Here is a 55,156-nt window from a genome sequence, read left to right on the forward strand (position 1 = left end):
ACCGCGGCGATCATGCACTTTTCGTCGGGGTGAAAGCCACAAAACGTGCATCTCAGCGACCAAAAGTGCAAGATCGCGCAGGCATGGCACGGGGCGGGCATGGCACAGCCCCGGGCACAGCCCGTTCGCTGCGGCCCGGGGCTGAGTGGAAAGCGTCAGGCGGACTTGTCGCCCGGCTTGTCCTCGAGGTCCGCGGAGCCTGCCGAGGTGGTCGGTTTGTGCGCCTCCTCGGTCGGGGTGGTCGGCGTCTTCTCCCGGCCGGCCTCGGACGCGGGTTCACCCGCCGGGTCACCGTCGAGCAGCGCGGTCAACGCCGCCCCGGTGATCCGCCGGAACGTACGCCCCACCCGGTTGCGGTCCAGTACCGCCACCTCCAACTGGTTGGCGGCGATCGTCCGGGCGGCACCACCCTCGCCACCGACACTGCTCAACGCCTGCACCGCCACCTTCACCGCCTCGCCGAGCGACATGTCCGGTCGGTGGTTCGACTTCAGCACCCCGGAGATCGCATCGGCCTGCCCGCCCATCGCCATCCGGCCCGGCTCGTCGGTCACCGAACCGTCGTAGGTGTTCCGGTAAAGGGAGTCCTCATCGGGAGTGGCACCCACCTCAGCCACGCAGATCTCCACCTCGAACGGCTTCGACTGCTCGGTGAAGATGGCGCCGAGAGTCTGCGCGTACGCGTTGGCCAGCGCCAAGCCCGTGACGTCCCGGCGGTCGTAACTCAGGCCGTTCAGATCGGCCATCCGCACGCCGGCCCGGCGCAGGTTCTCGAACTCGTTGTACTTGCCGACCGCGGCGAACCCGATCCGGTCGTAAATCTCACTGACCTTGTGCAGAGCGCTGGAAAGATTCTCCGCGACGAAGAGGACCCCGCCGGCATAACTCAGGACCACCGCGCTACGCCCCCGGGCGATGCCCTTACGGGCCAGCTCGGAACGGTCGCGCATGATCTGTTCGGGCGAGGCGTAGAACTGCATGGCCACGACGGCGGCTCTCCTTCAGGCGCTGTGCTGGGCAACTGCGGGATCAGTACGGGCGGGCGGCTCAGCCGCCCGGATTCTCCATGCGGCCGGCGACCACGCTCTCGCCGATCGCCGCCGTCTCCGCGTCGGTCAGCCGGTACGTCCCCTCCGCCGTCGCGGTCATCACCACCGGGAAGATCCGCCGACTCAGGTCGGGTCCACCGGTCGCGGTGTCGTCGTCGGCCGCGTCGTAGAGCGCCTCCACCGCCAGCCGTACCGCGTCGTCCACCGAAAGCCCGGCGCGGAACCGCTTCTTCAGCGCCGACTTGGCGAACAGCGAACCCGAACCGATCGCGTCGTAGCCGGTCTCCTCGTACGGGCCACCCGTCACGTCGAAGCTGAAGATCCGCCCGGCCCGCGCCGGGTCCTTCGCGGCAAGGTCGAAGCCGGCGAACAGCGGGATCACGGCCAACCCCTGCATCGCCGCACCCAGGTTGCCACGGATCATCGAGGCGAGCCGGTTGGCCTTGCCGTCGAGCGAGAGCATCGCGCCCTCGATCTTCTCGTAGTGCTCCAGCTCCACCTGGAACAGCCGCATCAGCTCGATGCCGACGCCGGCGGTGCCGGCAATGCCCACCAGCGAGTACGCGTCGGCCGGGTGCACTTTCTCGATGTCCCGCTGGGCGATCAGGTTGCCCATGGTCGCCCGCCGGTCGCCGGCCATCACCACGCCACCGGCGGCGGCGATGGCCACGATCGTGGTGGCGTGCGGGGCCAGGTCGGCGGCCATGCCCGGCGGCAGCGGCCGACGGCCGGGCAGCAACTCGGGGGCCACCTTGCTCAAGAACGAGGTGAAGGAGGACGTCCCCGCGTTGGTGAACACATCTGGTAGACGCCCGGATGGATCAAAACCCGCTGCCACGTGGTTCCTCTCAGGTACGTGATGGCCCGGGCCAGCCTCGTCGGACTGTCACGGAACTGGCCAAGACCACCGTTGCAGTTGAAGCAGAGTATCCCGCGCACCCACCCGGTGCGATGATCGTGGTCCACATGTTCCGGATCGGGGTCACCGCAGACCGCGCAGACTCCACCCTGCTCGGCCAGCAGCTCATCGACCTCTTTCTGCCCGATGCCGTACCACTGCCGCAGGTGGTACTCGCGGTTACCGCCATAGAGCCGCTGCTTCGTCTCCCGCGTCCGAGTGTTGTGGCAGGGCTGGCAGTAGGTCGCGTAGCCCGAACTGTCGGCGCGGTTGCGGGGAAACTCGGCCAGCGGTTTGACGCTGCCACAGTCCGCACAGAATCGGTGCCCGTCAGCCACCTCTCTCGCTGGCTTCACCTCCCGGCCGTGCTGAAGCTTCACTCCCCGCAGTCACGGCAGCGCCGCCGACCATCCCCGCCATCCCGCAAGTCCGCTATGTCCGATTTGACCCGGTATGGTCACTGACCTCCCTTTTGCACGTATCCTCTCACGAATTCTTCTGCATTTTCCTCGAGGACGGAGTCGATCTCGTCGAGCAGGTCGTCGACGTCCTCGGTGATCTCGGCGTGCCGCTCGGCGACCTCCGGATTCGCCTCGACGGTGACGTCCTCGACCTCTTCGCCCTGGCGGGACTTGCCCGACTGCGACTGACCGCCGCTGTCACGAGTGGCCACTGCTGCCTCCTCCACGATCTCCCTACGATGAACTTACCTCGCGGCAACGACGAAACGCCCGCCGCGCGCCGGTACGGAAGCCGGCGCGCAGGCGACATCCATCCACCCGATGATCGATCGCTCAGCCGCCGGTCAGAGTCTCCAGCAGGTCCTTGGCGCTCTCGCAGCGGTCGAACAGCGCCCCGACGTGCCGCTTGGTGCCGCGTTCGGGCTCCATCATCGGCACCCGCACCAGCGACTCCCGCCCCACATCGAAGATGACCGAGTCCCAACTGGCGGCAACCACCTCGGAGGCGAACTGCGCCAGGCAGCGGCCCCGGAAGTAGGCCCGGGTGTCCTCCGGCGGATCGGTCATCGCCGTGCGGCTCTCCTCGTCGGTCAGCAGCGTCTTCATCGACCCACGGGAGACCAACCGGTGGTAGAGCCCCTTCTCCGGCCGCACGTCGGAATACTGGAGGTCGACCAGCTGGAGCTTGTGCGAGCCCCAGCCGAGCTTCTCCCGCTCCCGGTAGCCCTCCAGCACACGCAGCTTGGCCACCCAGTCCAGCTCGTCGGCGCAGAGCATGGGATCGCGCCCGAGCCGGTCCAGCACGGCCTCCCACCGGTCCAGCACGTCGGCGGTCTGCTCGTCGACGTCGCTGCCGTAGCGGTCGTCGACGAACGCGCGCACCCGCTCCAGGTACGCCCACTGCACGTCCAGCGCGGTCAGTCGGCGCCCGTCGCGCAGCCGCATCCGGTGCGTCAGGGACGGGTCGTGGCTGACCGCGCGCAGCTCCCCGACCGGGTCGGCGATGCCGAGGTCGGGGCCGAGTGCCTTTTCCTCGATCATGGTGAGGATCAGCGCGGTGGTGCCCACCTTCAGGTAGGTGGAGATCTCCGAAAGGTTGGCGTCGCCGATGATGACGTGCAGTCGGCGGTACTTGTCCGCGTCGGCGTGCGGCTCGTCGCGAGTGTTGATGATCGGCCGCTTGAGGGTGGTCTCCAGGCCGACCTCGACCTCGAAGAAGTCGGCGCGCTGGGAGATCTGGAAGCCGCTCTGGCCGCCGTCCTGGCCGATGCCGACCCGTCCGGCACCGCAGACGATCTGCCGGGTCACGAAGAACGGCGTCAGGTACGCGACGATGTCGGCGAACGGCGTCTGCCGGCGCATCAGGTAGTTCTCGTGAGCGCCGTAGCTGGCGCCCTTGTTGTCGGTGTTGTTCTTGTAGAGCTGGATCGGCGCGGTACCGGGAATGGTCGCGGCCCGACGCGCCGCCTCCGCCATCACCCGCTCCCCCGCCTTGTCCCAGCGGACGACGTCACGCGGGTTGGTCACCTCGGGTGTGGAGTACTCGGGGTGGGCGTGGTCGACATAGAGCCGCGCCCCGTTGGTGAGGATGACATTGGCCAGGCCGAGGTCCTCGTCGACGAGCGCCTCGGCCGGGTCGTACGCGGCGCCGGAGTAGGTGAAGCCCCGCGCGTCGCGCAGCGGGGACTCCTCCTCGTAGTCCCAGCGGGCCCGGCCGCCCCGGTTGAGTTCCGGGCGGGCGCCGTAGGCGTTCACCACCTGGGACGAGGTGACCATCGGATTGGCACCGGCTTGACCGGGCACGGAGATGCCGTACTCGACCTCGGTGCCCATGATCCGTCTTACGCTCATCGACCTACCCGCTTCGTTTGCCCGACCGGTCCCCGTCACGTCGAGCGTAGTCCGCGCTGGGGCGAGCGGGGGCGTGGCGGGCCCGGCGCGGGTCGCCCCGGTCGTCGCGGGGTTGCTCGGTGCGTAGGCGGAAGGGCCCGTGACGGGATGCGTCACGGGCCCTTCCGGCGCGTCGGTCAGAGGTACTGGCCGGTGTTGCTGGCGGTCTCGATGGAGCGACCGGCCTCGGCGCCCTTGCCGCCGGAGACGAGCGTGCGGATGTAGACGATCCGCTCGCCCTTCTTGCCGGAGATGCGGGCCCAGTCGTCGGGGTTGGTGGTGTTGGGCAGGTCCTCGTTCTCGCGGAACTCGTCGACGCAGGCGTCGAGCAGGTGCTGTAGGCGCAGCCCTTTGCGGCCGGAGGTGAGGAATTCCTTGATGGCCATCTTCTTGCCCCGGTCGACGATGTTCTGGATCATCGCGCCGGAGTTGAAGTCCTTGAAGTAGAGGACTTCCTTGTCACCGTTGGCGTAGGTGACCTCCAGGAAGCGGTTCTCCTCGGTCTCCGAGTACATCCGCAGGACCACCGCGTCGATCATTGCGGCGACGGTGGCCTGGGCGTCGCCGCCGTGCTCGGTCAGGTCGTCGGCGTGCAGCGGCAGCCCGGGAAGGATGTACTTGGAGAAGATGTCCTTGGCCGCCTCGGCGTCCGGGCGCTCGATCTTGATTTTCACGTCGAGCCGGCCGGGGCGCAGGATCGCGGGGTCGATCATGTCCTCCCGGTTGGAGGCGCCGATGACGATGACGTTCTCCAGCCCTTCCACGCCGTCGATTTCGCTGAGGAGCTGCGGCACGATGGTGTTCTCCACATCGGAGGAGACACCGGAGCCACGGGTGCGGAAGACGGAGTCCATCTCGTCGAAGAAGACGATGACGGGGGTGCCCTCTCCGGCCTTCTCGCGGGCTCGCTGGAAGATCAGCCGGATGTGCCGCTCGGTCTCGCCGACGTACTTGTTGAGCAGCTCGGGGCCTTTGATGTTGAGGAAGAAGCTGGTGTGCTTCTCCTCGCCCCGCCGCTCGGCGATCTTCTTGGCCAGCGAGTTGGCGACCGCTTTGGCGATCAGCGTCTTGCCGCAGCCGGGCGGGCCGTAGAGCAGGATCCCCTTGGGCGGGCGCAGTTGGTGCTCCCGGAACAGGTCGGCGTGCAGGAACGGGAGTTCGACCGCGTCCCGGATCTGCTCGATCTGGGCGTGGAGGCCGCCGATGTCGGTGTAGTCGACGTCCGGCACCTCCTCCAGGACCAGTTCCTCGACCTCGCTCTTCGGGATCCGCTCGTACGCGTACGCCGATCGCGGTTCGATCATGAGCGAGTCGCCGGCCCGGATCGAACTGTCGATCAGGGTCTCGGCCAGGTGCACGATCCGCTCTTCGTCGGAGTGCGAGACCACCAACGCCCGGTCGCCCGGAGCGCCGTCGGGGCCCGCCAGCACCTCCTTGAGCATGACCACCTCGCCGACCCGCTCGTAGCCGAACGCGTCGACGATGTTGAGCGCGTCGTTGAGCAGGACCTCCTGGCCGCGCCGGAGCTCACCCGCGTCGAGCGAGGGTGAGACGGCCACGCGCAGCTTCCGTCCGCCGGTGAAGACGTCGACCGTGCCGTCGTCGTGCCGGGCCAGGAAGATGCCGTAGCCACTCGGTGGCTGGGCGAGACGATCGATTTCCTCTTTGAGCGTCACGATCTGCGCGCGAGCCTCTTTGAGGGTGCTCACGAGCCGTTCGTTGTTCTCGGTCAGGCGCGCCAACTGCGCTTGGGTGGCGGCCAGCCGCTCCTCGAGCTGCCGCACGTGTCGGGGGCTTTCGGTCAACTTGCGCCGCACCAGAGCGAGTTCCTCTTGAAGGAACGCGACCTGCGTGGAGAGATCGTGGGCCTCCTTCTCCCACCGTGCGGCGCGCGAGTCCGCGTCGTCGCTGCGTGCCACGTCCCACCTCCCCGGGGGGCTTGAACGTTCTGACCTAACACTAGCCGCTATGAGGCCGATTCGGTCCTCCGCAACGCGCCCGTCACCGAAGCTTGATCGCCAGGGTGGGTTGGCGGGCGGGTACGGGCATTCGGGTACCGTCGGGGGGTGGGACGGGAGAACATGGGGGGTGCACCGGTGGCCGAGGTCGCGACCGATCAGCTGCAGGTCTGGGTGGACCAGGACCTCTGCACGGGCGACGGGCTCTGCGTGCAGTACGCGCCGGAGGTCTTCGAGTTCGACGTCGACGGCCTGGCGTACGTCAAGGGTCCCGACGGCGAGCTGCGGCAGGCACCGGGGCAGCGGGTGGAGGTGCCGGAGCACCTGCGCCTCGAGGTGATCGACTCGGCGAAGGAGTGCCCGGGCGAGTGCATCCACGTGGTGCGGGGCAGCGACGGCGTCGAGGTGGCCGGGCCGGACGCCGAGGACTGACCGCCGGGAAGCTCAGAGCAGCGGGCGGCCGACCACGGAGGCGACCAGCCGGGCGAACTCCTCCAGCCGGGCGATCTGGCCGGCGCCACCGTCGTCGAGGGTCTTGCCGAACCGCAACGCGTCGTGCCGCGGCGCGCCGACGACCTCCTCGCCGGGCGGGGTCTCGTCGAGCGAGGTCAGCAGCAGGTAGACGTCGATGCTGTCGACCCGGATCTCGCCGTTGTCGTGGCGGAACAGCCGGCGGCGGCAGCCGACCTCGGTGATCGAGGAGACCGGCACCACCCGTAGCGAGGAGGTCATCGAGCCGGGCGGCCCCTCTGACGCCGGCACGTCCTCGCCGTGCCACAGCACCAGCCGGCTGCCGTCGCAGACGACGACCTCCTGCCACACCCCGTTGACCTCGTTGACGAAGCGTTCCAGGGTGAAGCCGAGCACCGACGCCCCGCGCAGCACGCCACCGAGCGCCTCCAGGGCGACGTCCGGGTCCCGCAGGTAGGCCCGCGCCGCCGATTCTAGGTCGGTGTAGGGCGACCAGTCGGGAAAGACCGCGGGCAGGTCACCGCCGCCGAATCCGGGACGGCTCATGCGGTGACCCCTGAGCACCGCCGACCCGCCCGAAGGATCAGCCCGTTCACGACCAGCTGTCCCCTTCCGCCGTCACGGCCTGTCCGCCTCCTGGGCACCGTCGCCCGTCGCCTGCTGCCGGGCCGCCTCCGCCTCGCGTAGCGCCTGCCGGCGTTGTGCGTACGCCTCGGTGCCCTTGCTGGGCTTGCGTCGGCGCGGCGGGGCGGTGACTCCCGGTGCGAGCTTACGCGCGGAGACGAGGAAGGCGGTGTGGGCGACCATCCGATGATCGGGTCGGACGGCCAGCCCTTCGGCGTGCCAGTCCCGCACCAGCGACTCCCAGGCCCGCGGCTCGGTCCAGCCGCCACGCTCCCGCAGCGCCTCGACCAGCTCGGACAGCTGCGGGGTGGTGGCCACGTAGCCAATGAACACGCCGCCGGGCAGCAGGGCCCGCTCGACCATGTCGAGGTTCTCCCACGGGGTCAGCATGTCCAGGATGATCCGGTCGAAACCCGTCTCCGTGCACTGGGCGACGTCGCCCACGTGCAGTCGCCATGCCGGATGCGGTCCGTTGAAGAACGCCTCGACGTTGCGCCGGGCGATCTGGGCGAAGTCCTCGCGCAGCTCGTAGGAGTGCAGTTCACCGCCGGTGCCCACCGCGCGCAGCAGCGAGCAGCTCAGCGCGCCGGAGCCGGCGCCGGCCTCCAGCACCTTGGCGCCGGGGAAGATGTCGCCCATGGTGACGATCTGCGCCGCGTCCTTGGGGTAGATCACCTGGGCGCCGCGGGGCATCGAGAGCACGTAGTCCGACAGCAGCGGGCGCAGCGCCAGGAACGGGGTGCCGCCGCCGGAGGTGGTGACGACGCTGCCGTCGGGCAGGCCGATCAGCGCGTCGTGCTCGAGGATGCCCCGGTGGGTGTGGAACGCCTTGCCCGCCTGGAGGGTGACCGTGTGCATCCGTCCCTTGGGGTCGGTCAGCTGCACCCGGTCGCCGGGCCGGAACGGCCCGCGGCGTACGGCGGGCAGCTCCGGTGTCTCGTTGGGCGAAGCGGTGCCCGGGGCGGCCGAGGTCGAGTGGGTAACGGTCACGTGTTCATCTTCCGGTGAGGTTCGAGCAGTTGCGCCAGATCCGCGATGTGCAGAATGCCGATCACATCTTCGCCTGCCGTCACGAGGTACTGCGCGACCGGGTGGGCCTGCACGGATTCCAGCACCTGTTCTCCGCTGGTGGCCACCGGGATCGTCGGCAGGTCGGTGACGGAGCGGGCAACCGTGTCGACGGAGAGCCAGGGCCGCCGGGCCGGCGGTACGGCCGCCACGGCGGCCGGGTCGACGACGGCCACCGGGCGGCCGGCCGAATCGGTCACCAGCAGCGCGACGGTGTGGCCGGCGGCCGCCTCCGCCTCGGCACCCCGGCGCTGCGCTTCGGCCAGCGGGGTGCCGGTGGGCACGGCGAGGGCCGGGCGGGCCAGTCGGGCCAGGTCGACCAGCGGAAGCCGACGGGTGATCCGGGACAGTCTGATCGACTGTCCGGCGCCGTGCCAGAGGGTGAGCGCGACCAGCGCCATCAGCGGCAGCGCCAGCAGGCTCAGCGCGTCGATCGCGTAGAGCACGGTGACCGCCAGCGCGGTGCCGACCGCGAGGATGCGGCCCGCCCAGCCGGCCACCTCGGTGGCCCGGTGCCGGTCCCGGGTGAGCGCCCACAGCACGGCGCGCAGCGCCCGCCCGCCGTCCAGCGGCAGCCCGGGCAGGCTGTTGAACAGCGCGACGATGATGTTGCTCGCCGCCAGTTGGAAGGCGAGTTGGTCGGCCACGGTGCGGTCGGGCAGGGCCAGCATCGCGCCGACCGCGGCCACGCCGAGCACCGCGGAGACCGCCGGGCCGGCCAACGAGACCAGCAGGTCCACCCGAGGTGTGGGTGCGTCCCGGTCCATCTCGGTGTACCCGCCGAGCAGTTCCAGGGTGATGCCCCGTACGCCGATGCCGAAGTGCCGGGCGGTGAGGGCGTGGCCGAGTTCGTGGGCCAGCACCGAGCCGAGCAGCGAGACGACGAAGCCGGCGCCGACCAGGTAGCCGCCGGCCGCGGGCAGTTGCAACCGCTGGCCGGCCAGTTCGCCGTAGAGCACGATGATCAGCAGGGCGAGCAGCAGGATCGAGGCGTTCAGGTACAGCGGCACCCCGAAGACGCGACCTACCCGTAGGTTGGGGCGGCGGGCCGGCCGCGGTCGACTGCTGCGTTCCATCGGGCTGATGCTACGCGGCGGGAGATCACGTACCGGTGCGGCGGCGGTCGTGCTGTCACACCGGTGCCCTACGCTTCGGGGCATGACGGCGGATCCGGTGATCGTTGGGCAGGCTCCGACTCCGACTGAGCTACCGGCGACGGTGCGGGCTTCGCTGTCGCCGTCGCGGGCCGCGGATTTCAAGACCTGTCCGCTGCTCTACCGGTTCCGCAGCATCGACCGCCTGCCCGAGCGTCCCACCGTCGAACAGGTGCGCGGCACGCTGGTGCACGCCGTGCTGGAGCGGCTGTTCGACCTGCCGCCGGCCGGGCGCACCCCGGCGGCAGCCGCTGACCTGGTCGCCCCGCAGTGGGAGCGGCTGGTCACCGAGCAGCCGGAGCTGGCCGGGTTGTTCGAGGCGGGCGGGTCGGTCGACGTGGCCGAGTTCCTGCGCTCGGCGGCGGCGCTGCTGGAGGGCTACTTCGCGGTGGAGGATCCGCGCCGGCTGGAGCCCGCCGAGCGGGAGAGCCTGATTTCGGCTGTGGTCGACGACGAGTTGCTGATCCGGGGCTACCTCGATCGGCTCGACGTCGCCCCGGACGGCGCGCTGCGGGTGGTGGACTACAAGACCGGCGGGGCGCCTCGGGAGGCGTTCGAAGCCCGGGCGCTGTTCCAGCTGAAGTTCTATGCGCTGGTGCTGTGGCGCACCCGTGGGGTGGTGCCCCGGGTGCTGCGCCTGCTCTATCTGCGCGACGCCGAGGTGTGCGACTACACCCCGGACGCCGAGGAGCTGGTGCGCTTCGAGCGCACGGTGGTGGCGTTGTGGCGGGCGATCGAGCAGGCGACCGCCGCGCGGGATTTCCGGCCTCGGCCGAGCCGGCTCTGCGACTGGTGCAGCCATCAGGCGCACTGTCCCAGCTACGGCGGCACCCCGCCGCCCTTCCCCGAGCAGGTGCCGGCGCCGCGCGACGCGCGGTCCCGCCCGACTCAGCCGGGCGCCGACGAGTAGCACCTCCTCCCCAGGGAGGAGAGCCGACTCACCTCGCAAGACGATCTTTCCCGGCTGGGGACGGCTAGCGTCGTGACGTGGGTACGGAGCTGAGGGAGTGGCTGCGCCGACGTCCGCTGGCCGGTGACGTGCTGCTGGCCGTCGGGCTGGTCCTGGGTGAGGTCGTGTTCACCCTGCTGACCCCGAGGGAGTTCTGGCCCCGGCCACTGTCGGCGGCGCTGGGCTGGAGCCTGCTCTGCGCGGCGCCGGCCGTGCTGCGTCGGGTGGCGCCGTGGACCGCCGTGCTGGCCGCGCTGGCGACCCTGGTCCTGCCCGTCGCGCTGCAGGTGACGCCGGCAACGCAAGGTCTCACTTTCATCGCGCTCACCTACACGATGGCCGCGTACCGTCCGGTGCGTCCGGCGCTGCTGGCCGCGGTGCTGCTGTGGGTGCCGGTGGCGGCGGCCAGCACGCTGGCGGGGGCCGAGGACCTGCCGCAGATCAGCGCGGCCTACCTGGTGGCGAACAACCTGCTGGTGGGGATCGTGTCGTTCTCGGTGGGCCGTACGGTGCACGCGCGGCGGTCCTCGACCCAGGCGCTGCGGGAGCGGGCCCGGGTCGCCGAGGCTAACCAGCGTGCCCTGGCCGAGCAGGCGGTCGCCGACGAGCGGCGGCGCATCGCCCGGGAGCTGCACGACGTGGTGGCGCACCATGTCAGCGTGATGGGGGTGCTCGCCACCGGCGTGCGGCGGGTGCTGCGCCGGGACCCGGACGCCGCCGACGAGGCGATCGGCACCATCGAGGAGACCAGTCGGGCGACCTTGCGTGAGCTGCGCCGGCTGCTCGACGTGCTGCGCACCGAGGCTGAGCCGGCCGCCGAGCTGGCGCCGCAGCCGGGCATCGCCGGCATCGAGGCGCTGGCCGAACAGGTGCGCGAGGCCGGGCTGCCGGTGACGCTGTCCGTGGCGGGCACTCCCGGTCCGTTGGAGGAGGGCGAGGCGCTGACCGTGTACCGGATCGTGCAGGAGGCGTTGACCAACGCGCTCAAGCATGCCGGCACGGCCACCGCGCAGGTGCGGCTCAGCTTCGCCGACGACGCCGTCGAGGTCGAGGTCACCGACACCGGCCGGGGCCCGTTGCCCGACACCGACCGGGTCGGGCACGGCCTGGTCGGGATGCGGGAGCGGGTCGGGCTTTACGGTGGTGTCCTGCGGACCGGTCCGCGAGCCGGTGGCGGTTACCGGGTGTACGCGCGGGTTCCGATCGAGCCGCTGGCCGAGTGAGCGGGTTCGCGAGACGTGGAGGATCAGATGGCCGACCGGACGGCGCCGACGCGGCCCGTACGCATCCTGCTCGTCGACGATCAGCCGCTGTTGCGTACCGGATTCCGGATGGTGCTCGGCGCCGAGCCGGATCTGGACATCGTGGCCGAGGCCGGCGACGGGGTGGAGGCGGTGGAGCTGTCCCGCCGGCTGCTGCCGGACGTGGTGCTGATGGACATCCGGATGCCCCGGATGGACGGGGTGAGCGCCACCCGCGCCATCGTCGACGCGCGGCTGCCGGTGCGGGTGCTCATCCTGACCACCTTCGACCTGGACGAGTACGTGGTGGGGGCGTTGCGGGCCGGGGCGAGTGGTTTCCTGGCCAAGGACGTGCCGGCCGAGGACCTGGTCACGGCGATCCGCACGGTGGCCGGGGGCGACGCGGTGGTGGCCCCGCGGATCCTGCGCCGGCTGCTGGACCGTTTCGCCGACGCGCTGCCCGACCCGGCGACGTCGCCACCGAAGGCGCTGAGCACGCTGACCGACCGTGAGCGTGAGGTGCTGGTGCAGGTCGCCCGAGGGCTGTCCAACGCCGAGATCGCGCGGGCGCTGTCGGTGAGCGAGACCACGATCAAGACCCACGTCGGGCACGTGCTTACCAAGCTCGGGTTGCGGGACCGGGTGCAGGCGGTGGTGTTGGCGTACGAGACGGGTCTGGTCCGCCCGGGCGCATGACGGGACGTTGCCTCCATCACCTACCGTGACGACCAGCCGCGTAATGCGGTTGACCCTCCAGTGACGGGAGGGTGCAACATCCTGTCGTCGGCCGGTGACGTGGCCGGCGTTGGTCGGGGACAACCCTGACTTTGCGTGGGGGGTACCCGCAGCCGGAAATCCGCCTCGGCTCCGCCCGGAGTCGGACGGAGCCGCCTCCGGCGGAACAGATGATGGGACTCGTGCCGGACCAAACGGGGGCGGCGCGATTCGACAGCGACGGAGAGGTTTACAACGTGACCGCTACGACAGGCCAGTCGGCATCGGCCGCAGCCCGCGCGAGCGACGTTTGGAAGGTGTACGGCAGCGGCGAGGCGCAGGTCATCGCGTTGCGGGGGGTGAGCGCCGAGTTCGAGCGCGGACGGTTCACCGCGATCATGGGCCCGTCCGGGTCCGGCAAGTCGACGCTGATGCACTGTTTGGCCGGGCTGGACACGGTGACCCGGGGGACGGTGCAGGTCGGCGACACCACGGTCACCGGTCTCGGTGACGCGGGCCTGACGAAGCTGCGCCGCGACAAGGTCGGCTTCATCTTCCAGCAGTTCAATCTGCTGCCGACCCTGACGGCCAAGGAGAACATCCTGCTGCCGCTGTCGATCGCCGGGCGCAAGCCGGACCCGGCCTGGTACGACATCGTGATCGACACGGTGGGGCTGCGGGACCGGCTGGGCCACCGGCCGGCGCAGCTCTCCGGCGGCCAGCAGCAGCGGGTGGCGTGCGCCCGGGCGCTGGTGGCCCGCCCCGAGGTGATCTTCGCCGACGAGCCGACCGGCAACCTGGACTCGCGCTCCGGCGCGGAGGTGCTGAACTTCCTGCGTAACTCGGTGCGGCAGCACAGCCAGACGATCGTCATGGTGACCCACGACCCGACGGCGGCCGCGTACGCCGACCGGGTGGTCTTCCTCGCCGACGGGCAGATCGTCTCCGAGCTGATCGAGCCGACCGCCGAGACGGTGCTGGACACGATGAAGAAGCTGGACACTCCCGCCGAGGTGGCCGGCTGATGTTCCGGGCGACACTGAAAAGCCTGCTGGCCCGCAAGGTCCGGCTGATCCTGTCCGGCCTGGCCGTGGTGCTCGGCGTCATGTTCGTCTCCGGCGCCTTCGTCCTCACCGACACCCTGGGCCGCACCTTCGACCAGATCTTCGCCGAGGCGTACGAGGACGTCGACGTCAACGTGGCCGCGAAGCCGAAGCTCGCGGTCAACGAGATGGAGGGCGAGCAGGTCCAGACGCCCTTCCCGGCGACCATGGTGGAGACGGTTCGGGCGGTGCCCGGGGTGGCCGAGGCCACCGGCGTGGTGGCCGCCGACGGCGCCCGCCTGATCGGTAGCAACGGCAAGGTGGTCGGCTCCTTCGGGCCGCCGCAGCTCGGCGGCAACTGGCTCGGCGAGAGCGACCTGCTGCAGTTGCGCGAGGGCCGGGAACCTCAGGCCGACGACGAAATCGTGATCAACAAGGGTCTGGCGACCGCCGGCAAGGTCTCCGTCGGTGACCGGGTGGGCGTGCTCACCCTGGGGCCGCGGCAGGACTTCACCATCGTCGGTGTGTTCGGCTACAGCGGCGACCGGGACTCCATAGGCGGCGCCAACGAGGTGATGTTCACCACGCCGACCGCTCAGCGGCTGATGCTCGGTGAACCAGACGTCTTCAACAGCATCGTGGTGACCGCCGCGTCGGGCGTCTCCGACGAGTCGCTGCGCGATGCGGTGGCCGCCGCGGTCGGCGACGACTACGTGGTCAAGACCGGTGAGCAGCTCTCCGCCGACGCCGCCGCCGGGCTGAAGGAGGCGCTGTCCTTCTTCAACCGGATCCTGCTCGGCTTCGCCGCGGTGGCGTTGCTGGTCGGCACGTTCCTGATCCTGAACACTTTCTCGATCATCGTGGCGCAGCGCACCCGGGAACTGGCGTTGCTGCGGGCCGTCGGCGCCAGCGGCAAGCAGGTCATCGGCTCGGTGGTGCTGGAGGCGATCGCGATCGGCCTGATCGCCTCGGTGCTCGGCCTGGCCGCCGGCATCGGGATCGGGGCCCTGCTGGCGTACCTGTTCAGCACCGTCGCCGGTGGCATGAGCCTGGCCGGGGTGGGCGTACCCGCGTCGGCGGTGATCGGCGCGTTCGGTGTCGGCCTGGTGATCACCATCCTGGCGGCGCTGCTGCCGGCGCTGCGCGCCGCGCGGATCCCTCCGATCGCGGCGATGCAGGACGTGGCCACCCCGGACCGGCCGCTGACCAAGGTGACCGTCGCCGGCGCGTTGGTGACGGCGGTCGGCGCCACCTTGCTCTTCCTCGGTCTGGGCGGGCACGCGGGTGGCAACACCCTGGCCACCATCCTCGGCGGCGTGCTGTTCTCGTTCATCGGCGTGGCCCTGCTGACGCCGCTGATCAGCAAGCCGGTGGTGGCGGCGCTCGGCGCGGTCTTCTCCGGCTGGGTGCCGGGCAAGCTGGGACGGCTGAACTCCGGGCGTAACCCGCGCCGGACGGCGATCACCGCCGCCGCGCTGATGGTCGGCATCGCGCTGGTCACCGGCATCACGGTGATCCTGGACTCGACCAAGAGCAGCATCAGCGGCCTGGCCCGGGACACCGTGAAGGCCGAACTGGTGATCTCCGGGGTGCAGACCGGTCCCCGTCCGCCGACGTTCGACCCGGCGGTGCTGGCCGAGGCGAAGAAGATCCCCGGGGTCCGGATCGCCGACGGCCTCTACGGAGACATGGCGATGGTCGGCGACGAGCGCACCTACGTCGGGGCCGTGACGGAACCGTCCGCGCTGCGCCAGGTCTACAGTCTGACCTCCACCGCCGGTGACATCGACCGGCTGGGAGCGGGCCAGATGCTGGTCAGCGCGAACACCGCGCAGGCGCGCGGACTGTCGGTCGGCTCGACCGCGCCGGTGCAGCTGGCCCGGGGCGAGGTGGCCACCTACACGGTGACCGGCATCTTCGAGGACTCGCCGCTGTTCACCGGCGTGCAGATGGTGCTGCCGACCGAGGCCGCCCGCAACTTCACCATCCCGCAGCCCATCCAGGGCTTCGTCCAACTGGAGGCGGGCACCCCGGTCGCCGACGTGCAGCCGCGTGTCGAGGCGCTGCTGGCGGACAGCCCCGAGGTGTCGGTGGTCGACCTGAACGCCTTCATCGAGCAGCAGAGCGGACAGCTCGACAGTCTGCTCACGATGATCCGCATCCTGCTGGCGCTGGCCATCGTGATCGCCGTACTCGGCATCGTCAACACGCTGGCCCTGTCGGTGCTGGAGCGGACCCGCGAGTTGGGCCTGCTGCGCGCCATCGGTCTGCGCCGGTCGCAGACCATGGGCATGATCACCGTGGAAGCGGTGGTGATCTCGGTGTTCGGCGCGCTGCTCGGCGTGGTCGTCGGCGCCGGACTCGGCGCCGCGGTGGTCGAGGCCCTGCGGGACGAGGGCATCAACAAGCTGGTGCTGCCCTGGGGCCAGATGGGCGTCTTCCTCGGCCTCGCCGCGCTGATCGGCGTGGTCGCCGCGCTCGTGCCGGCCATCCGCGCCGCCCGCATCAACGTCCTGGGCGCCATCGCCCACGACTGAGATGTAAGTGTGCAAGGAAGGGCCCCCTTTTAACGCCTGGCGTAGTAAAGGGGGCCCTTCTTAACACTTCACCCGGTGGGTGCGGGAACGACGCTCACCCGGTGGGTGTGGGAACGACAATCACCTGGTGGGTGTGGGACGCAGCAGCCCGGCCAGCAGGTCCAGGTCGGCGGCGAGCAGGCTCTCCAGTTGGTGCACGCCGTCGCGGGGCGTGAGCGGCACCTCCGCCGGTACGGCCAGCACCGCCGCCCCGGCCGCGACCGCGCTGGCCACCCCGGTCGGTGAGTCCTCGATCGCGACGCACCGGTCGATCGGCACCCCGAGCAGTCGCGCGGCCGTGAGGTAGGGCTCCGGATGCGGCTTGGCCGAGTCGACCTCGTCGCCGCAGACCACCACGTCGAAGCTGTCCCGGCCCAACGTGTCCAGGGCGATCTCAACCAGTGCCCGGCCGCTGGAGGTGACCAGGGCGGTCGGAATCCGCGCCTGCCGGACCGCACGGAGCAGCGCCAGCGCCCCCGGGCGCCACCGCAACCCGCCGCGGAACAGCTCCAGAATCCGGGCGTTGACCCAGGCGGCGCTGATGTCCGGGTCGCGGTGCGGCTGCCCGATGTCGTCGTGCAGGATGCGCATCGACTCGGCCATGGCGGTGCCGACGATCGCGCGGCGGGCGGCGGCGGAAAGGGTGCCGCCGTACGTCTGCGCTAGTTCGACCAACGCGACGTCCCAGAGCCGTTCGCTGTCGACCAGGGTGCCGTCCATGTCGAAGAGCACGGCGGCGGGGTGGTGGCTGGACACCGGATCCTCCTCGGCTTCACCCTAAACGGGCGATCATGCCAGTCGCCCCGGAAGCCGCGCCGCGCGGTGCCGGCCCCAGTGACCTCCGTCAACTCAGGCCGCAGGCCGCCAGCGACCGTTCGTAGCCGCGGAAGAACGCCTCGGCCCGCTGCTCCGGGGTGCCGTGCGAGCCCTCGGCGAACCACGGCTGGCCCGGGTCGTCGCCGACGGCCAGCAACCCCTCGTTGAACTCCTCGAGGTCACCGTCGTCGAGAGTGAGCCGCCCGGCGCGTACCGAGTCGCCGAGGTACGCCCCGGCCATGCAGTCGGCCTGCAACTCCTGCTGGACGGTGAAGTTGTAGCGGATGCCGAGCCGGGTCTGGATGCCGTGGGCGTACTCGTGCCCGAGCAGATAGAACACGAACGCGTCGCCGATCTGCCGGAACGCCCCGAAGGACCAGTTGATGTCGTACGCGATGAAGTCGCTGACGGTGCAGTAGACCGCGTTGTTGCGAGGCACCTCCTGCCCGCCGCAGGAGACCTCGCCGTCGCGCTGGTACGGGATGACCCGCCGAATCGGGCGGAAGGACTGCCCGGAGGACTCGAACTGCTCGGCCCAGTACCGTTCCGCGAGCCGCTGGGCGTCGGCCATGTCCTGCCGGAACTCCTCGACGGTGTCGGTGCCGTCGGCCCGGATCACCTCGCCGGTCGGCGACGCGGGCTGCCGGGGCTCGGTCGGGGTCGCCGGGCCTCCCACCGGCTCGACCATGCAGGCAGCCGCCGCCACCAACGCCACCGCCAGGCCGGCGAGCCTTCCCCGACGTCGCCCTCGCGCACCTGCCGCCACCGCGTCCTCCCACCTTGGCGATGCCGGAACCAGTACCCCAACGGTACGGCCGCCACGCCCGTCGCCGTCTGATACGCCGCACCACCCCGACCGGTTCAGGCGTACGCGCCGACCCGTCCCCGGCGAACGCCGCAGCGGGCCTCCGGCTGCGCGGCACCCGCGCGCGCACGGTGATGCCGACGTACGAGCCGGCGCATCACGCCGATCCCAGACGCTCGGCGTGTTCAGGGCCGCGGACAGCGCCGCGTACACCTCGGCCTGCGACTGTCCGGCCGCCATCGGATTCGGAAACGGAGTCTTCCTACGTTCGGCGCCTTGTTTGTAAGTGGTTACTACTGTAAAGCTGCGGTGGTGACGATCCAACGCAGTACCGCCCCACGGCGACGTGCAGACGCGGTCGACATCGGCATGCAGGTCTTCGCGGACCACGGCCTGACGACCGCGTCCGTGCAGCAGGTGGCCGACCGGATGGGCGTGTCCCAGCCGTACGTCTTCCGGTTGTTCGGCAGTAAGCGCGCCTTCTTCCTGGCCTGTCTCGACGAGTTGGAGGCCCGCATCCTGCGGGCGATGCGGCAGGCAGCCGCCGGCCACGCGGCGGACCCGCTGCCGGCGATACGCGCCGACTTCCGGGCCATGATCGCCGACGGCGTCGTCACCGGCCTGTGGTTGCAGGCATGCGCGGCGGCACGCGCCGACGAAGTGGTCGCGGCGCGCTGCCGGGCCCTGCTCGGCGGCATTCTGCACGAGGCCGAACGCCTCTCCGGAGCCGGAGCGCAGCAGCTGCGCGGCACGCTGGCGCTCGGCGCGCTCGTGGTGATGTTGCAGGCGCTCGGCGTCGATCTGACCAACGGCAGCCAGGCCGCCATCGACCTGCTGCGGGCGGGTGCGGCGACGGCGGAAGGTGCCGCCACCCCCGGCGTCCGCGCCACCGGAGAGGAGTGACCGATGGATGTCTTCGGACAGGTGGCCGACCTGTACGAGAGCACCCGGCCCGGCTATCCGCCGGACATCGCCGACGCGATCGTCGCCTACCACGGCGGCCCGCCCGCATCGGTTGTCGAGATCGGCGCCGGCACGGGCAAGGGCACCGAGGTGCTCGCCCGCATCGGCGCACCGTTGACGTGCGTCGAGCCGGACCCACGGCTGGCCGCCCGGCTGGCCAGCCGCTTCCCCGCCGCCCGCGTCGACGCCGTCACCTTCGAACAGTGGTCCCCGCCCGTCGGCGGGGTCGGCCTGCTGGCCTGCGCGATGGCCTGGCACTGGCTGGACCCGGCCACCCGCAACACCCGCGCCCGGCGAGCCCTCGCACCGGCCGGCACCCTGGCGATCTTCGGGCACCGCTACGACTACGCCGACCCTGATCAGGACGCCGCGATCCAGGCCGCGCTGCACAGCGTCGACCCGAGCGTCCGGGAACGGCCCGCGGACTGGTTCCACCAGGACGTCCTCACCCACGGCGAGTTCACCGACGTACGCAAGCAGGTGTTCCGGCGCGCCCTGCCGCTGGACAAGCAGCGCTACCTCGCCCTGATCCGCACCTTCGGCCCGTACCTCACCCGGCCGCCGGAGCAGCAACAGCATGGCCTGGCCGCGCTGAGCCGGCTGGTCGACGACTTCGGCGGCACCGTCGTGCTCGACCTGCGCACCACGCTGGTGCTCGGAAGACCGGGACGGCCGAAGCATGCTCGGTGACCGCTGGGGCGTGACCGAGCGCGAGACCTTGCGCCGCTACCCCTGCGACGACCTCGTCGTCTCGCCCACCCTGCAGGCGTGGCGAGGGGTGCGGGTGGACGCCCCTGCCGCAGCGGTGTGGCCGTGGGTGGCCCAGGTGCGGCTGGCGCCGTACTCCTACGACTGGGTCGACAACCTCGGACGCCGCTCGCCCCGACGGCTGCTGAACCTTCCCGAGCCGCGAGTCGGGGAGCCGTTCACCACCGCCGGCGGACGACAGCGGGGCCGGATCGTCTCGGTCGAGCCCGGCACACAGCTCACCGCCGAGATCATGGGTGCTTTCATGTCGTACGTCCTGGTGCCACAGGAGGACGCCACGACCCGCCTGCTGCTCAAGGTCGTCATGCGGACGAACCGCTGGCTCGCCGTCGGGATCTGCGTCGCTGACCTGGTCATGGCCCGACGGCAACTGCTGAACTTCAAACACCTCGCCGAGCCCAACTCAGCCACTCCGCACGGGCCAGCCGCGTGAGTCAGCGGTGGCCGTGTCGCTCACATGGGCGGCATAGTCTGCGATGCCATCCGTCTGCGACGTCGCAGCGTCAGCGCGCCCGCCGCCCCGGTCAGCGCCCCGCTCCGAAGGCAAGGATCTTCGTGTCCTGGACGCCTGCATTCTGCAACATCTTTTTGTTCGGCATCCACAGGCCGCCGCCCGACATTGCCGTCGAGCCTCCGAAGTAGGCGCCCTTTTCCACCACCAGGGCTCGAAGACCTCTTCGCGCGGCGGTGATGGCACCTGTAGTTGAACAACATCACTTATTGCATTGAACTGTGGCGCTGAATTTCACCAAGACGCCGAACACCCCGCCCCACCATTGTCGTCCCTGAAGGAGTGGTGCCGTGTCAAACTGGTCGGCTGGGGAGTCTGCGACCCGTTTAACCTGTTTTCCGGCTCCGTCGGAAGGAAGTGGTTCTGTAGCGCAGTTCGTGCTGTTTAACGAACCGGAGCACACGACGACCGCCGCGCGGCGTCAGTTGCTGGACTTCCTGGCCGCGTTCGCCGTGGGACTGGCGGCCGGCGACGCGTAGTGAGAGGTCTAAGTGATCGATCCGAAACGATCATTAAGGCAAGCTCGGCGGGCTGCACTCACAGCATGCGCGGGCCACCTTCCATGCCGAAGAACCAGTGCCGGTCAGGCACGGGCACCGGCGGAAGTCGATCCTGGATCAAACATTCGATCGACTCGGCAAGGTCGGCGGTGTTGGCGGGCTGGGCGTCCCGCCCGAGGAGCGCCGCGGCGTCGATCACCAGGAGCGCGGTGGCAAGCTCTGCCATCGCGCGCCATCCACAATGACGTCGAAATGTCACCGGCTGCGACGACAGTAGACACGACAAATCCTCAATATTACTGGCGACATACAGGCGACATAACGCTATAGATGACGGCCATGGCTGTCCCGAACACCGCCCTGCGTGCCGTCCGTATCGGAATGCGCATGAGCCAGGACGACTTCGCTCGCGCGCTCCAGGCCGCAGGCCACCGCGTCGGCGAGCCCAACGACGCCAACAAGAGACTCGTCCAGCGATGGGAGTCCGGCGCAATCGCCGCACCCCGCCCCGTCTACGCCCGCGCGCTGGAGGTCGTCACCGGCCTACCCATCTCGCTGCTCGGCTTCGCCGCAGTGCCCGGCGGCCATGTCGCCGACGACCAGCACGGTGGCCACGACCTGGCATCTCCCATGTCCAACCTGGCCACACCAACGCCAACACCCGGGCCAGCCACGGCCCGCAAGTCATACGAAAGCGTATGGCTCAGCCGTTACCAGTACTACTCCAGCGGTCGGGAGGACTCCTTCGCCGGGCAGCACTTCGTGGTCGTGCTTCAGCACGGCGACCGACTGACCGCGCGCAGCCTGCCTGGCTCGAAGGACATGGACGTGAACACCGGCCCGTGGGAATTCGTCTTTCGCGATGCCTCGACGTCCAAGGCGACGCTCGACCGGTACAACACGTTGGCGGAGTAGCACGAGGTTCGCGGGACGAGGCGACCTCTCGGGTGCCGGTGCGTCCCCGACTGCCGGTAGCGGCGCCATCGTTGAGGGCTGGTTGACGACTTGACCGTGTCATGTGCCCCCTGTGTGCCCCGCTAGCGTGTCATTCGCAGACCTCACCGGCCCAGTGCCCACTCAAGCCGGCGGCAACACGAGATCACTTGCCGTGCAGAACGGGTCACCCGTCGCGCCCCAGATCGCCGTTTCGCCGTAATGGCGGTGTCCCGACCCGATCGGACACCGCCATACCGACGAAACGGAGTCGATCAAGGCGGGCGTCACTTGGCGTTGAAGTAGCTGGCTTCGGGGTGGTGGACGATGATGGCGTCGGTGGCCTGCTCCGGCATGAGCTGGAACTCCTCGGAGAGTTGCACGCCGATCCGCTCGGCGCCGAGCAGTTCCACGATCTTCGCCCGGTCCTCCAGCTCGGGGCAGGCCGGGTAGCCGAACGCGTACCGGCAGCCGCGGTAGTCGGTGCGCAGCAGGCCGGCCAGGTCCGCCGGGTCGTCGTCGGCGACGGTACGGCCGTCGGGCAGAGTCAACTCGGCCCGGACGCGCTTGTGCCAGTACTCGGCGAGGGCCTCGGTGAGCTGCACGGAGAGCCCGTGCACCTCCAGGTAGTCGCGGTACTCGTTAGCGGCGAACAGCTTGGCCGCGTACTCGCTGACCGGCTGGCCCACGGTGACCAGCTGCAACGCGACCACGTCCAGCTCGTCGCCTCGGGGGCGGAAGAAGTCGGCCAGGCAGAGCCGCCGCTCCTGGCGCTGCCGGGGGAAGGTGAACCGGGCTCGCTCGGCGTGCCCGTTCTCGTCCAGCACCACCAGGTCGTTGCCCTCGGAGTACGCCGGGAAGTAGCCGTACACCACGGCCGCCTCCAGCACCTGGTCGGCGATCAGCCGGTCCAGCCAGTAGCGCAGCCGGGGCCGGCCCTCGGTCTCCACCAGTTCCTCGTACGACGGGCCCTTGCCGCCGCGCGCACCCCGCAGCCCCCACTGGCCCATGAAGGTGGCCCGCTCGTCCAGCAGCGCCGCGTAGTCGGCCAGCGGCACACCCTTGACCACCCGGGACCCGTAGAACGGTGCCGCCGGCACCGGCACGTCGGCGGCGACGGCGGAGCGCACCGAGGTGTCATGCAGGTCCGGCAGGGACTCGGCGACCACGGCCCGCTGCCGTTCCCGGCGGGCCCGCCGGGCCGCCAGGGCCACCTCCCGCTCCGGGTCGATCACCGGCGCGCCGCCGCGCTTGGCCGTCATCACCCGGTCCATCAGGGACAGCCCCTCGAAGGCGTCGCGGGCGTAGTGCACCTGGCCGGGGAACATCGACCGCAGGTCGTCCTCGACGTACGACCGGGTCAGCGCCGCACCGCCGAGCAGGACCGGCCAGCGCTCCGCGACCCCGCGCGCAGCCATCTCGGCCAGGTTCTCCTTCATCACCACCGTGCTCTTGACCAGCAGGCCCGACATGCCGATGGCGTCGGCGCGGTGCTGCTCCGCGGCGTCGAGGATGGCGGAAATCGGCTGCTTGATGCCGATGTTGACGACCTCGTAGCCGTTGTTGGACAGGATGATGTCGACCAGGTTCTTGCCGATGTCGTGCACGTCGCCCTTGACCGTGGCGAGCACGATGCGGCCCTTGCCCTCGTCGTCGTCGGCCTTCTCCATGTGCGGTTCGAGGTACGCCACCGCGGTCTTCATCACCTCGGCGGACTGCAGCACGAACGGCAACTGCATCTGCCCGGAGCCGAACAGCTCGCCGACGACCTTCATCCCGTCCAGCAGGATGTCGTTGATGATGGCCAGCGGGGCCGTGCCGGCGGCCATCGCCGCGTCCAGGTCGGCCTCCAGGCCGTTGCGTTCGCCGTCGATGATCCGCCGCTTGAGCCGCTCGTTCAGCGGCAGGGCGGCCAACTCCTCGGCCCGGGTCGCCCGCGCCGAGGCCGCGTCGACTCCCTCGAAGAGCTCGATGAAGCGCTGCACCGGGTCGTAGCCGTCGCGACGGCGGTCGTAGATCAGGTCGAGAGCGACCTCGCGCTGCTCGTCGGGGATCTTCGACATCGGCAGGATCTTGCTGGCGTGCACGATCGCCGAGGTGAGCCCGGCCTGCACGCACTCGTGCAGGAAGACCGAGTTGAGCACCTGCCGGGCGGCCGGGTTGAGCCCGAAGGAGACGTTCGAGATGCCCAGGGTGAAGTTCACCCCGGGCCAGCGGCGGGCGATCTCCCGGATCGCCTCGATCGTCTCGATGCCGTCGCGGCGGGTCTCCTCCTGGCCGGTGGCGATCGGGAAGGTCAGCGCGTCGATGAGGATGTCGGAGCGGCGCATCCCCCACCGTCCGGTGAGGTCGGCGATCAGCCGCTCGGCGATTCGTACCTTCCACTCCTTCGTGCGGGCCTGGCCCTCCTCGTCGATGAGCAGCGCCACCACGGCGGCGCCGTGCTCGGCGACCACCGGCATCACCCGCGCGTACCGCGACCCGGGGCCGTCGCCGTCCTCGAAGTTCACCGAGTTGACCACGCACCGGCCGCCGAGCATCTCCAGCCCCGCCTCGATCACCGCCGGCTCGGTCGAGTCGAGCATGATCGGCAGAGTGGAGGCGGTGGCGAAGCGCGCCGCCAGCTCGCGCATGTCGGTGGTGCCGTCGCGGCCCACGTAGTCGACGCAGAGGTCCAGCAGGTGCGAGCCGTCGCGGGCCTGGCTGCGGGCGATCTCCACGCAGGCCTGCCAGTCGGCGGCGAGCATCGCCTCCCGGAACGCCTTGGAGCCGTTGGCGTTGGTCCGCTCCCCCACCATCAGCACGCTGGCGTCCTGGGCGAACGGCACGTGGTGGTAGATCGAGGAGACACCCGGCTCGGTGCGCGGCTCGCGCGGGCCCGGCGCAGCGCCGCCCAGCCGTTCGGCGAGCACCCGGATGTGCTCTGGGGTGCTGCCGCAGCAGCCGCCGATCAGGGACACGCCGTACTCGGTGACGAAGCGCTCCATAGCGTCGGCCAGCTCCACCGGGGTCAGCGGGTAGACCGCGCCGTCGGCGGTGAGCTGCGGCAGGCCGGCGTTGGGCATCACCGACAGCGGCACCCGGGCGTGCTGGGAGAGGTAGCGCAGATGCTCGCTCATCTCGGCCGGACCGGTGGCGCAGTTCAGGCCGATGAGGTCGACGCCGAGCGGCTCGATCGCGGTCAACGCCGCGCCGATCTCGCTGCCGAGCAGCATGGTGCCGGTGGTCTCCACGGTGACGTGGCAGATCAGCGGCACCATGCGGTCCAACTCCGCCATGGCCCGGCGCGAGCCGATCACGGCAGCCTTGAGCTGGAGCAGATCCTGGCAGGTCTCCACGATCAGGGCGTCCGCGCCGCCCTCGATCAGGCCGGCGGCGTTCTCCTGGTACGCGTCCCGCAGCGTCGCGTAGGCGGTGTGGCCGAGGGTGGGCAGTTTCGTGCCGGGGCCGATCGAGCCGAGGACGAAGCGGGGGCGTTCGGGCGTGGCGTACGCGTCGGCCGCCTCCCGGGCGATCCGGGCCCCAGCGGCGGAGAGTTCCCGGATCCGGTGCTGGATGTCGTACTCGCCGAGGTTGGCCAGGTTTGCGCCGAAGGTGTTGGTCTCGACGCAGTCCGCGCCGGCGTCGAGGTACGCCTCGTGCACGCCCCGCACCACGTCCGGGCGGGTGACGTTGAGGATCTCGTTGCAGCCGTCGAGGCCGTCGAAGTCGTCCAGTGTCAGGTCGGCGGCCTGGAGCATTGTCCCCATCGCCCCGTCGGCGATGAGGATCCGGTCTGCCAGCGCATCGAGCAACGAAGTCCGCACGTACCTCAGGCTAGTCCGCGCGGCGGCGCCGCGATCCCCGGTGCCGCACCGTCCCACATCATGCCACCGGCGGGCAGGCTGTCCAGCTTTGCGGCGCTATGCCGGTTGACGGCGGCGGTCCGGGTCCGGCAGCCGGGTCGTCGACGCGTGCGCCGGTCGTAATCCGGCGCGGCCAACGGGCCACCTTTTCGCGCGGCACGTAGGCTGACTGACGTGAGGGACTACAGCGACACCACCATGCACGACGGGTGCGCGACCGGGGCTGCCCCCGACGCCGCCGGTGACGAGCGGGGTGGGGTGACGGCGTGACCGAGTTCGACGGACTGCCGGTGCTGCGGTCTCCGGTGGCCATCGCCGCGTTCGAGGGCTGGAACGACGCCGCCGATGCCTCGACCGCCGCGGTCGAGCATCTGGAGCAGGTGTGGCAGGCCCGGCCCGTCACCGAACTGGATCCGGAGGATTTCTACGACTTCCAGGTCAGCCGGCCCACCATCGCGATGTCGGACGGCGCCACCCGCCGGGTGGAATGGCCGACGACGCGGTTCACCGTGGCCAGCCCGTCCGGCACGGAGCGGGACGTGGTGCTGATCCGGGGCATCGAGCCGAGCATGCGCTGGCGCACCTTCTGCGAGCAGGTGCTGGAGATCTGCCACAGCCTGGAGGTCGAGCGGGTGGTGCTGCTGGGGGCGCTGCTGGCCGATGTGCCGTACACTCGGCCGCTGCCGATCAGCGGCAGCGCCTCCGACGCTGGCGCCGCCAAGCGCTACCAGCTCACCCCCACCCGCTACGACGGGCCCACCGGCATCGTGGGCGTGCTGCACGACGCCTGCACCCGCGCCGAGGTCGACGCGGTCTCGTTCTGGGTGCACGTGCCGCACTACGCCAACAACCCGCCCTGCCCGAAGGCGACCCTCGCCCTGCTGCACCGGGTCGAGGATGTGCTGGACCTGCCGGTGCCCATGGCCGACCTGGCCGAGGAAGCCGCCGAGTGGGAACAGCGGGTGCGCAGCGCCGCCGAGCAGGACGCCGAACTCGGCGAATACGTGCGTGAGTTGGAGGAGCGGGTCGGCGACGCGGGCATCACCCCGTTGACCGGGGACGAGATCGCTCAGGAGTTCGAGAAGTACCTACGCCGCCGAGGCGGCTCCGCCGGCCCCACCGCCGGCTCCTGGTAACCGTCGCCTATCACCCTCCTCGTTGATCGCGGCACGTTGGCGGCAGCCACATCATGATCAGCGAGGAGGGTGATGGTGTGTTTGGGGTGGCGCGGGCCACACTGCGTAGGGCATCCTAGGAACCTAGCTGATGAGGGAGGCGGGTGTGCAGATCAATCCGGGGGCCGCGGAGTTTCCGCACCGGCAAATCGCCGCGCAGGTCAAGGCGCAGATCCGGCGCGGCGACTGGGGGCCGGGCGAGCGGCTGCCGTCCATTCCGGCCATCGCCGAAATGTTCGGCGTGGCGAAGCAGACCGTGCAACGCGCCGTCGACCAGCTGCGGGTCGAGGGCATCCTGATCACCAAACCCGGCTCGGGTACGTACGTGCGGGGCACCCGGCGCCGGCTCAACCGCCTCTCCCGGGGCCGCTACGGCGGCTTCCGCGGCTACCACACCGACCTGGCCGCCCGGTACCGACAACAGTTGGTCTCCGTCGGCCGCTCCCCCGCCCCGCCCGAGGTGGCCGACGCGTTCGGCGTACCGGACGGCACCGAGCTGCTCTGCCGCCGGCACATGGTCCGCACCGAGGACTCACCGGTCGAGGTGGGCGCCTCCTGGTTCCTGCCCACCGACACCGCCGGCACTTCCCTGGAGCGGGCCGAGGCGTTCGGTCGCCCGCTCTACCAGGAGGCCGAGGAGGCCACCGGGCGGCGGTACGTGACGGCCGCCGACACGATCACGGCGCGCCAGCCCAGCCGGGAGGAGGCGGAGGCCCTCCAGATCCGGCCGGACACCCCCGTCCTGCACCTGCTGCACGTCGCGTACGACCCGCACCGCAAGCCGATCGAGGTGTCCCAGGCCACCTGGCCCGGCCCCGTCACCACCCTCACCGAGGAGTACAAGATCCCCGCCCCCGCCGAAACCCCCGACCCCGACCCCGGCCTCGTGCTCGGCTGACCTCCACCACCCCGAGCGCCCCCGCCCCGCCCCGGGCCCGCCCCGCCCCGAGCCCGCCCGGGCGCCGGCGTCGATCTTGCACTTTTCGTCGCCGCAAAAGCCACGAAAGCCGCGTAACAGCGACCGAAACTGCAAGATCGACGCCGGGGTGGGGGCGGGACGCCGGGGTGTGACGCCGGGTTGGGGGCGGGACGCCGGGGTGAGGGCGGGACGCCGGGGCGGGGCGAGCGCCGAGGCGAGGGGGGATCAGAGGTGGAGGCCTAGGAGGGCGTCGAGGGTGGTGGTGAAGAGAGCGGGGGCGGCGGGGTCGTCGGTTGCGCCGGCCAGGGTGCGATCGGCCCACTCGTCGACCAGTCGCAGGGCACCGGGCGAGTCCAGATCGTCGGTCAGGCGGTCGCGTACGCCAGCCAGGAACGCCTCCCCGGACGGCCCGGCGGGCGCGGCGGCGGCCCGGCGCCAGCGGGCCAGTCGCTGCTGCGCGGCGGCCAGCAGCTCGTCGGTCCACGGCCGGTCGGCGCGGTAGTGGCCGGCCAGCAGCGCCAGCCGGACCGCCATCGGGTCGACCCGGTCGGCGCGCAGCCGGGAGACGAAGACCAGGTTGCCGCGGGACTTGGACATCTTCTCGCCGTCCAGGCCGATCATCCCGGCGTGCACGTAGTGCGCGGCGAACGGCGCCGCCCCGGTCAGCCGCTCGGCGTGCGCGGCGGAGCACTCGTGGTGCGGGAAGAGCAGGTCGTTGCCGCCGCCCTGCACGTCGATGGTGGGCCCGAGCAGGTCCAGGGCGATCACCGCGCACTCGATGTGCCAGCCCGGCCGACCCGGCCCGAGGTCGCCGCCGGGCCAGGAGGGTTCGCCGTCGCGGGCGCCGCGCCACAGCAGCGGGTCGAGCGGGTCGCGCTTGCCGGCCCGGTCCGGGTCGCCACCACGCTCGGGGAAGATCTCCAGCATCTCGGGACGTGACAGGTTCGACTCGTAGCCGAAGCGGGGCGCGGCCGAGATGTCGAAGTAGACGTCGCCGGTGCCGTCGTCGAGGCGGTACGCGGCGCCGTCCTTGAGCAGCATCAGCACCTTCTCGGCGATGTCCGGGATCGACTCGACTGCGCCCACGTAGTGTGCCGGCGGGATGATCCGCAGCGCCTCCATGTCCTCCCGGAACAGCGCCGTCTCCCGCATCGCCAGGACCTTCCAGTCCTCGCCGTCACGCTCGGCCCGCTCCAGCAGCGGATCGTCGATGTCGGTGACGTTCTGCACGTACCGCACCTCGTGGCCCGCGTCGCGCCACATGCGCTGCACCAGGTCGAAGGTGATCATCGTGGCGGCGTGGCCCAGGTGGGTGGCGTCGTACGGGGTGATGCCGCAGACGTACATTTTCGCCGCGCCGTCAGGCTCGGTCGCGTGCACGCCCTGCCGTGCCGAGTCGAACAACCTCAACGGACCGCTCCTGCCCGGCAACCGCGGCACCTCGTGCCCCACCCAAGACTCCATGTCCGCCAGCCTAACGAGCGGCGGGGCACCGGCACGCCGGCTCGGTCAGTGATCAACGCCTCAGCTTCACAGAGGCGGCCACGGCACCGCCGGCCAATCCTGCGGCGGCTGCGGGAACCCGCCGCCGGTGCGCAGCCGGTCGATCCGGGCCGCCAGCTCGGTGACCTCGCCGAGGGTGAGATGCTCGGCCAACTCGTCGCCGAGCGGACCGGCGACCTGGCGAGCGAGCCGGTCGAGCGTCTCGACGGCGTCGTCGGGCAGTGGCCGGCCGGCCCAACCCCAGAGGACCGTACGCAGCTTCTCCTCCACGTGGAAGCTCACCCCGTGGTCGACCCCGTAGATCCGATCGTCCGGGCCACGCAGGACGTGCCCGCCCTTGCGGTCCGCGTTGTTGATCACCGCATCGAAGACCGCGAGCCGGGCCAGCCGCGGGTCGTCGGCGTGCGCCAGGGCGTACGGGGTGCCCTCGTCGTCGCGGGCCGCCGCGACCGGGAACCACCGGGGCGGCAGCGCGTCGGCCGGTACGAACGCGACCAGCGGTTCGGCGTCGGGCGGCTCGTCGATCCAGAGCTGGCACGAGCCCGGGCCGAACGGCCCCTCCCGCAGCACCGTCGGTGGCACCAGGTCCCAGCCGGTGGCCGCGGAGACCAGGTAGGCGGCGACCTCGCGGCCGGCCAGCGTGCCGTCCGGGAAGTCCCACAGCGGCCGCTCGCCGCGCACCGGCTTGTACACGCACCGGGCGGTCGCACCGCCCAGGGTGAGGATGCCGCGCAGGGTGGTGTTCGACGCGTCGACCAACCGTCCCTCGACGGTCAACTCGCCGTCGCGCAGCAGACGCAGTGCGGCGGCACCGTCCCGCCGGGGCGCCAGGCCGGACGAGGTCACCGGTGGTAGCCGTTGTGCCGGGGGCAGAGGTGACCGGCCGGGTCGAGCGGCTGGCCGCAGAGCGGGCAAGGGGGACGCCCGGCGTTGACCACCCGCCGGGCTCGTTCGATGAACGCGCGGGTCGCCTCGGGGGTCAACCGCACCCGGAGCCGGTCGAGATCGTCGTCGGGCTCGACGTCGTCGGCGTCGTCCTCCTCCGACTCGCCCAGCTCAATCTCGGCCTCCACCTCGCCGACCGCGATCGCCTCGATCACCACGGTGGTGGTGTCCGCGTCGAAGGCCAGGCCCAGGGTGCCGACCCGGAACTCCTCGTCGACCGGCGTCTCCAGCGGGTCGTTGTCACCGAGCGAGGCCGGCGCTTCGGGCATCTGGACCCCGAACCGGCGCTGCGCCTCGGTGAGCAGTTCCTCCAGCTTCTCGGCGAGCAGGGAGACCTGGACCTTCTCCAGCGCGACGCTGACCAGCCGGCCGCCGCCGCGCGCCTGAAGGAAGAAGGTGCGCTCCCCCGGCGGCCCGACGGTCCCGGCGACGAACCGCTCCGGCGGCTCGAAGGCGTGCACCTGGTGGGTCATACCAGAGACCCTATCCGGCGTCCTCGCGTACCGCGCACCCCACCGACCCGAATCGCTGCCCGGTGGGCCGGCGCCGGCCGGCTCACCCGGACGCTCCCGCACCGCCGCCGACCGCGGCGTCCGAGTCCGCCGGGCGGCCGGTCCGCCGGCGCCGCTTACGCGGCGGCGGAACCAGGGCGTTCAGGTCACCCCCGATGTCGTTGAGCCGGAGCAGGAAAGGGCGCAACGGGGTGTAGCGGATCGCGGTCACCGACGCCGGGTCCACCACGATCCGCTGAAAAAGATCCAGGTGTACGCCGAGCGCGTCGGCGACGATGGCTTTGATCACGTCGCCGTGGCTGCACGCCAACCAGACCGCCTCGGGGCCGTGCTCGGCGGTCAGCCGGGCGTCCCAGGCGCGTACCGCCGCCACCGCGCGGGCCGCCATCTGCGCCATCGATTCCCCTTCGGGGAAGACGGCCGCGCTGGGATGCTGCTGCACGACCGGCCAGAGCGGCTCCTTGGCGAGCTTCTTCAGCGGCTGCCCCTCCCAGCTGCCGTACCCGCACTCGATGAGTCCCTCGTCGACCACCGGATCGGCCTGCGGCAGCGCCAGCGCAACGGTCTGCTGACAGCGGATCAGCGGGCTGGTCACGACGGCGGCCAGCGGCACCGCCCGCAGCCGCTCGCCCACCGCGCCGGCCTGGGCCCGGCCGGTCTCGTCCAGCTCGACCGGCTGCCGGCCGGCCAGGCCGCCGTCGGCGTTCGCGGTGGTACGTCCGTGCCGCAGGAGCAAGAGGGTCGCCACCTGAACCACCCTAGGCCCCCGACGAACCTCGACAGCGGCGTGTCGGATGTGGCGTGCCGGGCGTGGCGTGTCGAGTGTTAAGAAGGGGCCCCTCCTCTACCTGAGGCGTTAAGAAGGGGCCCTTCCTTGCATCTCAGGTGGCGGTGATGGTGCCGGTGAGGAGAAGGGCGAGGACCAGCGTGCCGACCGCGACCCGGTAGAGCACGAAGACGTACAGGGTGTGGTGTGCGACGTAGCGCAGCAGCCAGGCGATGGCCGCGTAGCCGACCGCGAACGCGATCAGCGTGGCGACGACCATCTGCGCGACGGTGGGCACCGACGTGCCCGGGGCCGCCGGCTCGAAAACGTCGCCCAGGCTGAACACCCCGGACATCACCACGGCCGGAATCGCCAGCAGAAACGAGTAGCGGGCCGCGGTCTCCCGGGTGAGGTTGAGGAACAGACCGAAGGTCAGGGTCGCCCCCGAGCGCGACACGCCGGGAATGAGCGCCAATGCCTGGGCGAAGCCCATCACCACGCCGTCGCGCATCCGGAAGTTCTTGAGCGTACGGGTCTGCCGGCCCCAGTACTCGGCGAACGCGAGCACGAAGGCGAAGACGATCAGGGTGGTGGCCACCACCCACAGGTTGCGGGCGGTATCCCGGATCTGGTCCTTGAACAGGAAGCCGAAGGCGCCGATCGGGATCGAGCCGACGATCACGTACCAGCCCATCCGGTAGTCGAGGCTGCTACGTACCGAGCTGTCCCAGATGCCGACGACCCAGGTCCGGCCGATCCGCCAGATGTCCTTGGCGAAGTAGAGCAGCACCGCCGCCTCGGTGCCCAGTTGGGTGACGGCGGTGAAGGACGCGCCGGCGTCCCGCTCGAAGAAGATCGCCGAGGTGATCCGCAGGTGCCCCGACGAGCTGACCGGCAAGAACTCGGTCAGGCCCTGGACGATGCCCAGAACGATGGCTTCGACCCAGGTCATTCGCCGACTCCCGAGAGGTCCAGCGCCTCGGCGACGGTCCGCAGGGTCTGCACCCCGCTGTCGCGGTCGGCGGCGAAGAGGGTCACCGCGAGGGTGGTCACCCCGGCCTCGGCGAACTGGCGCATCCGCTCGGCGATGCGTTCCCTGGGCCCGAGCAGGGAGGTCCGGTCGATGAACTCCAGCGGCACCGCCGCGGCGGCGTCGCGCTGCCGCTTGGCCAGGTAGAGGTCCTGCACCTCGCGGGCGGCGTCGCCATAGCCCATCCGGGTGGCCAACTGGTTGTAGAAGTTCTGCTGCCGGCTGCCCATGCCGCCGACGTAGAGGGCCGCGTACCAGCGCACCAGTTCGGCGCAGGACGCGACGTCGTCGCCGACCACGACCGGCACGGAGGGCACCACGTCGAAGCCGGCCAACTCCTTGCCAACCTTGGCTCGGCCGGTGCGTACCGCCGCGAGCTGCTCGTCGGCGAACTCGGGGGCGTAGAAGACAGCCAGCCAGCCGTCGGCGATCTCGCCGGCCAGTTCCAGGTTCTTCGGTCCCACCGCGGCCAGGTAGGTGGGGATGTGCTCGCGTGGCGGGTGGAAACCGAGCCGCAGAGCCTTGCCGGGGCCGTCGGGCAGCGGCAAGGTGTAGAACTGGCCGTCGTAGGCCACCTCCTTGCGGGCCACCGCCAGCCGCACAATGTCCACGTACTCCCGGGTGCGCGCGAGCGGCTTACCGAAGCGTACGCCGTGCCAGCCCTCGGAGACCTGCGGACCGGAGACCCCCAGGCCGAGGCGGAACCGACCGCCGGAGAGTGCGTCGATGGTGGCTGCGGTCATGGCGGTCATCGCGGGCGTACGAGCGGGAATCTGCATCACGGCGCTGCCGATGTCGATCCGCTCGGTCTGCCCGGCCATCCAGGCCAGCATGCTCGGCGAGTCGGAGCCGTACGCCTCCGCCGCCCACACCACCGCGTAGCCGAGCCGGTCCGCCTCCTGAGCCAGGGCCAGGTGGTCCGCCGGTGTGCTCCACGCTGTCTGGTAACCGAGGCTTAGCCCGAGTCGCACAGAGTCCTCCCCCATCCGCAGTCGCATCAGGTTACGCAATGCCGACGGTAGGGACGATCACCGGCTCACCCTCGCGTCGCCGGCAGACTCGACAGGAGCGAGGATATCGGTTTGGCCTGGTTCGAAATAAGGTTCACCCATGCAGCAGCGACCGCTCGGCCGAAGCGGGCTGGCGGTTTCCCGGCTCGCGCTCGGCACGATGACCTGGGGTCGGGACACCGACGCCGACGACGCGGCGGCGCAACTGAAGAGCTTCCTCGACGCCGGTGGCAACCTGATCGACACCGCCGACGTGTACGGCGACGGCGACGCCGAGTCGGTGATCGGCTCCCTGCTGGGCACCCTCGTGCCCCGCGAGGAACTGCTCATCGCCACGAAGGCGGGGTTGCGCCCGGGTGGGGAACGGCGGCGGGACAACTCCCGGGGGCACCTGCTGCGTACTCTGGACGCCTCGCTGCGCCGGCTGGGCACCGATTATGTGGATCTCTTCCAGGTGCACTGCTACGACCCGCAGACCCCGCTGGAGGAGACCCTGGCCGCGCTGGACCACGCGGTGGCCAGCGGACGGGTGCGCTACATCGGCCTGTCCAACTTCTCCGGCTGGCAGACCGCCCAGGCGGCGGTCTGGCAGGCGGCTTGGCCGGGACGAGCGCCAGTGGTCGCCGCCCAGGTGGAGTACTCGCTGTTGGAACGGGGCGTGGAGCGGGAGGTGCTGCCGGCCTGCGAGGCGCTCGGGCTGGGGGTGCTGCCCTGGTCGCCGCTGGGCCGCGGGGTGCTCACCGGTAAGTACCGGCACGGGCGGCCGGCGGACTCCCGGGCGGTGTCGCCGCACTTCGAGCGGTTCGTCGTTACCTACCTGGAGCCGCGCTGCTCCAGCATCGTCGAGGCGGTGGCCACCGCCGCGAACGGGCTCGGGGTGTCCCCGCTGGAAGTGGCGCTGGCCTGGATCCGGGACCGGCCCGGAGTGACCGCACCGATCCTCGGCGCGCGCACGGCCGGGCAACTGCTCGGCGCGCTGCAGGTGGAGCGGATGGTGCTCCCCGAGGAGATCACCACGGCGTTGGACGACGTCTCGGCGTTGGAGGTCGGCTACCCGGAACGCGACGGGTGAGCGGCTGCTCAGAAGGCCGGCCGAGCGGCCTGGCGGCGACGCGGAGCCGAGCGGCGAAGCGGGGGCGGGCGGTCCGGCGACGGGCGGAGGCGGGCGGGGCGGGGGGCGGCGCGGGTCACCCGGCCGGGGGTGGCGCTCGCAGGCTCCGGCTGGGCAGCATAGGGGCCATGGACTACGAGTACGCGCCGCTGCGGCTGCCGCCGAACGTCGACAGGTTGACCGCAGCGGCGCAACTGGCGATCCAGGCCGAGTTCTCCGGGTGGGAGTTGGCTCGGGTACGGCTGTTCCGGGACGGCACGCGCCAGGTGATGCTGCGCCGCCGCCGGGTCAACACGCCGCAGCCCGGCCTGTCGTACTGAGCCGGGAATGCCGACCGGCCACACCGGGGGCCGGGACCGGTCACCCGATCCCGGCCGCGCCCGGTGCTCCGGCCACGCCGTCAACTCGACGGCACAGGCTCAGTGCACGTGGTCGTGCTCCTCGTCGAATTCCACGAATGGGTGCTCGTCGAGCCGGCCGACCAGGCGATCGTCGGCTGCGGGCTGGAACGGGCCCACCGCGTCGTCGTCATCGAAGGACTCCAGGTCGACCGGGGTGCCGACCTCGCTGACCATCACCACGCCGTCGAGCGGCTCCAACTCCGGCACGTCGAGCGCACCGAGCGAGCCGTCGCCGCTCTGCAGCAGCTCCAGCACCGCCTCACCGACGCCCTCCACCGGCGGGGCCTCCTCGTCGGCCGGCACTGCCTCCCGCCGGGCCGCGTCGGCGACGCGGATCAGCGCCGAGACGCTCGGAACCCGGTAGTCGCGCCGCTGGCGCACCGAGATCACCCGGGGATGCGGGTCGCCCGGCTCGCCCCCTTCGCCACCACCGAAGCGCTGGTCGGCCTCGTCCGGGTCGATCGACTCGACATCCCACGGGGTGACCTCGCCGAAGGCGTCCATGAGTTGCTCGTCGTACGCGAACGACGCGTTGTTCAACGCGACGTACGCCCGCCAGACATCGTCGTCGTCGATCCGGCCCCCGGCAGCGCGGACCGCGGCCAGGTGGTGACGGGCCGCTTCGATCACGCGCTCGAGGGCGGCGTCCAGCTCACCGTGCTGGTCGGTCATATGAGGCGTCCCTTTCACGTTGCGAGATGCCGCGCCCGAACCGGGCGCGGGTCAGCAGGTACGCAGGAACCGGTCGAGAACCCGCACGCCGAACTGTAGTCCGTCCACCGGAACCCGCTCGTCGATGCCATGGAACAACGCCGAGAAGTTCAGGTCGGCCGGCAGGCGCAGCGGCGCGAAGCCGAAACAGCGGATGCCCAACTGCGAGAAGGCCTTGGCGTCGGTGCCGCCGGAGAGCATGTACGGCACCGGCCGCGCCCCCGGATCCTCGGCCCGCAGCGCGGCGGACATCGCCTCGACCAGGTCGCCGTCGAAGGTGGTCTCCAGCGCCGGCTGGCGCTGGATGTACTCGATCGCGATGTCCGGGCCGACCAGCTCGCGCAGCTGCCGCTCCAGCAGCTCGGACTGACCGGGCAGGCTGCGGCAGTCGATGGTGGCGCTGGCCCGGCCGGGGATCACGTTGTCCTTGTAGCCGGCGGCGAGCCGGGTCGGGTTGGCGGTGTTGCGGATGGTGGCCCCGATGATGTTGGCGATCGGGCCGAGCTTGGCGATGGCGATCTCCGGGTCCTCCGGGTCCACCTCGATGCCGAGCACCTCGGAGACCTCCTCAAGGAAGGCGCGTACGGTGTCGGTGACCACCACCGGGAAGCGGTGCGCGCCGATGCGGGCCACCGCCGCGGCCAGCGCGGTGACCGCGTTGTCGTCGTGCACCATCGAGCCGTGCCCGGGCCGGCCCTTGGCGTGCAGTCGCAGCCAGTCGATGCCCTTCTGCGCGGTCTCGATGAGGTAGAGCCGCCGCGACTCGTCCACCGTGTACGAGAAGCCGCCCACCTCGCCGATGCCCTCGGTGCAGCCGTCGAACAGCTCCCGGTGCCGGGTGGCGAGGAAGTGGGCGCCGTACTCGCTGCCAGCTTCCTCGTCGGCGGTGTACGCCAGCACGATGTCCCGCGGCGGGCGGACGCCGGTGCGCTGCCAGTGCCGTACCACCGCGAGGACCATCGCGTCGAAGTTCTTCATGTCGATGGCACCCCGGCCCCACAGGTAGCCGTCGCGCAGCTCGCCGGAGAAGGGATGCACCGACCACTCGTCGGGGTCGGCCGGCACCACGTCCAGGTGACCGTGCACGAGCAGCGCCCCCCGGCTCGGCTCGGTACCGGGGATCCGGGCGACCACGTTGGCCCGCCCCCGGGCGGACTCGTGGATCACCGGCTCGATCCCGACCTCGGCCAGTTTCTCCGCGACGTACTCCGCGGCGCGGCGTTCGCCCGCGCTGGTGGCGTTGTCGCCGGTGTTCGTGGTGTCGATGCGCAGCAGGTCCCGGCAGAGTTCGACGACCTCGTCGGTGGGCGCGGGAAGGGCGGAGTGGGCGTCGCTCGTCATCGCCCCTTCATACCAGCTCACCGTTTCGGCGCCAGGCGGTGCGGGTACTGGGAGCGCGTCCAGGTGCAATATCATCGGCGCTCCGCCCGTCAGCCAGGAGGGACCGTGTCCGTCCAACTGCCGCCGCTGCCCCCCACGCCGGGCGACGGCTACCAGCCGGCCGGACGCAGCATCGCCGACACCATCGCCGAGGAGCACCAGCGACTGCTGGCGCTGGCCCGGCGGCTGGTCGCGCCGGGCCCGAATCCGGCACACGGCCGGGAGATCCTCATCGCCGCATTGTCCCGGCACCTGTCCGCCGAGGAGCAGTACCTCCTACCCGCCGTCCGTCAGGCCCTCGACGACGCCGACGGACCGGTCGGTGAGGTGCTGGCCGGTGACGCCGCTCTGCTCATGGCACTGCGTGGGCTCACCGACGACCGTCTCGCCATGGTGGTCCAGTTGGTCGAGGCGCACGTGACGGCGGTCGACGCGCTGGTGACGCGGCTGTGCGCCAGCGCCACCGAGGAGGAGCTGATCCGGCTCGGCAACCGGCTGGAGATTGCCGAGGAGGCCGCGCCGACCCGCCCGCACCCGGGCGTGCCGCACACCCCGCCGTGGAACCGGATCGTCGAGCCGGCGGTGGCGGTGGTCGACAAGTTCCGCGACGCGGTCACCGGACGGCGCACCCGGCTCAGCGAGCTGAGCGAGCCACCGCAGGGTTGAGTCGGCACCACACTTCGAGGGGCGTTGATCCGTACGGGCCCTTCCGTCCGCCGCGGTGTCGCCCTACCGTCACGCTATGAATCTGGAGTTGCGCCACCTACGGGTGGTCTGCGCCATCGCGGAGACGGGAAGCGTGACCAAGGCGGCCTCGACGCTCGGCCTGGCCCAGCCGGCGCTGACCGCCCAGCTCCAGCGCATCGAACGGACCCTGGGCGGGTCACTGTTCGAACGGGACCGTCGGGGCGCCCGGCCCACCGCCCTCGGTGAGCTGGTGCTCGCCCGGGCCCGGGTGCTGCTGCCGGCGATGAAGGGCCTCCAGGACGAGGCGGCCCGGCTGGCCGGCGCGGGTGACGCGCCCCGCCGCTACCGGTTCGGCGGGGTGAACAGCCCGATCCTGGGTCGGCTGGTGCACCGACTCGCCGCCGAGCAGCCGCAGGCGCAGATCACCACGCACGCCTTCTGGTCGGTCGACGAACTGGTCCAACTGGTCGCCGCCGGCCGGCTGGACTACGCGTTGACCGGCGTGTGCGGCGATTCCATCCCGTCGGCGGACTACGGGCTGAGCTGGCGGGAGGTGGCCGTCGACCCGGTCACGGTGCTGCTGCCGGAGACGCATCCGCTGGCCGGGCGGGACGAGGTGAACCTGGCCGACCTACGGCACGAGCAGTGGGTGGCGGCGCCCGGCGACGGCTGCTTCGGCGACTGTTTCGCCGCCGCCTGCGCGCGGGCCGGTTTCACCCCACGGAAGGTGTACGAGGCCGACGTGCGCGGCTGCTTCGACCTGGTGGACGCCGGCGAGGCGGTGGCGTTGTGCCAGGCCACCTTCCGGCCGGTGACCGGCCTGGTGACCCGCCGGCTGGCCGGCACGCCGCTGCGCTGGCGGCTGATGCTGGGCTGGCACCCGGAATCCGCCGCCGCCCGGATGGCCGACCTGGTGCTGGAGACGGCGCTGAGCGCGTACACCGACGCTCTGGCGCCGCACCCGGCGTATCTGGCCTGGCTGCTGCGCAACCCGGCGTTCGGGCTGCGGCGGCCGGTGACCGCAGTGGTCGAGCGCGGGGTGCGAACCGGCTGACGGCGGGTATGCGGCGGGTATGACCGACCTCTATCCCGCTGCCGACGACCGTGAGGTGCTGCGCGAGGCGGCCACCCGGCACACCGCCGCCGTCCGGGACGTGGAAACCTTCCTGCGCCGCCTGCCGGAGGTGCCCGATCCCGCCGACCTGACCGAGTACGCCAACCTGATCACCCGCGAGGAACAGACCCGCGCAGACCGCCAAGCCGCCGCCGACGCTGCCGGCCTGCTCATCCCCAGTCTCGAGCCCGAGTAGCCCGCTCCCTTCCCCCCCCTCGCCGATCTTGCACTTTTGGTCGCCGTTGCATGTCTTATGCCCCAAATGCGGCGACCAAAAGTGCAAGATCGCGGAGCCGGTCGGGGTGGGTGTGGGGTGGGCGCGGGTGGGGGGGTGGGGTGGGGGTTAGCGTTCGGTTAGGGGGTCGTGGCCTAGGTCCAGCAGGGAGTGGCGCCACTCGTCGTCGGCGTTGCCCCGGTCCGGGCGGGCTGCGGTGAGGGAGCGGATCCGCTCGATCGCGTCCCGCATCACCTCGACGTCCTCGGGGGTCAGGTCGACCTTGCGCTTGCGCAGCACGGCGAGAATCTGCCGGCCCGGCTCCGGAAGGTCCAGGTCCGGGTTCGGGCCGAACGCCTCCTCGCCCGAGCCCCGGGTCAGCAGCCACTGCCGCAACTGCTCCGACGGCACGTTGACCTCGGCGTGGAAGTCCTCCCAGAGCACCTCCACCTCGGGGTCGAGTCGCTGCTCGCGTACCATCAGTCCTCCTCTGTCGGCGGCGACCCGGAAGTCTCCGGGTGCCCCTGGTCGGTCTGCCCGCCCAGGCCCTCCTCCGGCACCTGCACCCGGCGGGGGTTCGCCGTCGGCGGGGCCACGATCGGCTCGCTGCGGTCGTCGTCCTCGTCCCGGTTCTGTTCCGGTTCGGTCATCAGTACCCTCCCGGTCAGCGGGGATGCGAGGTCGTGGCCGCCGTGTAGCCGCGCTCACCGGCCGTCACGTCGAAGGTGAGCTGCCCGTCCCGACCGTCGACGGTGACCCGTTGGCCGGGTGAGAGCTGCTGTTCCAGCAGCATCCGGGAGAGGTGGTTGTCCACCTCCCGCTGGATGGTCCGGCGCAGCGGCCGGGCGCCGTACTCCGGCTGGTAGCCGTGCTCGGCGATCCAGTCGACCCCGGCGGTGGTGAACTCCACCTCGATGTCCTGGGCGTGCAGCCGGCGGCGGGTCTCCTCCAGCAGCAGCTCGGTGATCTGCCGCAGCTGCGCGGCCTCCAGCCGACGGAAAATGATCACCTCGTCGATGCGGTTGAGGAATTCCGGACGGAAGCTCTCCTGCAACCGGCGCATCAGCCGATCCCGCAGCTCGTCGCTCTCCTGCGCGCCGCCCGGCTCGCCGGCACCGAAACCGACCGCCCGTTGGCTACCGGTGATCAGCTCCGAACCGAGGTTGCTCGTCATGATCAGTACGGTGTTCCTGAAGTTGACAGTACGGCCCTGGCTGTCGGTGAGCCGCCCCTCGTCGAGCACCTGCAGCAGGATGTTGAACACGTCGGGGTGCGCCTTCTCTATCTCGTCCAGCAGCACCACCGCGTACGGGCGACGGCGCACCGCCTCGGTGAGCTCGCCCGCCTCCTCGTACCCGACGTAGCCCGGGGGCGCGCCGACCAGCCGGCTGACCGTGTGCCGTTCCTGGAACTCGCTCATGTCCACCCGGACCATACGGTCGGCCTCACCGAACAACGCCTCCGCCAGGGCCCGGGCCAGCTCGGTCTTGCCGACGCCGGTGGGACCGAGGAACAGGAAACTGCCCATCGGACGGTTCGGATCGGCCAGCCCGGTGCGGGAGCGGCGCACCGCCTCGGCCACCGAGGTGACCGCGTCGTCCTGCCCGACCACCTTCTCGTGCAGCTGGCCCTCCAGGCGCAGCAGCCGGTCCCGCTCCTCCTCGGTGAGCTGGCTGGCCGGGATGCCGGTGGCCCGGGAGACCACCTCGGCGATCTCGTCCGGCCCCACCTCGGGCACCTGGGAGGCGCCGCCCTCGTCGCCGCGCGCCCGGCGCAGCTGTTCCTCCAGCTCGGAAGCCCGGTCGCGCAGCGTGGAGGCGCGTTCGTACTGCTCGTCGGCGACCGCCTGCTCCTTGTCCCGGCGTACTTCTTCGAGCTGTTGCTCCAGGTCGCGCACGTCGGCGGCGGGGGTGCGGGTGCGCAGCCGGACCCGGGCGCCGGCCTGGTCGATCAGGTCGATCGCCTTGTCCGGCAGGTAGCGGTCGGTGATGTACCGGTCGGCGAGTTCGGTGGCGGCGACCAGCGCCTCGTCGGTGAACCGCACCTGGTGGTGCGCCTCGTAGCGGTCCCGCAGGCCGCGCAGGATGGCCACGGTGTCCTCGACGGTGGGCTCGGGCACGAAGACCGACTGGAACCGCCGGGCCAGCGCGGCGTCCTTCTCGATGCTGCGGCGGTACTCGTCGAGCGTGGTCGCGCCGATCACCCGCAGCTCGCCGCGGGCCAGCGCTGGCTTGAGCATGTTGGAGGCGTCCATCCCGCCCTCGCTGCCCGCGCCGCCCGCGCCGACCAGGGTGTGGATCTCGTCCAGGAAGACGATCAGCTCCTCCCGGTGCGCCCGGATCTCGTCGATCACCTTCTTCAGCCGTTCCTCGAAGTCACCCCGGTAGCGGGTGCCGGCGACCAACCCGGCCAGGTCGAGCTGGACCACCCGCTTGCCGATGAGGGTCTCCGGTACGTCACCGTCGCAGATCCGCTCGGCCAGGCCCTCCACGATGGCGGTCTTGCCGACGCCGGCCTCGCCGATCAGCACCGGGTTGTTCTTGGTCCGCCGGGAGAGGATCTCCACCGCCTGCTCGATCTCGTCGGCCCGCCCGATCACCGGGTCGATCTGGTCGTTGCGGGCCAGTTCGGTGAGGTCCTGGCCGTACTGGTCGAGAGTGGGGGTGCCCCGGTCCGGCCGAGGGCCGCCCATCGGGCCGCGCTCGGCGTTGGCCGCCTGCAACGACTCGGGCTGGATCCGGCCGGCGGCGAGCATCCGGCCGGCCGGCGACTCGGGGTTGAGCGGCAGCGCCATCAGGATGTGCTCGGGGCCGATGTAGTTCGCCCCCATCGCCCGGGACAACTGGTGGGCGTCGAGCAGCGCCCGCTTGGCCGCCGGGGTCAGTGACAGGTTCGGCGGGACCTCGCCCTGCGGGGCCCCGTCGCCCTGCCCGCCGAGCGCGTTGAGCAGGGTGTCCGGGTCCGCGCCCGCTCGGCGGAGCAGGTCACGCAACGGCTCGCGCTGCAACGCCGCCCAGAGCAGGTGGTCGGTGTCCAGGTCGTTGCTGTGCTTCTGGGCCGCCCGACGCGCCGCGTCCGCCAGCATCTCCCGGGCATCGGCGGTCATCAGCCGGGTGATGTCGACCCGGTGCGCAGGCCGGCGCCCGCCCTCGCCCCGACCGAAGTACCGGGCCAGGAACTCGTCCCACGGGTCCGAGCCGAAGTCGCCGGGTCCAATCATCTCTGTCCTCCGCGGTCGGGCGCGAGACGGTCGGCACGGGCTACCCCGCCCCCGGCCGGACAAACGCCACCGCTTCGCACCGCCCGGCGCGGCCGTCAGGCAGGGCGCCCGGCGGGATGGCAGGGTGGGCGGATGAACTCGCCTCCGCTACTCATCGTGGACGCCGCCAACGTGGTCGGGTCCCGCCCGGACGGCTGGTGGCGCGACCGGGCCGGGGCCACCGCCCGGCTGCGGGACGCTCTCGCGCCACTGGGCGGGCACGGGGTTCCGCCGGAGCTGCCGCCGCCGGTCGAGGTGGTGCTGGTGGTCGAGGGCGCCGCCCGGGAGGTGCCCGGAGTCGACGGGGTGCGGGTGGTGGCCGCCCCCGGTTCCGGCGACGACACCATGGTCGACCTGGTCGCCGCCGCCGGTGACCGGCGCCGGCTGGTGGTCACCGCCGACCGTGCGCTGCGCGACCGGGTCGCCGCGCTCGGTGCCGAGGTGTACGGGCCGCGCTGGCTGCGCGGCGGCGCTGGGTGAACGGCCGCACACGAGTCCCACGAATCGGACCCGCGGTGCGGGCGGTCGACAACCGGTCAGCAGGGCAGGAACACTGACAGGGCACGTGTCCTTTCCCGACCGCATAGGCTCTAATGGAGTCCTCCCGGCCCCCAGGAGGTTCCGCGTGGCGAGCGTCGCCGAGCTCAAGGCAGCCATCGATATCGCACTTCAGCAGATCGGTGACGGCCAGAGCGCCGTGCAGGCCGCCGGCGAGAAGCTGGCCGAGGCGCAGCAGACCCTCGCCGGCGCGCTGGAGGGCAGCGGCCACGCCACCGTCGAGGCGGCGCAGGCGTCGTTGACCCAGGCCGGCCAGGAGCTTGAGGAGTGCCTCGCCGCGACACTCGTCGCGATCGAGCAGGCTCAGCAGTACGTCGCGACGCTGTAGGGGCGGGCGTGTCCATCGTCGAGGATGTCGGCGCGCAGGTCCGTGCCGCCGCCGAGGAGTTGCCGCTGGGCCTGCTGGCGCTGGCGCTGGAGAAGTTCGGCCTGGCCACCGAGCGGCTGCGCTGGGTCCGCCAGGAGTCGGCCAACCCGATGGGCGTGCCGGAGCTCTCCGCCGCCACCGAACACGCCGAGACCGCCGGTTACGCGCTGCGGGTTGCCCAGGAGCAGTTGAGCGCGTACCTGGCCGCGATCGGGCTGGCCCCCGACGGCGCGCCGCCGCCCACCGGTCGGCCGGAGCGTCGGCCCGCGCACGACGCGCCCCGGGGCGACGCGCCGGTGATCGTGGCACCGGAGTCCGCCGGCGAGGTGCGGTTGCGCCGCTGGTGGTCGGTACGGGTGGCGGAGCTGACCGGGGAACGTGAAGGCCCTCCGGAGGAGCCTGACGAACGGATCGCCGACTCCCGCGAGTTGCTGCGCCGGGTGGTGCGCGGCGTACGCGCCGGTGACCGCGACCGGCTGCACCGGGACCTGCGCGGGGCGCATGCCGACGTCGGCATGGGTCTGGCCGCCGTGGCCCCGCCGCTGCTGCGCGACCTCGCCGGAGAAATGCTCGGACATCCGCCGCGCGGCGACGACCTGGCCCGGTTGCACCGCGAGTTGGGCGGCCGGGTGCGCGACCTGCTGCCCGGCCTGCCCGCACCGGTGCTGGACACGCTGCTGACCCGGGTCTGCCGGATGCCTCCGCCGCGCCGCGACGGTGGGGAGCAGCCGCACGCCGCCGACCCGGCGGTCACCGCCGGAGTTCTCACCGGCGTCCTGCTCGACCGCCTCGGCCGCGACCTGCCCCCCGACGACGATGAAAGGAAGGGCCCCCTGTTAACGCCTGACGTGGTGAAGGGGCCCCCTGTTAACACCGCTGGCGGCTCGCCCGGCACCGCTGGCGGCTCGCCCGGCACCACCGGCGGCTCGCCCGGCACCACCGGCGGCTCGCGTTCGGCGGCCGGCACCGCTGGCGGCTCGCGGCCCGCGCCCAGCACCGGGACCGGCCGGCCGGGGCGCGGGATCGATGGCTGACCGGCGTAATCAACTGGTCGCCCGGGTCCGGGAACTGCTCGCCGAGGCACTCGGCGCGTCCCGTAACCGGTCGGCCGAGGCGCAGACCGCCCTGGCCGCCGCACGCCAGCGGGCGGTACGCATACGCCGGGCCGCCGCCGGCGTACCGGAGCGGGTCGGTGCGGAACGCGACCGGCGGCTCACCGAGATCGAGACCGGGCACGCGGCGCGCCTCGCGGAGCTGATGCGGCGGGCGGCCGAGGCCGCGGCCCGGGAGGCACCCGGTGCGGGCTCGGCCGGCTGGTCGACGTGGCAACCCACCCCGGCTGAGCGAGCCGAACCGCCGGGCATGGCCCGGGTCGGCACGCTGCGGCTGCCCGAGCAGGGCCACCGGCAGGGGCCGCGGGGTGACATCGTCGCCGAACCGGTGCCGGCGCTGGTGACGCTGCTCGACGGCGGGCACGTGGCGCTCGACGGTGATCCGGAGGGCTGCGCGGCGGTGGTGTCCGCGTTGCTGCTGCGCAGCCTTGGCCGGGCGGCGCCGGGCAGCGTACGGCTGATCGGCTACGACCCGGACCACCTGGGCGGCGGGCTGGCGGGGTTCGCCCCGCTCGGTACAGCCGGGCTGCTCACCTTCGTCGGACCGGGCGGCCTGGGAGGGCTGTTGGACGACCTGGTGGAGCAGATCCGCCGGATCAACGAAACCGTGCTCGCCGGTGAGTACGCCTCGCTACGGGAGCTGGCCGCCACGACCGGCCGCCGGCCGGAACCGTGGCGGGTGGCGGTGCTGCTCGGTGGGGACGAGCTGTCCCGGCACGAGCGCGGCCAACTGGACCGGGTGGTTCGCGCGGGTGCCGCGTGCGGCGTACACCTGATCGTGCGTGGCGTCCCGCTGCCGGACGATCCGACGGTGACCCGGGTGAGGGTCACCGCTGACAGCGCCCATGTCGACACCCTGCCGGTACGCCTGGACCCGCCGCCGCCGGCGGCGCTGGTGACCGAGACCTGCCGTCGGATCGCCTCGGTGGTCAGCGCCGGACCGGCCCCGACCCCGTTCACCGATTTGCTGCCTCCGCCCGAGCAGATGTGGCGGGAGGATTCGGCGACCGGCCTGACCGCGCCGATCGGCGAGGGACCGCAGGGCCGGCCGGTGCTGCTGACCCTCGGTGACTATCCGCCGCACGCGCTGATCGGTGGCCCCTCCGGCACCGGCAAAACCAACCTGATCTTCGCCTGGATCGGCGCTCTGGCCGCTCGCTACTCCCCCGGCGAACTGGAGTTCTATCTGCTGGACTTCAAGGAGGGGGTGTCCTTCGCCCGGTTCGCCCAGGGCCGGCGGGATCCGAGCTGGCTGCCGCACATGCGGCTGGTCGGCATAAACGTCAACACCGACCGCGAGTTCGGTCTGGCGCTGCTGCGGTTCCTCGCCGAGGAGTTGCGCCGACGCGCCGACGCCGCGAAGAAACACGAGGTCACCAAACTGGCCGAGCTGCGGGCGGTGGACCCGACCGGGCACTGGCCCCGGATCGTGGCGGTGGTGGACGAGTTCCAGATGCTGCTGGCCGGCCGGGACGCGGTGGCTCGGGAGGCGGCCGACCTGCTGGAAGACCTGGCCCGCCGGGGCCGGTCGCAGGGCATCCACCTGGTGCTGGCCTCGCAGGACGTACGAGGCATCGAGGCGCTGTGGGGCCGTCCGGCGCTGGTCGCCCAGTTCACCCTGCGGATAGCGCTGCCCAAGGCGCTGCGCATCCTCGCCGAACGCAACGACGCCGCCCAGTCGCTGCCGAAGTTCCACGCCGTGGTCAACGCCGAGTCGGGGTTGCCCGAGGGCAACCAGGTGGCCCGGATTCCCTCGGCCAGCGACTGGGAGACCTGGAGCGAGCTGCAACACCGGTTGTGGCGGATGCGCCCGGCCGAGGCGGCGCCCGCCCGTCTCTTCGACGGCGACGCGATCCCCCGGCTGGCCGACGCGCCGGACTTCCGGGCCCTGCACGCGCCGGAGGTCGGTACGCCACGCGGTCCGATCGCCCTGCTCGGCGAGATCATCGACGTGCAGGCCCGGTCGGCGGCGTTGCGGCTGCCCCGGGCCCCGGGGCGCAACCTGGCCGTGCTGGGCACCCGGGTCGACGAGGCGTGTGCGGTGCTGGACGCGGCGGCTCGGTCGCTGGCTCGGCAGCACCGTCCGGGCAGCGCCCGGTTCTCCATCGCCTGCCTGGACCCGGACGCCGACCCGGCGGCCCGTGCGCTCTACGAGGAGCTCGCCGACGACGCCGCCTGGTACGACGAGGAGAGCGTGACCGAGCTGATGGCCGAGACGGCCGACGGCCTCGGCGGGCCGGGTGCCACCGGCACGCCGCACTACCTGCTGCTGTTCGCCGTCGACGCGGCGGCCGGCGCACTGGCCGCGCGGGTCGGACGGGCGAGCGGGCTGGAGCACCTGCGCCGGATCCTGCACGACGGCCCGGAACGGCGCACGCACGTGCTGGCCTGGTGGCGGGGGGTGGCTCGGATGCGCGCCGACCTGGGTGGTGCGGGCGCCCGCACCGACCAGATCGGCGCCTGGGTGGCACTGGACATCCACGGCGGGGAGCTGAGCGGCGCGCTGTATCCCGGCACCAGCGGACCGGACTGGTATCCCCGCCCGTGGCGGGGCCTCTTCTTCGACCGGGCGGTACACCGCACCGGGCAGACCATCATCCCGTACGGACCGTCGCGATGAACGAACCGGTGACCAGCGAGACGTACGCGGCCCAGCTGCGGCGGCTCGCCGAGCTGACCGCCCGGGTGCACGAGCAGCGGGAGGAGGCGTACGCCTGGCACGAGCAGCAGTGCGCGGCGGCCGACCGCGCCGTGGCGGAATCGGCCGACGAGGTCAACCGGGCTGAACGGGAGCTGGTCGCGGCCCGCGAGACGCAGGAGCGGGTGGACGCCGAGGTGGCGATGCTGTGGCAGGAGCTGAACTCCCGGCTGGGCGGGGGCGGGCGCCGCGCGGGCACTCCGCCGGCTCCTCGACCGGACGCCACCGGCGACCCGGAGCCGCTGCTGGAGGCCGCCCGGGATCTGCTGCGCCGCACCCGGCAGCCGGGCGAGCTGCCGAGCGGCGTGAACCCGCTGCTGGCGCTCTGCGGGGTGGCCGGGGCGGTGCTGGCGTACGCCCTGGGCGCCGGGGCCCGCGCGCTGGCCGCGCGTACCGACGGCGAACTGGCCGTGGGCCTGCCGGTGCTGGCCCTGGTCGTGACGCTGCTCGGCCCGGTGCTGGGTCTGATTCCGGCGCGACTGATCGCCGACCGCCGCCACGCCGTGCTCAGCCCCCGCCCCGTCATCGTCGTGGCCACCGCCGGCCTGGTCACCACCCTCCTGCTCCTGGTCACCGCCTGACCCCGACCAGTTGCCAAGCCGCCACGCGCGGGTGACCGGTGTCGATCGAGAGGTTTGCGTCGCGGTCCGGCAGGTGATTCCGCCGCAAACCTTTTGATCAATGCAGGCCGTCGACGCGGGCGGGGCCGGGGGTGGGGGTGAGGACGGCTTCGCGGAGGAGGCGGCGGGTGAGGGTCAGGCGGTCGGCGTCGGTGTCGAGGGCGGGCAGGTCGCCGACTCGGATGACCTTGCCCGTGAGCAGGGCGCGCAGCGCGGGCTCGCAGTCGGCCGGGAGGGTCAGCGTGCGGTCGAACAAACGCAGGGTGATCCGGTCACCGTCGCCGGTGAGCTGCCACCGTAGGCCGGGGCGGAGGGTGACGTGGCTGTCGGGATCCAGCGCGTTCAGCGCGGCGGCCTGGGCCAGCGGCCGGATCGGTGCCGGACGCGACGCCGGCCAGGCCCGCTGTCGCAGCCGGGCCGTCACCTCCGCCGGGTCGACCCGCAGCAGCCAGTCCCGCAGCGCCTCGACGGTCTCGGTCAGTTCCGGCTCGATGGCGTCCGGGTCGGCCAGGTCGGTGCCGAACGGCAGGGTGGCCCGCAACCGCCGGTCCTGGGCGGCCAGCGCGAGCAGCTCCTCCACCAGCGCGTACCGGGTGAGGGCGCGGATGCCGACGGTCAGGTGCAGCGAGCTGTCCTGTTGCGCCTGGGCACTGTGCAGCCAGCCGCGCGGCAGGTAGAGCGCGTCACCCGGTTCGAGAACCACGTCCAGGGCGGGCGGGCCCTGCGCGCTGGCCGCGACCTCGTCGGCCCGGCCGCCCCACGGCTGGCGCTCCAGCGGGTCGGGTAGCACCGGCGGGTGGATCCGCCAGTGCTTGCGTCCGTCCACCTGCAGCACGAAGACGTCATGGGTGTCGTAGTGGGTGTCGAAGCCCTGGCTGTCGGGCGGCGTCAGGTACGCGTTGACCTGCAACGGCTGGCCGACGGCCAGGCTCAGCTCACGGGTGAAGTCGATCAGCGCCGGCCAGGTGCGGTGCAGGCCCTGCAGGACGAGGGTGGCGCCGCCGGCGTACAACTCGAGGATCTTCTCGTCGAGGACCTGGTCGCCGATCTCGGCGCCGGCACCGCCGCCGCCGGTGTAGCGCGCCGCCGGCACCATCTGGCCGTCCCTGGCCACCCGCAGGAAGGGGGTACGCAGACCCCGCCGGCTCAGCAGTTCGTCGGCGTCGGCGGGGCTGAGCAGGTCCGTGAAGCCGACCGGGTTGGGCAGTTCGGCGGCGCGGGACAGCAGCGGGGTCTGTCCCCAGTGGGCGGCGGCGAACTTGGCCGGCTCCACGCTGACGCAGCGCGCCAGCGCCGCCAGGGCGGATGGTGGCGGTTCCGGGCCGACGGAGCACCCGGAAGCGCGCCGAGCGGAGTCCGCCGGGTAGCCCTGGCCGCCCGGCGGGTCGAACTGCGCCATGGTGATGCGCTATCGGGCCGCGCCGTCGGCACCGCCGTCGCGCTGGCCGGGGTTCGCGCCGCCGTCGGCCGGACCCTCGGCACCACCGTCCGCACCACCGTCGCGCTGGCCCGGAGTCGCGCCGCCGTCGGCCGGACCCTCGGCACCACCGTCCGCACCACCATCACGCTGACCCGGAGTCGCGCCGCCGTCGGCCGGACCCTCGGCACCACCGTCCGCACCACCATCACGCTGACCCGGGGTGGCGCCCCCGTCGGCCGGCCCCTCCAGCCCGCCGCCGCTGGTGCTCTGAATGTCGTCGTCGTTGAGTGGCATCGTGCTCCCTCCGATGGACCCGCCCCCGTCGGTGGGGTGCGTCGTGTCACGGGTGGTACCCCGCGTCCGATCTTCTCTAACCACGCTGCATTTCACCGTAGACGCCGGAACCGGCCGACATGGGCGATTCGGCCATGCCGCGCGCGGTGGACCCCGGGGGACGGTGGCAGGATGGACAGACGCGAACCGACGGAGGTGCCGATGACCTCACCACTGGAGCCGGTGACCGAGGACTGGCAGCGCGCCCTGGCCATCGTGGCGCACCCGGACGACCTGGAGTTCGGTGCCGCCGCCGCGATCGCCCGGTGGACGGGTCAGGGCAAGCAGGTGGCGTACTGCCTGGTCACCAGCGGCGAGGCGGGCATCGACGGGATGCCGCCGCCGCAGGCCCGGCAGGTACGCGAGCAGGAGCAGCGCGCTTCCGCGGCCCTGGTCGGCGTGGACACCGTGGAGTTCCTCGGCCTGCCCGACGGGATCCTTGAGTACGGGGTGCCGCTGCGCCGGGAACTGGCCGCGGTGGTCCGCCGACACCGGCCGGAAATCGTGATCACGAACAACTTCCGGCCCACCTGGGACGGGGCGGCCGTGCTCAACCAGGCCGACCACATCGCGGTGGGCCGGGCCACCCTCGACGCCGTCCGCGACGCCGGCAACCGGTGGATCTTCCCGGAGCAGCTGACCGACGGCGTCGAGCCGTGGGGCGGCGTACGCCAGGTGTGGGCGGCCTCCTCCCCCCGCTCCGGGCACGGCGTGGACACCACCGACACGTTCGCCGCCGGGGTGGCGTCGCTGCTGGCGCACGAGGCGTACCTCACCGGGCTGGGCGACGGCAGCTTCGACGCCGAGGAGTTCCTGGAAAGCTCTGCCCGCCCGGTCGGCACCCGGCTGGGCGTGCGCTACGGCACCTCGTTCGAGGTGTTCCACTTCGACCTCTGGTAGGCCGACGTGATCCTGCTCGGCACCTCCGGCTGGCAGTACCGGGACCGGTTCTGTCCACCCGGTCCGCCCGCCGGGCACCGGGTCAGCCGGATGCCGACCCGGCCACGGAACGTGTCGAGGCAGTGGTCAGGGCATGACCCGGGCCAGGTCGCCGGGCATGTTGTCCTTCACGTCGTCCCACTGGCCCGGGGTGATGTGCCGGCGCAGGGTGTCCAGCACCACCTGGACCACCCGTTCCGGGCCGCCCTCCACGTCGTACGGGAAGCCCTGGCGGACCTCGTAGAGGAAGTCGTCCCGATTGAGCTTGACCGGCACGTTCTGCGGCTGCCAGCCGTCGAAGTAGATGCCCCGCACCAACAGCGGCAACTGGGCCGAGAACTCCACGCTCTCCTGCACCGGCATCCGGTCGCGCAGCAGGTGCAGCACGGTGCGCAGGGCGGCGTACGACTGGTTGCGTTGCGCCTTCGGCCACCCGTACGCCTGCTCGATGTCCTTGAGAATCAGGTTGGTCTTGTCCATCGAGGACTCGACCGCCGACTGGAACTGCTCAGCCATTTGTCCACCCCCGTACGTCGGTCTCCCACCGTCGGTCGTCGTGACGCCGCGGCGTGCCCGTCGGACCGCGCCGTGGCCTGATTGGGCTGGCCCGCCCGGCACCCGACGCCCGCCTCAACGGGTCGGCCACCAAGACGACGCCAAGCACCCCGTCCGGTCGCCGGTGCGCAAGCACCCGAGCCGTCACCGCCAACCACCTCCGTGCTGTCGTCTCGCGCGGTCGTCGCCTCCCGGTCGACGCCGGACACGGCCGACGAAGCCGACCGCACTGCCGCCATCATCGGCACCGTCGGGGTGAGCCGTCTTCACCCGGACGGGGTGAGCATCGGCGACAACATGAACCCGCCAACCAAGGGCGGTCACCGCGCACCTGATCATCGCCGATCGCCGTTTCGCCGTAATGGCGGTGTCCCGACCGATCGGACACCGCCGTGCCGACGAAACGGAGCCGGGGTGCGCTCGGCCCACAGCCGGGCGGTCCGCTCGGCCGGCGGCGAGTAGTAGGTGGCGTCGACCTCGACCAGCGGGAATTGCCGTGCGTAGTGGCTCAGCCGCCGCTGCGGGGTGTCGGCGCTTGGCGGATACCAGCCGGAGTCGAGCAAGGTCCGGTCGGTCCAGGAAGCGGTGCCCACCCTGATCTCGCCCATGGGTGGAGCCCGCCGCATCCCGGACCGACCGGCAACCGCCGAGGCTCAGGCCGCCCGCCGCTCCCGGGTCTGCTTGCAGGTCACGCAGGTGGTCGCCGACGGGAAGATCTCCAACCGTTCCACCGGGATCGGCGCGGAGCAACCCTCACAGTAGCCGTACGTCCCCTCGTCGAGCCGGGTCAGCGCGTGCTCGTACTGGGCGCGCCGGTCGAGAATGGTCCGGAGCAGGGACTGCGCGGTGTCCCGCTCGGCGGTCTTCGTGCCGCTGTCGGCCTGGTCGTCGCCGGCGGTGTCGCCGACCTCGACCAACCGGAGCACCTGGCTCTGCTGCACCGCCTGCTCGTACTCCTCGGACAGCTCGGCGTAGCGGGCCTGCAGGGAGAGCCGGATCTGGTCGATCTCCGCCTGGGATCGGCCCGTGCCGACCGTGTCGTGGACGAGCATCGCTGCCTGCCTTTCCTCGGCCTCTTCGTCGAACCGGGAGGGGCGGGCCCCCACCCGGTGATACCGCCCAGACGTGCTCACCCGGGCGCTGTGTGAGCCCCGCGAGTACCCCCCTCGACGGCGGGTCAAACCGCGTCGTCGGCGGATTCCACGATCGCCGGATGACGGGGATCGTCCAAGCGGACCACCAGATCGGCGAAGCTGGCCGGGGCGACCTCGTCGGCGTACCGGGTGAAGGCCGGCAGCGTCCACGCCTGCTCGGGCGCGGTGCGTCGGCGCAACGCACCGGCCGACATCTGCAGGTGCACGGTGAGGTCGAAGAGCAGGCCGCCACCGAGCAGGAACGCGCCGCTGACCAGGACCACACCCCCCGGGGGCAACTCGACGTACGCGGCCCGGGTGGCCCGGTCCGCCTCGGCGTTCCACAAGGTGGGCAGCATCCGCCCGGTCCCGCGCGGTCCCGCCGGGTCCAGCACCTCCCGGCGCAGGCCGGCCTCGTCGACCCAGCCTTCGTAGTACGCGTCCGGGTTCCGCCGGCCCCGTTCCAGGCGGACGGAGGCGGGGCGCAGGAAGTCATCGGCGCGGACGTGCAGCACCGGCCGGCTCAGGGCGCGCAGCGGGTCGACCAGGGCAGCGGCCAGCGCGTCCGGGCGGGCAGCCGGGGGACCGTCCACGGCGACCCGCAACCGCCCGGCCGGCTCGGCGCGGGCGAGGCGCTCGGCCAACTCGGCGATCAGTCGCTGCGGTGAGATGGGACGCACGCGCATGGCGACCATCGTGCCCGGTCGGCCGGCGGGTGCCCACCGGAAACAGATCAGCCGGTGCGGTCGAGGGTGACCCGGGCGTCGTCGGCCAGGCGGTACCCGACGCCGTAGACGGTGGTGACCAGGGGGACGTCGACGCCGACCTTGCCGCGCAGCCGGCGTACGTGCACGTCCACCGTGCGCACGCCCGCGTGCTCGTAGCCCCAGACCGCGTTGAGCAACTGGAGCCGGGTGAACACCCGGCGCGGATGCGCCACCAGATGCAGCAGCAGGTCGAACTCGAGCCGGGTCAGCGGCAGTGGCTCGCCGTCGCGCAGCACGGACCGAGAGGAGGCCAGGATGTGCAGGCTGGGAATGGTCGAGGCCAGATGCCGCGGCGACCGTCCGGCCGGGACGCCCTCGCTGCGACGCTCCGGTACCACCGGGGCGACGGTGTTGACAACGCCCTCACCGTGCTCGATCATCTCCCGAGCCGCCTCCAGCAGCCGGCGCGCGGCCGGGGTCAGCGACTCCTCACTCGCCAGCGGGATGGAGAGGGTGACGGTGAGCACCGGAGCTGCGGTGCTGTTGGGACGACGCTGACCGCCCGGAGGCCGACCGGGAACAGCGGGTTGGGACGTATGCCATCCGGCGCGCGACGATGCGGGGCTGACCGACATGGTCCTCCTTGGCTGGTCCGGGTTTTCCCCACGGCCCCGGGACGCCGTTTTATCGATGCTTCCGGGCGTCCGTGCGATGGTCAAGAGGCGACTGCGTTGCATAAATGTGACAATTGACCGACACATCGCAGCCAACCGCTCGCTCTGCGTACGAGGCACCATGATTACAGCAGAGCCGTCCGGTTGATCTGTTACGGGGGGTCCCCGACCGATTCACGTCCGCTCCGTTCCGCCGATCAGGTCATGCTCGGATTCACGGCTCGATGGTCACCCGGGCCTCGTCGGCGAGGCGGTATCCGACCCCGTGGACGGTGGTCAGCAGCGGCGTGTCCAGCTTGGCGCGCAGCCGGCGGACGTGCACGTCGACGGTGCGCGCCACAGCGTGACTGTAGCCCCAGACCGAGTTCAACAGCTGCATCCGGGTGAAGACCCGGCGTGGACGCTCGGCCAGGAACAGCAGCAGGTCGTACTCGATGCGGGTCAATGGGACCGCGCGATCGCCCTGGCGCACAACGCGGGGCCCGGTGAGGATGCGTACGACCCTCGGGTCCGCCACGCCGTCGCGCTCGGCGACCTCGTCGTCGGACAGCCTGCGGTCGTGGGCCAGCCGGCCCTCGCCCGACTCGGCCAGTTCGTTCAGCAGCTCCAGCAGGCGGGACAGGCGTGGGCTCATCGCTTTCGAAGTGAGGTCGACCGTGATGGTCAGGGTCGGTCCGGTGCGCGGTCGCGCGACCCGGGCACGGTCGGCGCGGCCGGGCAGGTGCTGACGCGAGCTGATGGCGATGACGGACATGGTGGCCTCCTGGGACTACCAGCCACGCCGGGTCGGCGTGGGGTTTTTCAGCGGGATGCCCGACCGGCGGTCGCCGGGGACGCGAGGGTGGACGGAGGCAGAGGTGGGGTCGGACCGAGTACGGGCAGGCCGGCGATCCGCCAGGCGGCGAAGCCGCCGATCACGTCGGTGGCCCGGAACAGCCCGAGGTCCTGCAACGAGGCGGCAGCCAACGACGAGGTGTAACCCTCCTGGCAGATGACCACCACGGGCAGGTCGTAGCCGACCGCCTGGGGCAGCCGGGCCGGGCAGCGTGGATCGAAGCGCCACTCCAGCACGTTGCGCTCGATCGCGAGCGACCCCGGCACCGTGCCGTGCGCGGCGCGCTGTGCGGCCGGCCGGATGTCGACCAGCAGAGCACCGCGACGGTGCGCCAGGTGCGCCCGCTCCGGATCGAGCCGGTTGATCCGGGCGCGGGCGGCGGCCAGGATCTCGTCGATTCCCCGGGAGCCCGGGGGCGGCACCGGACAGGGTTCGGTGGCGGCATCGATCTGCTGCGACATCAGGTTCCTTTCGAATCATCCTCTGACCGACGGCGACGCGCCCCGGCGGCATCTGAGGTGGGACGTGCGGCGATCACCATGCCACGTCGGCTTCGGCCACCTCGGTGACCAGCAGCCGGCCCGCAGCGAGGTGGTAGCGGGTCATCCGGCGCAGGGCCGGGCGGTAGACGTGGACGCTGACCGCCGGCGCGGTGTGCCGGTTGGTCACCACGTGCACGTGCCGGGGGCCGAACCGGCGGCCGGCGCCGGCGGCGAGCCGGTGCGGGCGCAGCCGTGCGCCGCTGACCGTCTCCTCGGTGAGGACACCTGCGGTGACCAGGAAGGCGCCGGAGGAGCCGCCGTGGTCGTGCAGGTCGGTGCCCTGGCCGGGTAGCCAGCTCAGCGCCCACACCTCGTGATCGTCGTCGGCGGCGAGCCGGGCGTACCAGCGGCTGGTGGGGTCGAAGCGCAGCCGCACCGGCCAGCTCGCGGGATCGGCGGCCCAGCGCCGGGCGACGGCGAGCAGGTCCGCCTCGCTGGTGGGTACGGCAGGCATCAGACCCTCACACGCTCGACGGCCGGTTGTCCCCACCAGCTTAGCCGCCAAACCCTATAGGTTTAATAGACAATCCCACATTCTGGGGCACCCACTCACACCCACCCCAAACCCCGCCGATCTTGCACTCATGGTCGCCGATATGCTCCTCTTGCGGCATTCGCCGGGGCAGAAAGTGCATGATCGACGGGGTGGGGTGCCGCAGGTGCGGGCCGGGCGAAGATTGGTGGCGGGT

At 71.7% G+C, this 55,156-nt stretch carries 58 protein-coding genes and 1 pseudogene; 24 read left to right on the forward strand and 35 right to left on the reverse strand.

What is annotated here, in order from left to right:
* Window positions 1–155: 155 nt before the first annotated feature.
* The 6 genes from prcA to arc form a co-directional block, all read right to left on the reverse strand.
* The gene (prcA, locus tag Vqi01_RS00205; RefSeq protein WP_204031763.1) at window positions 156–986 is read right to left on the reverse strand and encodes a proteasome subunit alpha; all 831 of its coding nucleotides are present in this window, start codon (window positions 984–986) and stop codon (window positions 156–158) included.
* A gap of 61 nt (window positions 987–1,047) precedes the next feature.
* Complete coding sequence (gene prcB / locus Vqi01_RS00210; RefSeq protein ID WP_204031765.1) at window positions 1,048–1,887, reverse strand: proteasome subunit beta; 840 nt, start codon at window positions 1,885–1,887, stop codon at window positions 1,048–1,050.
* Window positions 1,806–2,303, reverse strand: a complete 498-nt coding sequence (locus Vqi01_RS00215) for an endonuclease VII domain-containing protein (protein ID WP_239098080.1) — start codon at window positions 2,301–2,303, stop codon at window positions 1,806–1,808. The genes prcB and Vqi01_RS00215 overlap by 82 nt, the downstream gene beginning before the upstream one ends.
* A gap of 101 nt (window positions 2,304–2,404) precedes the next feature.
* On the reverse strand, window positions 2,405–2,620 hold the full coding sequence (locus Vqi01_RS00220) for a ubiquitin-like protein Pup (RefSeq protein WP_013734319.1): 216 nt from the start codon (window positions 2,618–2,620) through the stop codon (window positions 2,405–2,407).
* 121 nt (window positions 2,621–2,741) lie between these two features.
* Window positions 2,742–4,259 carry a depupylase/deamidase Dop gene (gene dop, locus Vqi01_RS00225; RefSeq protein ID WP_372444280.1) on the reverse strand — a complete coding sequence of 506 codons (1,518 nt, stop codon included), beginning with the start codon at window positions 4,257–4,259 and terminating at the stop codon, window positions 2,742–2,744.
* Window positions 4,260–4,435: 176 nt separating this feature from the next.
* Window positions 4,436–6,217, reverse strand: coding sequence for a proteasome ATPase (gene arc / locus Vqi01_RS00230; RefSeq protein WP_204031768.1), 1,782 nt, complete (start codon window positions 6,215–6,217; stop codon window positions 4,436–4,438).
* A gap of 177 nt (window positions 6,218–6,394) precedes the next feature.
* On the opposite strand from arc, the gene Vqi01_RS00235 reads away from it, so the two are divergent.
* A complete protein-coding gene (locus Vqi01_RS00235) occupies window positions 6,395–6,688 on the forward strand; it encodes a ferredoxin (RefSeq protein WP_204031956.1) in 294 nt (97 codons plus the stop codon).
* 12 nt (window positions 6,689–6,700) lie between these two features.
* Here Vqi01_RS00235 and Vqi01_RS00240 read toward each other — a convergent pair whose 3' ends face one another.
* The 3 genes from Vqi01_RS00240 to Vqi01_RS00250 all read right to left on the reverse strand — a co-directional run bounded on the left by Vqi01_RS00240 (window position 6,701) and on the right by Vqi01_RS00250 (window position 9,495).
* A complete protein-coding gene (locus Vqi01_RS00240) occupies window positions 6,701–7,273 on the reverse strand; it encodes a hypothetical protein (protein WP_204031770.1) in 573 nt (190 codons plus the stop codon).
* Between the two features lie 72 nt (window positions 7,274–7,345).
* Complete coding sequence (locus Vqi01_RS00245; RefSeq protein ID WP_372444281.1) at window positions 7,346–8,341, reverse strand: tRNA (adenine-N1)-methyltransferase; 996 nt, start codon at window positions 8,339–8,341, stop codon at window positions 7,346–7,348.
* A complete protein-coding gene (locus Vqi01_RS00250) occupies window positions 8,338–9,495 on the reverse strand; it encodes a site-2 protease family protein (RefSeq protein WP_204031772.1) in 1,158 nt (385 codons plus the stop codon). Before Vqi01_RS00250 ends, Vqi01_RS00245 begins: the two co-directional genes overlap by 4 nt.
* A gap of 82 nt (window positions 9,496–9,577) precedes the next feature.
* On the opposite strand from Vqi01_RS00250, the gene Vqi01_RS00255 reads away from it, so the two are divergent.
* The 5 genes from Vqi01_RS00255 to Vqi01_RS00275 all read left to right on the forward strand — a co-directional run bounded on the left by Vqi01_RS00255 (window position 9,578) and on the right by Vqi01_RS00275 (window position 16,057).
* A complete protein-coding gene (locus tag Vqi01_RS00255; protein WP_204031774.1) occupies window positions 9,578–10,483 on the forward strand; it encodes a RecB family exonuclease in 906 nt (301 codons plus the stop codon).
* Between the two features lie 77 nt (window positions 10,484–10,560).
* The gene (locus tag Vqi01_RS00260; protein ID WP_204031776.1) at window positions 10,561–11,745 is read left to right on the forward strand and encodes a sensor histidine kinase; all 1,185 of its coding nucleotides are present in this window, start codon (window positions 10,561–10,563) and stop codon (window positions 11,743–11,745) included.
* A gap of 27 nt (window positions 11,746–11,772) precedes the next feature.
* On the forward strand, window positions 11,773–12,459 hold the full coding sequence (locus Vqi01_RS00265) for a response regulator (RefSeq protein WP_204031777.1): 687 nt from the start codon (window positions 11,773–11,775) through the stop codon (window positions 12,457–12,459).
* A 275-nt stretch (window positions 12,460–12,734) separates the two neighbouring features.
* Window positions 12,735–13,502: an ABC transporter ATP-binding protein gene (locus tag Vqi01_RS00270; RefSeq protein ID WP_204031779.1), complete on the forward strand. Its 768-nt coding sequence runs from the start codon at window positions 12,735–12,737 to the stop codon at window positions 13,500–13,502.
* The gene (locus Vqi01_RS00275) at window positions 13,502–16,057 is read left to right on the forward strand and encodes an ABC transporter permease (protein ID WP_204031781.1); all 2,556 of its coding nucleotides are present in this window, start codon (window positions 13,502–13,504) and stop codon (window positions 16,055–16,057) included. The genes Vqi01_RS00270 and Vqi01_RS00275 overlap by 1 nt, the downstream gene beginning before the upstream one ends.
* A gap of 120 nt (window positions 16,058–16,177) precedes the next feature.
* Here Vqi01_RS00275 and Vqi01_RS00280 read toward each other — a convergent pair whose 3' ends face one another.
* Both Vqi01_RS00280 and Vqi01_RS00285 read right to left on the reverse strand, forming a co-directional pair.
* Window positions 16,178–16,828, reverse strand: coding sequence for an HAD family hydrolase (locus tag Vqi01_RS00280; RefSeq protein WP_204031960.1), 651 nt, complete (start codon window positions 16,826–16,828; stop codon window positions 16,178–16,180).
* A 112-nt stretch (window positions 16,829–16,940) separates the two neighbouring features.
* On the reverse strand, window positions 16,941–17,678 hold the full coding sequence (locus Vqi01_RS00285) for a neutral zinc metallopeptidase (RefSeq protein ID WP_204031782.1): 738 nt from the start codon (window positions 17,676–17,678) through the stop codon (window positions 16,941–16,943).
* A gap of 351 nt (window positions 17,679–18,029) precedes the next feature.
* Here Vqi01_RS00285 and Vqi01_RS00290 point away from each other — a divergent pair, with 351 nt between their 5' ends.
* The 3 genes from Vqi01_RS00290 to Vqi01_RS00300 are packed head-to-tail and all read left to right on the forward strand — an operon-like array spanning window position 18,030 to window position 19,881.
* Entirely contained in the window at window positions 18,030–18,620 is a 591-nt protein-coding gene (locus Vqi01_RS00290; protein WP_204031784.1) for a TetR/AcrR family transcriptional regulator, read from the forward strand.
* Between the two features lie 3 nt (window positions 18,621–18,623).
* Window positions 18,624–19,370, forward strand: coding sequence for a class I SAM-dependent methyltransferase (locus Vqi01_RS00295; RefSeq protein ID WP_204031786.1), 747 nt, complete (start codon window positions 18,624–18,626; stop codon window positions 19,368–19,370).
* Window positions 19,371–19,380: 10 nt separating this feature from the next.
* Window positions 19,381–19,881, forward strand: coding sequence for a polyketide cyclase (locus Vqi01_RS00300; RefSeq protein WP_239098081.1), 501 nt, complete (start codon window positions 19,381–19,383; stop codon window positions 19,879–19,881).
* 91 nt (window positions 19,882–19,972) lie between these two features.
* Here Vqi01_RS00300 and Vqi01_RS00305 read toward each other — a convergent pair whose 3' ends face one another.
* Window positions 19,973–20,140, reverse strand: coding sequence for an FAD-binding protein (locus Vqi01_RS00305; RefSeq protein ID WP_204031962.1), 168 nt, complete (start codon window positions 20,138–20,140; stop codon window positions 19,973–19,975).
* Between the two features lie 109 nt (window positions 20,141–20,249).
* Between Vqi01_RS00305 and Vqi01_RS00310 the strand changes: the two genes are divergently transcribed.
* Window positions 20,250–20,438 (forward strand): hypothetical protein, encoded by a 189-nt coding sequence (locus tag Vqi01_RS00310; protein WP_204031789.1) that lies wholly within the window; start codon window positions 20,250–20,252, stop codon window positions 20,436–20,438.
* Window positions 20,439–20,496: 58 nt separating this feature from the next.
* On the opposite strand, the gene Vqi01_RS00315 is transcribed toward Vqi01_RS00310, so the two are convergent.
* Entirely contained in the window at window positions 20,497–20,685 is a 189-nt protein-coding gene (locus tag Vqi01_RS00315; protein ID WP_204031973.1) for a hypothetical protein, read from the reverse strand.
* Between the two features lie 104 nt (window positions 20,686–20,789).
* On the opposite strand from Vqi01_RS00315, the gene Vqi01_RS00320 reads away from it, so the two are divergent.
* Window positions 20,790–21,374 carry a helix-turn-helix domain-containing protein gene (locus Vqi01_RS00320; RefSeq protein WP_204031791.1) on the forward strand — a complete coding sequence of 195 codons (585 nt, stop codon included), beginning with the start codon at window positions 20,790–20,792 and terminating at the stop codon, window positions 21,372–21,374.
* A 305-nt stretch (window positions 21,375–21,679) separates the two neighbouring features.
* Here Vqi01_RS00320 and metH read toward each other — a convergent pair whose 3' ends face one another.
* Entirely contained in the window at window positions 21,680–25,198 is a 3,519-nt protein-coding gene (metH, locus tag Vqi01_RS00325; RefSeq protein ID WP_204031793.1) for a methionine synthase, read from the reverse strand.
* Window positions 25,199–25,503: 305 nt separating this feature from the next.
* Here metH and Vqi01_RS00330 point away from each other — a divergent pair, with 305 nt between their 5' ends.
* Both Vqi01_RS00330 and Vqi01_RS00335 read left to right on the forward strand, forming a co-directional pair.
* Window positions 25,504–26,373 carry a PAC2 family protein gene (locus Vqi01_RS00330; protein ID WP_204031794.1) on the forward strand — a complete coding sequence of 290 codons (870 nt, stop codon included), beginning with the start codon at window positions 25,504–25,506 and terminating at the stop codon, window positions 26,371–26,373.
* Window positions 26,374–26,518: 145 nt separating this feature from the next.
* On the forward strand, window positions 26,519–27,310 hold the full coding sequence (locus Vqi01_RS00335; protein WP_204031963.1) for a GntR family transcriptional regulator: 792 nt from the start codon (window positions 26,519–26,521) through the stop codon (window positions 27,308–27,310).
* Between the two features lie 246 nt (window positions 27,311–27,556).
* Here Vqi01_RS00335 and mshC read toward each other — a convergent pair whose 3' ends face one another.
* From mshC to Vqi01_RS00365, 6 genes are all read right to left on the reverse strand, one after another.
* A complete protein-coding gene (gene mshC / locus Vqi01_RS00340; RefSeq protein ID WP_204031796.1) occupies window positions 27,557–28,795 on the reverse strand; it encodes a cysteine--1-D-myo-inosityl 2-amino-2-deoxy-alpha-D-glucopyranoside ligase in 1,239 nt (412 codons plus the stop codon).
* Between the two features lie 66 nt (window positions 28,796–28,861).
* A complete protein-coding gene (locus tag Vqi01_RS00345; RefSeq protein ID WP_204031798.1) occupies window positions 28,862–29,680 on the reverse strand; it encodes an SCO1664 family protein in 819 nt (272 codons plus the stop codon).
* A complete protein-coding gene (locus tag Vqi01_RS00350) occupies window positions 29,677–30,252 on the reverse strand; it encodes a DUF3090 domain-containing protein (protein ID WP_204031800.1) in 576 nt (191 codons plus the stop codon). The genes Vqi01_RS00345 and Vqi01_RS00350 overlap by 4 nt, the downstream gene beginning before the upstream one ends.
* A gap of 82 nt (window positions 30,253–30,334) precedes the next feature.
* Complete coding sequence (locus Vqi01_RS00355; protein WP_204031802.1) at window positions 30,335–31,048, reverse strand: histidine phosphatase family protein; 714 nt, start codon at window positions 31,046–31,048, stop codon at window positions 30,335–30,337.
* 124 nt (window positions 31,049–31,172) lie between these two features.
* Window positions 31,173–32,009, reverse strand: a complete 837-nt coding sequence (locus tag Vqi01_RS00360) for an undecaprenyl-diphosphate phosphatase (RefSeq protein WP_204031804.1) — start codon at window positions 32,007–32,009, stop codon at window positions 31,173–31,175.
* A complete protein-coding gene (locus Vqi01_RS00365; protein WP_204031805.1) occupies window positions 32,006–33,058 on the reverse strand; it encodes an LLM class F420-dependent oxidoreductase in 1,053 nt (350 codons plus the stop codon). The genes Vqi01_RS00360 and Vqi01_RS00365 overlap by 4 nt, the downstream gene beginning before the upstream one ends.
* A gap of 139 nt (window positions 33,059–33,197) precedes the next feature.
* Between Vqi01_RS00365 and Vqi01_RS00370 the strand changes: the two genes are divergently transcribed.
* Window positions 33,198–34,169: an aldo/keto reductase gene (locus Vqi01_RS00370; protein WP_204031808.1), complete on the forward strand. Its 972-nt coding sequence runs from the start codon at window positions 33,198–33,200 to the stop codon at window positions 34,167–34,169.
* Between the two features lie 167 nt (window positions 34,170–34,336).
* Entirely contained in the window at window positions 34,337–34,528 is a 192-nt protein-coding gene (locus Vqi01_RS00375; protein ID WP_204031809.1) for a DUF5703 family protein, read from the forward strand.
* Window positions 34,529–34,627: 99 nt separating this feature from the next.
* Here the strand turns inward: Vqi01_RS00375 and Vqi01_RS00380 are convergent, their stop codons facing one another.
* Both Vqi01_RS00380 and Vqi01_RS00385 read right to left on the reverse strand, forming a co-directional pair.
* Entirely contained in the window at window positions 34,628–35,281 is a 654-nt protein-coding gene (locus Vqi01_RS00380) for a hypothetical protein (RefSeq protein WP_204031811.1), read from the reverse strand.
* A 51-nt stretch (window positions 35,282–35,332) separates the two neighbouring features.
* Entirely contained in the window at window positions 35,333–36,661 is a 1,329-nt protein-coding gene (locus Vqi01_RS00385) for a M20/M25/M40 family metallo-hydrolase (RefSeq protein WP_204031812.1), read from the reverse strand.
* A 105-nt stretch (window positions 36,662–36,766) separates the two neighbouring features.
* On the opposite strand from Vqi01_RS00385, the gene Vqi01_RS00390 reads away from it, so the two are divergent.
* The 3 genes from Vqi01_RS00390 to Vqi01_RS00400 all read left to right on the forward strand — a co-directional run bounded on the left by Vqi01_RS00390 (window position 36,767) and on the right by Vqi01_RS00400 (window position 38,697).
* Window positions 36,767–37,366, forward strand: a complete 600-nt coding sequence (locus Vqi01_RS00390; protein ID WP_204031814.1) for a hemerythrin domain-containing protein — start codon at window positions 36,767–36,769, stop codon at window positions 37,364–37,366.
* A 76-nt stretch (window positions 37,367–37,442) separates the two neighbouring features.
* On the forward strand, window positions 37,443–38,441 hold the full coding sequence (locus tag Vqi01_RS00395) for a LysR family transcriptional regulator (protein ID WP_204031816.1): 999 nt from the start codon (window positions 37,443–37,445) through the stop codon (window positions 38,439–38,441).
* Between the two features lie 19 nt (window positions 38,442–38,460).
* Window positions 38,461–38,697 carry a hypothetical protein gene (locus Vqi01_RS00400; protein ID WP_204031818.1) on the forward strand — a complete coding sequence of 79 codons (237 nt, stop codon included), beginning with the start codon at window positions 38,461–38,463 and terminating at the stop codon, window positions 38,695–38,697.
* Between the two features lie 147 nt (window positions 38,698–38,844).
* On the opposite strand, the gene Vqi01_RS00405 is transcribed toward Vqi01_RS00400, so the two are convergent.
* From Vqi01_RS00405 to Vqi01_RS00415, 3 genes are read right to left on the reverse strand one after another with little or no spacing between them, the layout of a single operon-like run.
* Complete coding sequence (locus tag Vqi01_RS00405) at window positions 38,845–39,195, reverse strand: DUF3140 domain-containing protein (RefSeq protein ID WP_204031819.1); 351 nt, start codon at window positions 39,193–39,195, stop codon at window positions 38,845–38,847.
* Window positions 39,195–39,365: a hypothetical protein gene (locus Vqi01_RS00410; protein ID WP_204031821.1), complete on the reverse strand. Its 171-nt coding sequence runs from the start codon at window positions 39,363–39,365 to the stop codon at window positions 39,195–39,197. The genes Vqi01_RS00405 and Vqi01_RS00410 overlap by 1 nt, the downstream gene beginning before the upstream one ends.
* Before the next feature lie 14 nt (window positions 39,366–39,379).
* Window positions 39,380–41,935 (reverse strand): ATP-dependent Clp protease ATP-binding subunit, encoded by a 2,556-nt coding sequence (locus Vqi01_RS00415; protein WP_204031823.1) that lies wholly within the window; start codon window positions 41,933–41,935, stop codon window positions 39,380–39,382.
* 132 nt (window positions 41,936–42,067) lie between these two features.
* Between Vqi01_RS00415 and Vqi01_RS00420 the strand changes: the two genes are divergently transcribed.
* The 5 genes from Vqi01_RS00420 (at window position 42,068) to Vqi01_RS00440 (ending at window position 47,290) form a co-directional block, all read left to right on the forward strand.
* Complete coding sequence (locus Vqi01_RS00420; RefSeq protein ID WP_204031825.1) at window positions 42,068–42,454, forward strand: hypothetical protein; 387 nt, start codon at window positions 42,068–42,070, stop codon at window positions 42,452–42,454.
* Window positions 42,455–42,599: 145 nt separating this feature from the next.
* Complete coding sequence (locus Vqi01_RS00425; protein WP_204031827.1) at window positions 42,600–42,860, forward strand: hypothetical protein; 261 nt, start codon at window positions 42,600–42,602, stop codon at window positions 42,858–42,860.
* A gap of 8 nt (window positions 42,861–42,868) precedes the next feature.
* Window positions 42,869–43,933 (forward strand): hypothetical protein, encoded by a 1,065-nt coding sequence (locus Vqi01_RS00430; protein ID WP_204031828.1) that lies wholly within the window; start codon window positions 42,869–42,871, stop codon window positions 43,931–43,933.
* Window positions 43,926–46,631 (forward strand): FtsK/SpoIIIE domain-containing protein, encoded by a 2,706-nt coding sequence (locus Vqi01_RS00435; protein ID WP_204031830.1) that lies wholly within the window; start codon window positions 43,926–43,928, stop codon window positions 46,629–46,631. Before Vqi01_RS00430 ends, Vqi01_RS00435 begins: the two co-directional genes overlap by 8 nt.
* Entirely contained in the window at window positions 46,628–47,290 is a 663-nt protein-coding gene (locus Vqi01_RS00440; protein WP_204031832.1) for a hypothetical protein, read from the forward strand. Before Vqi01_RS00435 ends, Vqi01_RS00440 begins: the two co-directional genes overlap by 4 nt.
* Window positions 47,291–47,387: 97 nt before the next feature.
* Here Vqi01_RS00440 and Vqi01_RS00445 read toward each other — a convergent pair whose 3' ends face one another.
* Window positions 47,388–48,728, reverse strand: coding sequence for a cupin domain-containing protein (locus Vqi01_RS00445; protein ID WP_204031833.1), 1,341 nt, complete (start codon window positions 48,726–48,728; stop codon window positions 47,388–47,390).
* 9 nt (window positions 48,729–48,737) lie between these two features.
* Window positions 48,738–49,043, reverse strand: a complete 306-nt coding sequence (locus tag Vqi01_RS00450) for a hypothetical protein (RefSeq protein WP_204031835.1) — start codon at window positions 49,041–49,043, stop codon at window positions 48,738–48,740.
* A 201-nt stretch (window positions 49,044–49,244) separates the two neighbouring features.
* On the opposite strand from Vqi01_RS00450, the gene Vqi01_RS00455 reads away from it, so the two are divergent.
* A complete protein-coding gene (locus tag Vqi01_RS00455; RefSeq protein ID WP_204031836.1) occupies window positions 49,245–49,982 on the forward strand; it encodes a PIG-L deacetylase family protein in 738 nt (245 codons plus the stop codon).
* A 126-nt stretch (window positions 49,983–50,108) separates the two neighbouring features.
* Here the strand turns inward: Vqi01_RS00455 and Vqi01_RS00460 are convergent, their stop codons facing one another.
* The 8 genes and pseudogenes from Vqi01_RS00460 to Vqi01_RS00495 form a co-directional block, all read right to left on the reverse strand.
* Window positions 50,109–50,537 (reverse strand): DUF2267 domain-containing protein, encoded by a 429-nt coding sequence (locus Vqi01_RS00460; protein ID WP_204031838.1) that lies wholly within the window; start codon window positions 50,535–50,537, stop codon window positions 50,109–50,111.
* 440 nt (window positions 50,538–50,977) lie between these two features.
* Window positions 50,978–51,184 (reverse strand): annotated as a pseudogene (locus tag Vqi01_RS00465) (DUF72 domain-containing protein); the annotation flags it as partial.
* 45 nt (window positions 51,185–51,229) lie between these two features.
* Window positions 51,230–51,628 (reverse strand): TraR/DksA family transcriptional regulator, encoded by a 399-nt coding sequence (locus tag Vqi01_RS00470; RefSeq protein WP_204031965.1) that lies wholly within the window; start codon window positions 51,626–51,628, stop codon window positions 51,230–51,232.
* Window positions 51,629–51,753: 125 nt separating this feature from the next.
* On the reverse strand, window positions 51,754–52,395 hold the full coding sequence (locus Vqi01_RS00475) for a nucleoside/nucleotide kinase family protein (RefSeq protein ID WP_204031840.1): 642 nt from the start codon (window positions 52,393–52,395) through the stop codon (window positions 51,754–51,756).
* Window positions 52,396–52,442: 47 nt separating this feature from the next.
* Window positions 52,443–53,051 (reverse strand): winged helix-turn-helix domain-containing protein, encoded by a 609-nt coding sequence (locus Vqi01_RS00480; RefSeq protein ID WP_204031841.1) that lies wholly within the window; start codon window positions 53,049–53,051, stop codon window positions 52,443–52,445.
* A gap of 253 nt (window positions 53,052–53,304) precedes the next feature.
* On the reverse strand, window positions 53,305–53,844 hold the full coding sequence (locus Vqi01_RS31220; protein ID WP_204031843.1) for a winged helix-turn-helix domain-containing protein: 540 nt from the start codon (window positions 53,842–53,844) through the stop codon (window positions 53,305–53,307).
* A gap of 47 nt (window positions 53,845–53,891) precedes the next feature.
* Window positions 53,892–54,386: a rhodanese-like domain-containing protein gene (locus tag Vqi01_RS00490; protein ID WP_204031845.1), complete on the reverse strand. Its 495-nt coding sequence runs from the start codon at window positions 54,384–54,386 to the stop codon at window positions 53,892–53,894.
* 73 nt (window positions 54,387–54,459) lie between these two features.
* A complete protein-coding gene (locus Vqi01_RS00495; protein WP_204031846.1) occupies window positions 54,460–54,921 on the reverse strand; it encodes a cysteine dioxygenase in 462 nt (153 codons plus the stop codon).
* Between the last annotated feature and the right edge of the window lie 235 nt (window positions 54,922–55,156).

Origin of the sequence: Micromonospora qiuiae (assembly GCF_016863555.1) — a bacterium.
GTDB classification, from domain to species: domain Bacteria; phylum Actinomycetota; class Actinomycetes; order Mycobacteriales; family Micromonosporaceae; genus Micromonospora; species Micromonospora qiuiae.

Excerpts from the sequence above, each read along its gene's own strand:
- dop (WP_372444280.1), bottom strand. The coding sequence starts at position 4,259 with ATGAGCGTAAGACGGATCATGGGCACCGAGGTCGAGTACGGCATCTCC.
- Vqi01_RS00240 (WP_204031770.1), bottom strand. The coding sequence starts at position 7,273 with ATGAGCCGTCCCGGATTCGGCGGCGGTGACCTGCCCGCGGTCTTTCCC.
- Vqi01_RS00250 (WP_204031772.1), bottom strand. The coding sequence starts at position 9,495 with ATGGAACGCAGCAGTCGACCGCGGCCGGCCCGCCGCCCCAACCTACGG.
- Vqi01_RS00255 (WP_204031774.1), top strand. The coding sequence starts at position 9,578 with ATGACGGCGGATCCGGTGATCGTTGGGCAGGCTCCGACTCCGACTGAG.
- Vqi01_RS00265 (WP_204031777.1), top strand. The coding sequence starts at position 11,773 with ATGGCCGACCGGACGGCGCCGACGCGGCCCGTACGCATCCTGCTCGTC.
- Vqi01_RS00275 (WP_204031781.1), top strand. The coding sequence starts at position 13,502 with ATGTTCCGGGCGACACTGAAAAGCCTGCTGGCCCGCAAGGTCCGGCTG.
- Vqi01_RS00295 (WP_204031786.1), top strand. The coding sequence starts at position 18,624 with ATGGATGTCTTCGGACAGGTGGCCGACCTGTACGAGAGCACCCGGCCC.
- Vqi01_RS00315 (WP_204031973.1), bottom strand. The coding sequence starts at position 20,685 with ATGGCAGAGCTTGCCACCGCGCTCCTGGTGATCGACGCCGCGGCGCTC.
- Vqi01_RS00320 (WP_204031791.1), top strand. The coding sequence starts at position 20,790 with ATGACGGCCATGGCTGTCCCGAACACCGCCCTGCGTGCCGTCCGTATC.
- mshC (WP_204031796.1), bottom strand. The coding sequence starts at position 28,795 with ATGGAGTCTTGGGTGGGGCACGAGGTGCCGCGGTTGCCGGGCAGGAGC.
- Vqi01_RS00350 (WP_204031800.1), bottom strand. The coding sequence starts at position 30,252 with ATGACCCACCAGGTGCACGCCTTCGAGCCGCCGGAGCGGTTCGTCGCC.
- Vqi01_RS00360 (WP_204031804.1), bottom strand. The coding sequence starts at position 32,009 with ATGACCTGGGTCGAAGCCATCGTTCTGGGCATCGTCCAGGGCCTGACC.
- Vqi01_RS00370 (WP_204031808.1), top strand. The coding sequence starts at position 33,198 with ATGCAGCAGCGACCGCTCGGCCGAAGCGGGCTGGCGGTTTCCCGGCTC.
- Vqi01_RS00375 (WP_204031809.1), top strand. The coding sequence starts at position 34,337 with ATGGACTACGAGTACGCGCCGCTGCGGCTGCCGCCGAACGTCGACAGG.
- Vqi01_RS00380 (WP_204031811.1), bottom strand. The coding sequence starts at position 35,281 with ATGACCGACCAGCACGGTGAGCTGGACGCCGCCCTCGAGCGCGTGATC.
- Vqi01_RS00385 (WP_204031812.1), bottom strand. The coding sequence starts at position 36,661 with ATGACGAGCGACGCCCACTCCGCCCTTCCCGCGCCCACCGACGAGGTC.
- Vqi01_RS00395 (WP_204031816.1), top strand. The coding sequence starts at position 37,443 with ATGAATCTGGAGTTGCGCCACCTACGGGTGGTCTGCGCCATCGCGGAG.
- Vqi01_RS00400 (WP_204031818.1), top strand. The coding sequence starts at position 38,461 with ATGACCGACCTCTATCCCGCTGCCGACGACCGTGAGGTGCTGCGCGAG.
- Vqi01_RS00405 (WP_204031819.1), bottom strand. The coding sequence starts at position 39,195 with ATGGTACGCGAGCAGCGACTCGACCCCGAGGTGGAGGTGCTCTGGGAG.
- Vqi01_RS00410 (WP_204031821.1), bottom strand. The coding sequence starts at position 39,365 with ATGACCGAACCGGAACAGAACCGGGACGAGGACGACGACCGCAGCGAG.
- Vqi01_RS00415 (WP_204031823.1), bottom strand. The coding sequence starts at position 41,935 with ATGATTGGACCCGGCGACTTCGGCTCGGACCCGTGGGACGAGTTCCTG.
- Vqi01_RS00420 (WP_204031825.1), top strand. The coding sequence starts at position 42,068 with ATGAACTCGCCTCCGCTACTCATCGTGGACGCCGCCAACGTGGTCGGG.
- Vqi01_RS00435 (WP_204031830.1), top strand. The coding sequence starts at position 43,926 with ATGGCTGACCGGCGTAATCAACTGGTCGCCCGGGTCCGGGAACTGCTC.
- Vqi01_RS00440 (WP_204031832.1), top strand. The coding sequence starts at position 46,628 with ATGAACGAACCGGTGACCAGCGAGACGTACGCGGCCCAGCTGCGGCGG.
- Vqi01_RS00445 (WP_204031833.1), bottom strand. The coding sequence starts at position 48,728 with ATGGCGCAGTTCGACCCGCCGGGCGGCCAGGGCTACCCGGCGGACTCC.
- Vqi01_RS00450 (WP_204031835.1), bottom strand. The coding sequence starts at position 49,043 with ATGCCACTCAACGACGACGACATTCAGAGCACCAGCGGCGGCGGGCTG.
- Vqi01_RS00455 (WP_204031836.1), top strand. The coding sequence starts at position 49,245 with ATGACCTCACCACTGGAGCCGGTGACCGAGGACTGGCAGCGCGCCCTG.
- Vqi01_RS00460 (WP_204031838.1), bottom strand. The coding sequence starts at position 50,537 with ATGGCTGAGCAGTTCCAGTCGGCGGTCGAGTCCTCGATGGACAAGACC.
- Vqi01_RS00470 (WP_204031965.1), bottom strand. The coding sequence starts at position 51,628 with ATGCTCGTCCACGACACGGTCGGCACGGGCCGATCCCAGGCGGAGATC.
- Vqi01_RS00475 (WP_204031840.1), bottom strand. The coding sequence starts at position 52,395 with ATGCGCGTGCGTCCCATCTCACCGCAGCGACTGATCGCCGAGTTGGCC.
- Vqi01_RS00480 (WP_204031841.1), bottom strand. The coding sequence starts at position 53,051 with ATGTCGGTCAGCCCCGCATCGTCGCGCGCCGGATGGCATACGTCCCAA.
- Vqi01_RS31220 (WP_204031843.1), bottom strand. The coding sequence starts at position 53,844 with ATGTCCGTCATCGCCATCAGCTCGCGTCAGCACCTGCCCGGCCGCGCC.
- Vqi01_RS00490 (WP_204031845.1), bottom strand. The coding sequence starts at position 54,386 with ATGTCGCAGCAGATCGATGCCGCCACCGAACCCTGTCCGGTGCCGCCC.
- Vqi01_RS00495 (WP_204031846.1), bottom strand. The coding sequence starts at position 54,921 with ATGCCTGCCGTACCCACCAGCGAGGCGGACCTGCTCGCCGTCGCCCGG.